Origin of the sequence: Pseudomonas sp. lyk4-TYG-107 (assembly GCF_030209055.1) — a bacterium.
Classification (GTDB): domain Bacteria; phylum Pseudomonadota; class Gammaproteobacteria; order Pseudomonadales; family Pseudomonadaceae; genus Aquipseudomonas; species Aquipseudomonas putida_A.
In genome coordinates this window covers 1-56,496 of the sequence record NZ_JARVST010000027.1, presented here as the reverse complement: position 1 = coordinate 56,496, position 56,496 = coordinate 1, and the positions used below count along the sequence as shown (strand labels likewise).

The window sequence follows — 56,496 nt, the reverse complement described above, 5'->3', positions numbered from 1 at the left end:
ATGATCGCGATGTTCAGCAGGTCGGTGTCACCCAGACGCAGCAGCAGGCCGGCAATCGGCAGGATCGCGATCGGCAGCATCAGCGCGCGGCCGAGGCGTTGCAGGCCTTCGATGAAGAGTTGGTACATGGTGGTTCTCCCTGCTCTTTATAGAGAGCTTGTTGTTAGTGCAGAGGCCAATGCTGGTGGCAGGCGTGACGAACCGCAGCGGCGCTGTTGAGTTTCAACAGGTCGCGGCTGAGGCGTTGGCATTCGGCTTCGTGCAACTGGCGCACGCGATCCTTGATTTCACCGATTTGCACCGGGCTCACCGACAGCTCGGTCACGCCGAGGCCGATCAGCACCGGTGTCGCCAGCGGATCGGAGGCGAGGGCACCGCACACGCCGACCCAGCGTTTGTGCACCGCCGCGCCTGCGCAGGTCATGGCGATCAGCCGCAGCAGTGCCGGATGCAGGGCGTCGACGCGGGCGGCCAAACCTGCGTGGTCGCGGTCCATGGCCAAGGTGTATTGCGACAGGTCGTTGGTGCCGATCGACAGGAAGTCGGCGTGCTCGGCCAGTTGTTCGGCCTGCAATGCAGCGGCCGGGACTTCGATCATCACGCCGATTTCCGGGCGCTGAGTCACACCCAGTTCGATGCACAGCGCATCGACCCGTTGGCGGATGTGCAGCAGTTCGTCGACTTCGGTGACCATCGGCAACAGGATCCGGCAACGGCGCAGCGGGCTGACTTGCAGCAGTGCGCGCAGTTGCTGATCGAGGATTTCCGGACGGGCCTGAGCCAGACGAATGCCGCGCAGGCCGAGTACCGGATTGGCTTCGGCGGGCAGCGGCAGGTAGTCGAGTTGCTTGTCGCCGCCGACGTCGATGGTGCGGATGATCACCGAGTGCTCACCCATGGCATCGAGCACGGCTTGATAGGCGGCGCGCTGCTCTTCGACGTCCGGCGCGGTTTGCCGGTCGACGAACAGGAACTCGGTGCGCAGCAGGCCGACGCCATCGGCACCGTTGGCAAAGGCGTCTGCCGCTTCATGGCAGGAGGCGACATTGGCGACCACTTCGATCGCCACGCCATTGCGGGTTTCGGCGGACAGATGGGCTTTGGTTTGTTGCGCATCGCGGCGTTGCTGACGGTCGATTTGCGCCTGCTGCACTTCGGCCAGGCGTTCGGTGTTCGGCGTGAGTTCGAGTCGGCCGCCGTCAGCATCCAGCACCACCGACTGACCTTGCGGTAGATCGAGCAGCGTTGCGCCCAACGCCACCAGGCACGGCAGGCCTTTGCCACGCGCCAGAATCGCCACGTGCGAGGTCGCGCCGCCCTCGGCCATGCACAACCCGGCGACACCTTGGGCGCTGAGTTGCAGCAGATCCGACGGCGTCAGTTCATGCGCAGCGACGATGGCCCCGGCCGGCACTTCGTAATGCCAGGCTTCGCCAAGCAGGGCGCGCAGCACCCGTTGCTTGAGGTCGCGCAGGTCGTTGGCGCGTTCGGCCAGCAGCGCGCTGCCGGTGTGTTGCAGTACTTCGCACTGCACGTCGATCGACTGGCTCCAGGCATGAGTCGCCGCCGTGCCTTGGTCGATGGAATGCTGCGCGGTGTCGAGCAGGGCCGGGTCTTCGAGCAGTGCCAGATGCGCGGCGAAGATCGCTTCTTCGTCGGTGCTCTTGTGCTTTTTCGCTTGGGTGAGGGTCGCGTTGATTTCGCCGCGAACCTGATTCAGCGCCGACTCAAGCACCTGCTGTTGCACCAGCGGATCATGACTGCCCGCATCTGCCGGCAGGCTGATCGCGTTCAAGCGAAACAGCGGCCCGCCGACCAGTCCTGGTGCGGCGCACACACCCTGCAATACGCCAGCCTCGGCGGGGCGTTTGCGCGGTGCGGCGTTGACCGGTGCAGCAGCGTGATGATCATCGGGCAGGGCGGTCGCCAAGGCATTGAGCAAGGCTTGCAGCGCGGCTTCGGCGTCCGGCCCCTGACAGCTGACCTGCACCTCATCCTGCTCGCCGATGGCCAGTCCCATCAGCCCGATCAGGCTGTTGCACGGCGCCGACTTACCAGCGAAGTGCAGCTGCGACTGGCTCTTGAAGCCTTGTGCGGTCTGCCGAATCAGTGCGGCAGGGCGCGCATGCAGACCGCCGCGATGAGCCACCAACACTTGCCCACGCACCTCAGGCCCGCCAGTTTCTTCAACATTCGCAGCCGCACCGTTGCGGGCAATAATGTGCAGCAACGGCTCGCCGACCTTCACCGCTTTGAGTGTGATCGGGCGCACCTGGAAATCCTGGCTGTTGGTCAGGATCAACAGGCTGACCAGGCTTTTGCACTGCTGGCCGACCTTGTCCAGGTCATAGCGCAACAACGGCTGGCCGTTGCTGACCCGCGTGCCTTCCTTGACCAGCATCGAGAAGCCTTCGCCGTTCAGTTCAACGGTATCGAGGCCCAGGTGCAGAAGGATTTCCGCGCCGTTGTCGGCGCGCACGGTCAGCGCGTGGCCGGTGCGGGCGACGTGGATGATCTCCCCGGCGCAGGGCGAATACAGGGTGTCATTCAGCGGGTCGATGGCGATGCCGTCACCCATCGCGCCGCTGGCGAACACCGCGTCCGGGACTTTGGCGAGCGTGAGCACCGGGCCGCTGAGCGGGGCGCTGAGGGTCAGCTCTTTATTGTTGTTGTGCATGGCTCGGTCTCATCAGGTGTGCAGTCATTCGGGCTTAGTGCGTACGGGTCACTTTGCTCAGGTGGCGCGGTTGATCCGGGTCCATGCCACGGGCCACGGCGAGACCTGCGGCCATCACGTAGAAGCTCTGGATCGCCAGAATCGGGTCGAGGGCCGGGTGTTCGGCGCGGCTCAGGGTCAGGTCGCGTTCGAGGATGTCGTCCGGCGCGGCCAGCAGCACGCGAGCGCCGCGTTGACGCATCTCTGCCGCAAGACTGATCAGACCGGCCTGTTCGGCACCGCGCGGGGCGAACACCAGCAACGGGTAATGCTCGTCGATCAGCGCCATCGGGCCGTGACGGACTTCGGCACTGCTGAACGCTTCGGCCTGGATCGCCGAGGTTTCCTTGAATTTCAGCGCGGCCTCTTGGGCGATGGCAAATCCGGCACCACGGCCGATGACCATCAGACGCTCACAATCGCGCAAGGCGTCGATCGCGGTGCTCCAGTCCTGCTGCGCCGCGTCGCGCAGTCCTTCGGGCAGGGCGTTGTGCGCTTCCAGCAGTTCGTTATCTTCTTTCCAGTGCGCGATCAGGCGGGCGCTGGCGCTGAGGGTGGCGATGAAACTCTTGGTCGCGGCGACGCTGCTTTCGATACCGGCGAGCAACGGCAGGCTGAATTCACACGCCGCTTCCAATGGCGAATCGGCGGCATTGACCATCGATACGCTCAGTGCGCCGCGCTTGCGCAGCAGACGCAGACTGTTGACCAGGTCCGGGCTCTGACCCGATTGCGAGAACGCGAACGCCACCTGACCGCTGACCTTCAGCGGCGCCTGCTGCATGGTCACCACCGACATCGGCAACGACGCCACCGGCACCCCCAGTTGCTGCATGGTCAGGTAGGCGAAGTAGCTCGCCGCGTGGTCGGAGCTGCCGCGCGCGACGGTCATCGCCACTTGCGGCGGCTGACGGCGCAGGCGCCCGGCGATCTCGACCATCTGCGGGTCGAGCTGTTGCAATTGGGCTTGCACGGCCTCGAACGAGGACAGCGCCTCTTCAAGCATTTTTGAAGTCAATGTCTTCTCCTTCGACCATGACGGCGGTCAGTGTGAGTGAGCGATCCAGCCGCACGCAGTCGGCCCAGGCCCCCGGTTGCAGGCGCCCGCGTTCAGTGATGCCGAGGTAGTCGGCGGGAAATTGCGACAGGCGCTGCGAGGCCTCGGCGATCGGCAGTCCGATCTTCACCAGGTTGCGCAGGGCTTGATCCATGGTCAGGGTGCTGCCGGCCAGCGTGCCGTCGGGCAGGCGCACGCCGCCCAGACATTTGGTCACGGTGTGGCTGCCGAGCTTATATTCACCGTCGGGCATGCCGGCGGCGGCGGTCGAATCGGTGACGCAGTACAGGCACGGGATCGAACGCAGGGCCACGCGGATCGCGCCGGGGTGCACGTGCAGCAAGTCCGGGATCAGTTCGGCGAATTTGGCGTGGGCCAGCGCGGCGCCGACGATCCCCGGTTCGCGGTGATGCAGCGGGCTCATGGCGTTGTACAAATGGGTGAAACTGGTGGCGCCGGCATCGAGGGCGGCAACGCCTTCCTCGTAGCTGCCGAGGGTGTGGCCGATTTGCATGCGGATACCGCGGCTGCTCAGTTCACGAATTAACCCGTCGTGACCGGCGATTTCCGGGGCGATGGTGATCACCCGGATCGGCGCCAGCGCCAGATATTCCTCGACCTCGGCCATCAACGCGGTGTGGGCGAAATTCGGTTGCGCGCCGAGTTTGCCGGGGTTGATGTACGGGCCTTCCAGATGCACACCGAGTACCCGGGCGGCACCTTGCGGACGCTGTTCGCAGAATTCGCCGACCTCTTTCAGCACGCTGGAGATCTCGGCGCTCGGCGCGGTCATGGTGGTGGCCAGCAGCGAAGTGGTGCCGAAGCGCACGTGGGTTTTGGTGATGGTCTCAAAGGCACTGGCGCCTTCCATGATGTCTTTGCCGCCACCGCCGTGGACGTGCAGGTCGATGAAACCCGGCAGGAGGTAGGGCAGATCATTGTCGGCGGGATCGCAGGGCACGCCTTCGATCGACACGACTTTGCCGTGTTCGTGAATCAGCCGGCCGCGAACCCAGCCGCTGGCGGTGAGGATGTTGTCTTCGGACATTTTGCTTCTCTCGTTTGGCCTGGCTGCTGATCAGCGGCGAAGCTCTGCAACAAAGTCGTAGTAGTCGTTGCGGCAATAGGTGTCGGTGACTTCGATCGGCGTGTTGTCTTCGAGGTAGCCGACCCGGGTCATCAGCAGCATGGCGGTGCCGGGGGCGATGCCGACCAGCGCGGCGAACTCGTCCGAGGCGTTGATCGCCTGGATGTGCTGCAGGGCGCGGACGATCGGTTTGCCGATGCCGTCGAGGTATTCGTAGAGTGAATCGCCGACCAGGTGCGGCTTGGGCATGATCGAGGCGGGCAGGGTGCTCATCTCGATGGCCATCACCGTGTCGTCGGCCTTGCGCAGGCGTTTCATGCGCGCGACCTTGTCGTTCGGCGACAGGCTCAGGCGGATCAGTTCTTCGTGAGTCGGCAGGGTGATTTCGCGCTCCAGCCACTGCGAGCTGGGGACAAAGCCCTTGAGGCGAAGCATTTCGCTGAAGCCCGAGAGGCGTGACAGCGGTTGTTCCAGACGGGGTGTGATGAACGTGCCGGAACCTTGCAGGCGGCGGATCAGACCTTGATCGAGCAGCACTTCCAGCGCTTTGCGTGCGGTGACCCGGGAGATACCCAGTTGCTCGCTGAGGTTGCGCTCGGACGGCATCGCCTGCTCGGCCTTCCACTGCCCGGAATGGATCGCCGATTCCAGATTGCGCGCCAGCTGCAGGTACAGCGGCGTCGGCTGGGAGTCATCTGGGCGTAGGGCCTGGAGGTCGTTCATGTAGGTCATTTCCGACGCGAGTATAGGATTGTTGTGGCTCGCTTGTGGGGCGGAAATTAATACCACTTGAATACCATGTCAACGCGGGGAATTGGCGTGTAGCCCAATGAAATGGCGGGTTCTGAGTGGGTTGTCTTGAAGTGGTATTAGAGGTGGCCTGCAGAAAGTAAAAGATCGCAGCCTGCGGCAGCTCCTACAGTGGGAAGTGGTATCAACCCTGTAGGCGCTGCCGCAGGCTGCGATCTTTTGATTTATTTTTTTCAGGTGACCAGTGGTCGCTGGTTAAGGACGGATCTCGATCATCGTGCCGTCCGGCACCAGACCCCAGACTTCACGCATGTCCATGTTGCGCATGGCGATGCAGCCGTCGGTCCAGTCCAGGGTGTGGAACAGGTCTTCCGGGGTTTCTTCCGAATCCGGGGTGCCGTGGATCATGATCATCCCGCCAGGCTCGACGCCTTCGCGGCGGGCGCGGGCCGAATCGCTGATGTTCGGGTAGGAGATGTGCATCGCCAGGTTGAATTTTTCACTGACCTTGCGCCAGTCGATCCAGTAGAAACCTTCGGGCGTGCGTTTGTCGCCTTCAATCAGTTTCGGTCCTTTTTTCGCGCCCTTGCCCAAGGAGATTCGATAGGTCTTGATCGGCTTGCCGTCGGCGATCAATTGCAGTTGATGAGCCGATTTGAGCACCAGGATTTTTTCGATCATCGGGGTATTCGACGGCGTCACGGTGGTCACGAATGACGCTTGGGACACGGTGACGAACGACAGGCAAAACAGGGCAAGCAACCAGCGCATTGAAACGATTCCCCAAGGAGTGACGCAGATATTTTATTTATAGAAGCTTTAGGTGATGGCAGGCTGCGTCAACGGCGGAATCGATTCGGAGCGAACCGGGTAGCTTTCGGCGCGGCGATCAGCGAAGAAGCATTCTAAGGTACGCCCCACGGTGCGGAAAGCCAGCTCGTCCCACGGGATGTCGGCTTCGTCGAATAGTTGTACTTCGAGGCTCTCGGGCCCGGCAGCAAAGTCCAGATCGGCCAGTTCGGCACGGAAGAACACGTGTACCTGGCTGATGTGCGGCACGTCGATCAGCGTGTAGATGCTCAGATTACGCACTCGGGCGCAGGCTTCCTCGGCGGTTTCGCGGATCGCGGCCTGCTCGATGGTTTCGCCGTTTTCCATGAAACCTGCAGGCAGCGTCCAGTAACCGAGGCGTGGCTCGATGGCGCGGCGGCAGAGCAGCACTTTACTGCCCCAGGTCGCGACGCAACCGGCGACGATATTGGGGTTTTGATAGTGAATGGTCTGACAGCTGTCACAGACAAATCGCAGCCGCGAATCGCCTTCGGGAATGCGCTGGGTCACCGGGTTGCCGCACTGGCTGCAAAATTTCATGCTGGGGTTCCTGAATGCTGCGCCTATCTTGGCGTGCAGCGGTGCCGGTCGGCAAGTTGTCGTTTCGCGACATGGCCCGGTCAGGGGCTTGGGCGGCTGCAATGATTGGTGCATGATGCAGGGTAAGGCACAGATCGAGAACACTCATGCTGGACGAGCTACTGCATAGGGTAAGCAACCACACACCGCGCACGCTGGAGACCGATAAACGTTTCCCCGAGGCCGCTGTTCTGGTGCCGATCACCCGCAGTGACGAACCCGAGCTGGTGCTGACCCTGCGCGCCAGCGGCCTCTCGACCCATGGCGGCGAGGTGGCCTTTCCCGGCGGTCGCCGCGACCCGGAAGACCCCGATCTGATCTTCACCGCTCTGCGCGAAGCCGAGGAAGAAATCGGCCTGCCACCGGGGCTGGTCGAGGTGATCGGCCCGCTCAGCCCGCTGATCTCCCTGCACGGCATCAAGGTCACGCCGTATGTCGGGGTGATCCCGGACTTCGTCGAATACCAGGCCAACGATGCCGAGATCGCAGCGGTGTTCAACGTGCCGCTGGAGTTTTTCCGCAAAGATCCGCGCGAACACACGCACCGTATCGATTACCAGGGCCGTAGTTGGTATGTGCCGAGTTATCGCTACGGCGAATTCAAGATCTGGGGTTTGACCGCTATCATGATCGTCGAACTGATCAATCTGCTCTATGACGAACAGATCAGCCTGCATCACCCGCCCAAAAGTTTTATTAATACCTGAAGCATCAACACCTGAAGCCATCGCTCGAATGGCCCGTTCTTGAGCCCTGAGGAAAACAAGATGAAATACCGCCTGGGCGACGCCCGCGTCGACACCCATCCACAGAGCTGGGTCGCGCCCAATGCCGTGCTGGTGGGCAAGGTCAGACTGGAGGAGGGCGCCAACGTCTGGTTCAACGCCGTATTGCGCGGCGACAACGAACTGATCCTGATCGGCAAGAACAGCAACGTCCAGGACGGCACGGTGATGCACACCGACATGGGCTATCCGCTGACCATCGGCACCGGCGTGACCATCGGTCACAACGCCATGCTGCATGGCTGCACCGTCGGCGACTACAGCCTGATCGGCATCAACGCGGTGATCCTCAACGGGGCGAAAATCGGCAAGAACTGCATCATCGGCGCCAATTCGCTGATCGGCGAAGGCAAGGAGATCCCCGATGGCTCGCTGGTCGTGGGCTCGCCGGGCAAGGTCGTGCGTGAGCTGACCGAGCCGCAGAAGAAGATGCTCGAAGCCAGCGCCGCGCACTATGTGCATAACTCGCAGCGCTATGCGCGTGATCTGGTCGAGCAGGAAGAATGAGTACTCCCGAAAGACCGGTTGCCTCGCCGTGTGTGAATATCTGCGCACTGGATGACGACGATATTTGTACCGGTTGCCAGCGTACGGTCGCTGAGATCACCCGCTGGGGGCGGATGACCAATGACGAGCGCCGGGTGGTGCTGGGGTTGTGTCATGAGCGGGCGAAGGCGAGTGGGTTGGTGTGGATGATCCCCGGGAAATCTGGCGTCTGACAAACCGCCTTCGCGAGCAAGCCCGCTCCCACATTGGATTTGTGTTCACATTCGATCAACTGTGGGAGCGGGCTTGCTCGCGAAGAGGCCAGAACAGTCGCCACTTCTTATTGGCCCGACTCCAAGCCTGAAGTAACCTGTGCGCCAATTTCCCAGGTCGCCGCCATGATTTTCCTCATCGCCTACATCAGCAGCGTCGTGCTGATCAACTTCGCTTTCTCCACCGCGCCACACCTGGACATCATCTGGTCGGCCTGGGGCGGGTTGGTATTCGTGTTGCGCGACATGGTGCAAACCCGTTTCGGCCACGGTGCGCTCGTGGCGATGCTGGCGGCGCTGGTGCTGTCTTACGTCACTTCTGATCCATCCATCGCCTTGGCCAGCGCCACGGCGTTCGCGGTGTCGGAAATCATCGACTGGCTGGTGTTCAGCGTCACCAAGCGGCCGTTGCGCGACCGCCTGTGGATCAGCTCGGCGCTAAGCATTCCCCTCGATACCTTCATCTTTTTCGGCATGATCGACCTGATGACGCCACCGGTGATCATCACTGCACTGGTCTCGAAGTTCGCTGGCGTCACTGCCGTCTGGCTGATCATGGCCTGGCGCGAGCGCAAACAGGCTGTCGCCAGCTGAGCCAAACCCTGCGGTTCATGTAAAATGCCGCGCTTTCTCCCCATGGAAAGCGCGTCTGGCGTTGCTTTCCTCGATGATCCGCTTCTTTGAGGACCTGAGATGACCCGTATCGGAACTCCATTGTCGCCGACCGCGACCCGCGTATTGCTGTGTGGCTGTGGTGAGTTGGGCAAGGAAGTGGTGATCGAGCTGCAACGCCTGGGCGTTGAAGTGATTGCCGTCGACCGTTACGCCAACGCGCCGGCCATGCAGGTGGCGCACCGCAGCCACGTGATCAACATGCTCGACGGCGCCGCGCTGCGGGCAGTCATCGAAGCCGAGAAACCGCACTTCATCGTGCCGGAAATCGAAGCCATCGCCACCGCCACGCTGGTCGAGCTGGAAGCCGAAGGCTTCACCGTGATCCCGACCGCCCGCGCCGCGCAACTGACCATGAACCGCGAAGGCATCCGTCGCCTGGCCGCTGAAGAGCTGGACCTGCCAACCTCGCCGTACCATTTTGCCGACACCTTCGAGGACTACAGCAAAGCCGTTCAGGACCTGGGCTTCCCGTGCGTGGTCAAGCCAGTCATGAGCTCGTCGGGCAAAGGCCAGAGCCTGCTGCGCAGCGCCGATGATGTGCAGAAAGCCTGGGATTACGCGCAAGAGGGCGGTCGCGCCGGCAAAGGTCGGGTGATCATCGAAGGCTTTATCGATTTCGACTACGAAATCACCCTGCTGACTGTGCGCCATATTGGCGGCACCACGTTCTGCGCACCGGTTGGTCACCGTCAGGAGAAGGGCGACTATCAGGAGTCGTGGCAGCCGCAGGCCATGAGCCCGATTGCCCTGGCTGAGTCCGAGCGCGTGGCCAAAGCCGTGACCGAGGCCTTGGGTGGTCGCGGGCTGTTCGGGGTCGAGCTGTTCATCAAGGGTGATCAGGTGTGGTTCAGCGAAGTCTCGCCACGCCCGCATGACACCGGTCTGGTGACCCTGATTTCTCAGGATCTGTCGCAGTTCGCCCTGCACGCCCGCGCCATTCTCGGTCTGCCGGTGCCGCTGATCCGTCAGTTCGGCCCATCCGCTTCGGCGGTGATTCTGGTGGAAGGGCAGTCGACCCAGACCGCGTTCGCCAACCTGGGCGCAGCGCTGAGCGAGCCGGATACGGCGTTGCGTCTGTTCGGCAAGCCTGAAGTCAATGGTCAGCGCCGGATGGGCGTGGCGTTGGCGCGGGATGAGTCGATTGAGGCAGCGCGTGCCAAGGCGACCCGGGCTGCTCAGGCTGTTGTTGTAGAGCTATAAACCGAGGCGCGGCATTCGCGAGCAGGCTCGCTCCCACAATTGGTTTTGTGTACGCCACAGATCCAATGTGGGAGCGAGCCTGCTCGCGAAGCTTTTGATCTTCCGTCAGGCAACCTGATTCAAATCGTTGCCACGCGTTTCCTTCAGGCGCAGCACAGCAATCAGGCTGAGCACCGCTGCCGCCGACACATACCCGCCGACATAACTCAAACCACCCATTGCCACCAGTTTCTGCGCGAAGAACGGAGCCGCCGAGGCGCCGACGATCCCGCCGAGGTTGTAAGCGGCCGATGCGCCGGTATAGCGCACGTGGGTCGGAAACAGTTCCGGCAGCAGCGCGCCCATCGGGGCAAACGTCACGCCCATCAAGAACAGCTCGATGCACAGGAACAGCGCCACGCCCCAGGTCGAGCCCTGCGTCAGCAATGGCTCCATCAGGAATCCGGACAGAATCGCCAGCACACCACCGACGATCAGCACCGGTTTGCGCCCGTAGCGGTCGCTGGCCCAGGCGGACAACGGCGTTGCGGCGGCCATGAACAGCACGGCAAAACACAGCAGTCCAAGGAACGTCTCACGGCTGTAGCCGAGGGTGGACACGCCGTAGCTCAGGGAAAACACCGTCGAGATATAAAACAGCGCATAGCACACCACCATCGCCGCCGCGCCGAGCAGGGTGGGCGCCCAGTACTGGGTGAAAAGCTCGACCAGCGGCACTTTCACTCGCTCCTGACGGGCGATGGCGTTGGCGAATACCGGGGTTTCGTGGAGTTTCAAGCGCACATACAGGCCGACCATCACCAGTGCCGCGCTGAGCAGAAACGGAATCCGCCAGCCCCAACTGCGAAACTGCTCGTCATCGAGGGTCATGGCCAGGGTCAGGAACAGGCCATTGGCTGCAAGAAAGCCGATTGACGGGCCAAGCTGCGGGAACATGCCGAACCACGCCCGTTTGCCCTTGGGCGCATTCTCCGTGGCCAGCAACGCCGCGCCGCCCCATTCGCCACCCAATCCCAAACCCTGACCGAAACGCAGCACACACAACAGAATCGGTGCCCAGGCGCCAATGCTGGCGTAACCCGGCAGCACGCCGATCAGCGTGGTGCACACGCCCATCAGCAAGAGCGAGGCGACCAGTGTCGACTTGCGCCCGATGCGGTCACCGAAATGGCCGAACAGCGCCGAACCCAGCGGGCGGGCGAGGAAGGCGATGCCGAAGGTGAGAAACGCCGAAAGCATCTGCGCGGTGCCGGACGTCTGCGGAAAGAACACCGGCCCGATAACCAGCGCGGCGGCCGTGGCGTAAACGTAGAAGTCGTAGAACTCGATGGCGGTGCCGATGAAGCTCGCCGTCGCCACGCGGGTGGCGGAGTTGGTCGGCTGGGCAGGCGCGGTGGCGCTGTAAGCGGTACTGGTCGTCATGCGGTGATCCCTGACAGTCATGAGCTCCGTTGGAGCGAATTATTATGGTTGAACACCCAGGGATGTGGGATGAGACGCGAGCGCTGTTTCGAGTAGGAACAGTCGTCGGGGTGGTGCGGAAAATTACCGAAACCGTTGGCGTGCGGGGTAAGCACAGGGCTCGGCGGCGCTTGGGTAAGCGGCTCGATTATAGGAAGGGGGCTAACAATCAAACAAGAGCAAAAGATCGCAGCCGTTGGGCTTTCTGTGGCGAGGGAGCTTGCTCCCGCTCGGGCGCGCAGCGGCCGCATGAATCTGTGGGTAAATCAAAAGCCAGGGCTGCTTCGCAACCCAGCGGGAGCAAGCTCCCTCGCCACAAAAGCGCCTAAACCTTGGCGGGCACCGCGCTCGTATGCCAGATCAGCACCTTGCTCACCCGGTTGTCCTCGGTCTCGAGAATCTCCAGCCGATAGCGCCCGATCTTCAGACACACCGCGCTGTCCGGAATGGTCTCCAGCGCTTCGGTCACCAGACCGTTGAGGGTTTTCGGCCCGTCGCTCGGCAAATGCCAGCCCAGGCATTTGTTCAACTCGCGGATCGACGCGGTGCCGTCGATCACCATGCGCCCGTCGGGCTGCGGATGGATGTGCGGGTTGTCGAGGCTGTGCTCGCTTTCGAATTCGCCGACGATTTCTTCGAGAATGTCTTCCAGTGTGACGATGCCCAGCACTTCGCCGTACTCGTCCACCACCATGCCCAGCCGGCGCTGCTGCTTGTGGAAGTTCAGCAGTTGCAGTTGCAGCGGCGTGCTTTCCGGGACGAAGTACGGTTCGTAGCTGGCGGCCAGCAGCGCTTCGCGGGTCAGTTGGCCGTCGTTGAGCAGATGGCGGATCTGCCGTGTATTGAGCACCGCTTCGACCTGGTTGATGTCGCTGTGGAACACCGGCAGGCGCGTGCGCTTGTTGTGGCGCAGTTGTTCGACGATCGCTTCGATCGAGTCGTCGAGGTTGATGCCGTCGACATCGCTGCGTGGCACCAGAATGTCATTGACCGTGATGTTGTCCAGCGCATGGATCCCGGAAACCGGGTGGGTGCGAGACGGATGTTCCGGGTCGTCGTTCGGGTCGGCAGGTTCTTCGTCTTCACTTTGCTGCACCACCTGGGGTTTGCGCGCGAAGGGACGCAGCAGCAGACCGCTGATGCGACTCAGCAGCCAGGCCAGCGGGTAAAGGATTTTCAGCGGAACGGCCAGCAGGGTATTGCCGAACGACAGTACTGCATCCGGATAGCGCTGGGCCACGCTGCGCGGAAAGTAGTCGGCAAACACCAGCAACACGGCACCGGCGCCGAGGCAGGCGGCCCACGGGCCGTTTTCTTCGCAAAGGAAGATTGCCAGCAGTGTGGCAATGACCACCGCGAGGGCGCGGCACAGGGTGTTGCACAGGATCAGACTGTCGAGCGGGAAGCTCAGCTTCGCCAGCGGCTTATCGCTGGCGCGCGAGGCGGTGCGTTGCGCGAGCAAGTGCTGCTGCGCGATTTCGACGGCGGTAAACAGCCCCGACCATAAAATCAGCAGGACAAATACCGCGAGCATCGGCCCTATGGGCAAACCGTCCATTTATGCCGCCCGTCAGATGTGCAGGATGTATTCACGAACCAGTTTGCTGCCGAAATACGCCAACATCAGCAGGCAGAAACCGGCGAGAGTCCAGCGAATCGCCTTGTGGCCACGCCAGCCGAGGCGATTGCGGCCCCACAGCAGCACGCTGAACACGATCCAGGCCAGGCACGCCAGCAGGGTCTTGTGCACCAGATGCTGGGCGAACAGGTTCTCGACGAACAGCCAACCGGAGATCAGCGACAGCGACAGCAGCGTCCAGCCGGCCCAGAGGAAACCGAACAGCAGGCTTTCCATGGTTTGCAGTGGCGGGAAATTCTTGATCAGGCCCGACGGGTGCTTGTGCTTGAGCTGGTGATCCTGCACCAGCAGCAGCAAGGCCTGGAACACCGCGATGGTGAACATGCCGTAGGCGAGGATCGACAGCAGGATGTGGGCGAGGATGCCCGGTTCTTCGTCGATGATTTGTACCGTGCCGGCCGGGGCGAACTGCGCCAGCAACACCGTCGCCGCGCCGAGCGGGAACAGCAGCACCAGCAGGTTTTCAACCGGGATCCGCGAGCAGGCCAGTAGCGTCAGGGCGATGACAGCCGCGGCGATCAGGCTGGCGGCGCTGAAGAAGTCCAGGCCCAGGCCGATCGGCGTCAGCAGGTGAGTGAGCAGGCTGGCGCTGTGGGCGAGCACGGCGAGGATGCCGAGCGTAACCAGCAGGCGCTTGTTCGCCTTGGCGCCGGAGGCCAGGCGGGTGCCCTGATAAAGGGTCGCAGCGGCATAAAGAAGCGCGGCGGCGATGGTAGTCAGCAAACTGGGTGACAAGGGGAGCATAAATCCTGTTAGGCAGGCCCGAAAGGCGCTGAGTTTGGCATAGAACCGCCACACCACGAAAGTGCGAGGTGTCCGCCCGACGCAGTCTTCGCTATAATCCGCGACCTGCCCACGCCGCAGGCTCGCCGAGCACATGTTGAATCCGGTCTGGGCCGCCATTATCCCGGTCTACACAGGGCCTGAAAGGATCGCGCAATGTTTGAAAACTTAACCGACCGTCTCTCGCAGACGCTGCGCCATGTCACCGGCAAGGCGAAGCTGACTGAAGACAATATCAAAGACACCCTGCGCGAAGTGCGCATGGCGTTGCTCGAAGCCGACGTCGCCCTGCCGGTGGTCAAGGACTTCGTCAATTCGGTCAAGGAGCGCGCTGTCGGCACCGAGGTGTCGCGCAGCCTGACGCCGGGCCAGGCCTTCGTGAAGATCGTCCAGGCCGAACTCGAAAGCCTGATGGGCGCGGCCAACGAAGACTTGAACCTGAGCGCCGTGCCGCCCGCCGTCATTCTGATGGCAGGTCTGCAGGGTGCCGGTAAAACCACCACCGCCGGCAAACTCGCGCGCTTCCTTAAAGAGCGCAAGAAGAAGTCGGTGATGGTGGTGTCGGCGGATATCTACCGTCCGGCTGCGATCAAACAGCTGGAAACCCTGGCCAACGACATCGGCGTGACGTTCTTCCCGTCCGATCTGAGCCAGAAGCCGGTCGACATCGCCAACGCGGCTATTAAAGAAGCAAAACTGAAATTCATCGACGTGGTCATCGTCGACACCGCCGGTCGTCTGCACATCGACGAAGAGATGATGGGCGAGATCAAGGCGCTGCACGCCGCGATCAACCCGGTGGAAACCCTGTTCGTGGTCGACGCCATGACCGGTCAGGACGCCGCCAACACGGCCAAGGCCTTCGGTGATGCGCTGCCGCTGACCGGTGTGATCCTGACCAAGGTCGACGGCGATGCCCGTGGCGGTGCCGCGCTGTCGGTGCGCGCAATCACCGGCAAGCCGATCAAGTTCATCGGTATGGGCGAGAAGAGCGAAGCGCTCGATCCGTTCCATCCCGAGCGTATCGCTTCGCGGATCCTCGGCATGGGCGACGTGCTCAGCCTGATCGAACAGGCTGAAGCGACCCTCGACAAGGACAAGGCCGACAAACTGGCCAAGAAGCTGAAGAAGGGCAAGGGCTTCGACCTCGAAGACTTCCGCGATCAGCTGCAACAGATGAAGAACATGGGCGGCCTCGGCGGGCTCATGGACAAACTGCCGAGCATCGGCGGCGTCAACCTGTCGCAAATGGGCAATGCCCAGAACGCGGCAGAGAAGCAGTTCAAACAGATGGAAGCCATCATCAACTCCATGACCCCGGCCGAGCGTCGCGACCCTGAGCTGATCAGCGGTTCGCGCAAACGCCGGATCGCCATGGGTTCCGGCACTCAGGTGCAGGACATCGGTCGCTTGATCAAGCAGCACAAGCAGATGCAGAAGATGATGAAGAAATTCACCGCCAAAGGCGGAATGGCGAAAATGATGCGCGGCATGGGCGGTATGTTGCCCGGCGGCGGCATGCCGAAAATGTGATTCAGGACACCATGACTTCGCCGGTCGTCGCACCGGCGCAGACCCTGCAAGGACGCAGGATCAACAGCAAACCCGCACTCGGCGGGAGCTGACTGGCCGTTTTCATCGACGGCTCTATATGCAAATCCGCACGGCATGCCATAGGCGCCGGAAAAAGTCATTTGCAAAAGTCCGGATATTCCTTAGAATATGCGGCCTTTCGGGCACCCATGCCCGCTGTGCATTTAGATTTGCAGCACCGACTACAGGAACGATGTTCACATGCTAACAATCCGTCTTGCCCTTGGCGGCTCCAAAAAGCGCCCGTTTTACCACCTGACCGTAACCGACTCGCGTAACCCGCGTGACGGCTCCCACAAAGAACAGGTTGGCTTCTTCAACCCTGTTGCCCGTGGTCAGGAAATCCGTCTGTCCGTGAACCAAGAGCGCGTAGCCTACTGGCTGAGCGTTGGTGCACAGCCATCTGAGCGTGTTGCTCAGTTGCTGAAGGAATCTGCCAAGGCTGCAGCCTGAGCAGTATGAGCGCGACGCCAGAAAAAGCTGATGACCTGATCGTTGTCGGCAAGATTTTTTCGGTTCACGGCGTTCGCGGCGAGGTGAAGGTCTTTTCCTTTACCGATCCGATTGAAAACCTGTTGGACTACCGCAACTGGACGCTTCGGCGCGAAGGCGTGGTGAAACAGGTCGAGCTGGTCAGCGGCCGATCCACTCAAAAGGATCTGGTTGCCAAGCTCAAAGGCCTCGACGATCGCGATGAAGCCCGTCTTCTGAGCGGTTACGAGATTTGCATCTCACGAAGCCTTTTGCCCAACCTGACAGGCGACGAGTACTACTGGTACCAGTTGCAGGGTCTGAGCGTCATCAACCAGGACGAGCAATTGTTCGGCAAGGTTGATCACCTGTTGGAGACCGGCGCGAACGATGTATTGGTGGTCAAGCCCTGCGCAGGCAGCCTGGATGATCGCGAGCGGTTGTTGCCCTATACGGAGCAATGCGTGCTGGCAATCGACCTGGAAGCAGGCGTGATGCGGGTGGAATGGGATGCGGACTTCTAAGCAATGGCCAGCCTGCGCGTAGACGTCATAACGCTGTTCCCCGAGATGTTCTCGGCCATCAGTGAGTACGGCATTACCAGTCGTGCGGTCAAACAGGGGCTGTTGCAGCTGACCTGTTGGAATCCGCGGGATTACACGACGGATCGGCATCACACTGTGGACGATCGCCCGTTTGGCGGTGGTCCGGGCATGGTGATGAAGATCAAGCCCCTGGAAGATGCTCTGGTTCAGGCCAAGGCAGCAGCCGGGGAGGCGGCGAAGGTGATTTACCTGTCCCCCCAAGGCCGTCAACTGACTCAGTCGGCGGTACGCGAGTTGGCAAAATCGGATGCATTGATCCTGATTGCCGGCCGCTATGAAGGCATTGACGAGCGCTTTATTGAGGCTCATGTCGATGAAGAGTGGTCGATTGGTGACTATGTACTGTCTGGCGGCGAGCTGCCGGCCATGGTCATGATCGATGCGGTTACACGACTGCTGCCCGGAGCTTTAGGGCATGCGGATTCCGCTGAGGAAGATTCCTTTACGGATGGTCTGCTGGATTGCCCGCACTACACCCGACCTGAGGTGTATGCGGATCAGCGTGTTCCCGACGTGTTGCTAAGTGGCAATCACGCGCATATCCGGCGTTGGCGTTTACAGCAGTCCCTTGGTAGGACCTATGAACGACGCGCCGATCTTCTGGAAAGCCGCTCGCTTTCTGGAGAAGAGAAGAAGCTGCTCGAGGAATACATCCGCGAGCGGGACGATAGTTAACAACGTATCGATGGTAGATCAGTTGATTTACCTTAGGAGCACAGCATGACCAACAAAATCATCCTTGCACTCGAAGCAGAGCAGATGACCAAAGAAATCCCTACCTTTGCCCCAGGCGACACCATTGTCGTTCAGGTGAAAGTGAAGGAAGGCGATCGTTCCCGTCTGCAAGCGTTCGAAGGCGTTGTCATCGCCAAGCGTAACCGCGGCGTGAACAGTGCGTTCACCGTTCGTAAAATCTCCAACGGTGTTGGCGTAGAGCGTACTTTCCAGACCTACTCCCCGCAGATCGACAGCATGGCTGTCAAACGTCGCGGTGACGTACGTAAAGCCAAGCTGTACTACCTGCGCGACCTGTCGGGTAAAGCAGCTCGCATCAAGGAAAAACTGGCTTAAGTCCAGCTTCCGATGCAGAAAAAAGCAGCCTACGGGCTGCTTTTTTGTTGCCTGTAATTTATCCACAGCATTTTTGTTTCAGGCCAGAACCATGACCACCCGCGACCAGGAAATCCAGCGCCGTACCGAACTCTCGGTAACCCGCGTGACCAAAGCCGTCTTCCCGCCGACCACCAACCACCACAACACCCTGTTCGGCGGCACCGCGCTGGCATGGATGGACGAAGTGTCGTTCATCACCGCCACCCGCTTCTGCCGCCTGCCGCTGGTGACTGTTTCAACCGACCGCATCGACTTCAACCACGCGATCCCGGCCGGCTCCATCGTCGAACTGGTCGGTAAAGTGATCAAGGTCGGCAATACCAGCCTCAAGGTCGAGGTGGAAGTGTTTGTCGAGAGCATGAGTTGCGATGGCCGCGAGAAGGCGATTCATGGGCAGTTCAGCTTTGTCGCTATTGATGATGACAAGCGGCCGGTGCCGGTGCTGCCTGGGTTTGCAGCCTGATCTGGAACCGAGTCGCGCCATTCGCGAGCAGGCTCGCTCCCACAGGCTTTGTGTCGGACACAATTTCCGATCACTGTGGGAGCGAGCCTGCTCGCGAATGCGTCAGCTCAGGCGCTGCTGCTCTCAGGCTGAATCAACGCCAACAACGTCCACCCGGATCCCGGTTTCAAAACGGTCTCCGGCGTCACCACATGCACCCAGCCGCTGTCATCGCGCATGAACAGCAGCGTCGCCCGATTGCCATGCAATGCCTGGTAATCCTCCCAACCGAAACCGTCCGTCAGCGTCGTGCTGTAGACCTCGGCGCCGTTGCTGATCAGGCTGGCCAGCTTGGCGTAGGTCAGCGCCTCGCTCCCCAGCTGATTGCCGCGATGTTCCAGGCTTGCCCGATGCTTGTCACTGCGACGACTTTCCTGACCACTGGCCAGACCAAACAGGCGTTGATGACCAAAGTCGTGTCGAAAACGCATCGCCGCCAGGGTGTTCAGTTCGCCCGACGGCGATAGCGCCAGCAGATGCCCCAGCCCCACCAGATCAAGATGCGCATCGGCATGCTGTGAAGCCGGGTTGCCAAAGTACGTCGGCAAACCCTCCATGCGCGCCGCACGAATGTTTTCCCAACTCGAATCGGTCAGTAGCACCCGGCTGCCCAGCTGCTGCAGCGACTTGCCCAGCAGGCGCGCCGGGCCGTTGGCGCCGACGATCAGGAAGCCGCTCGGCGCCGGTTCAGCGACGTTCAGCAAGCGTGCCAGTGGCCGAGCGGTTGCACTTTGCAGCACCACGGTGCCGATGATCACCGCGAAAGTCAGCGGCACCAGCAGCAGCGCACCTTCGTGCCCGGCTTGATCCAGACGAATCGCGAAAATCGCCGACACCGCCGCCGCCACGATCCCGCGCGGGGCGATCCAGCACAGCAGGGCGCGTTCACGCCAGCTCAGGCTAGAGCCGGCAGTGCTCAACAGCACGTTCAGCGGGCGCGCGATCAGTTGAATCACCAGCAGCAGAATCAGCACCAGCGGCCCGAGGCCGATCAGGGCATGCAGGTCCAGCCGCGCCGCCAGCAGAATGAACAACCCGGAAATCAGCAGCACGCTGAGGTTTTCCTTGAAGTGCAGGATGTGCCGCACATCCACGCCCTTCATGTTCGCCAGCCACATGCCCATCAGCGTCACCGCCAGCAGGCCGGACTCGTGCATCACCTGATTGGATGCAATGAAGATCCCCAACACCGCCGCCAGCGAGGCGAGGTTATGCAGGTACTCGGGCAACCACTGGCGCCGGATGATGGTGCCCAGCACCCAGCCGCCGACCACCCCGAATACGCTGCCGCAGACAATCACCCCGCCGAAGGTCAACAGGCTCTGTTCGAGGCCGTTGCCCTCGGAGCGGGCGATGATGAAGCTGTAGACCACCACCGCGAGCAGGGCGCCGATCGGGTCGATGACGATGCCTTCCCAGCGCAGGATGTTGGCGATCGAGGCTTTCGGCCGCACCACCCGCAGCATCGGCACGATCACCGTCGGGCCGGTCACCAGCGTCAGGCTGCCGAACAGGATCGCCAGCAGCCAGTCGAAGCCGAGCAAGAAGTGCGTCGCGACGGCGATGACCACCCAGGTGACAAGCGCACCGAGAGTCACCAGCCGATGCACGACACTGCCGATCTCGCGCCATTCCGACAGGTGCAGGGTCAGACTGCCCTCAAACAGGATCAACGCTACCGCCAGCGACACCAGCGGCATCAGCAACGGGCCGAACATTTCCTGCGGGTCGAGCCAGCCCAGCACCGGCCCGGCGAGAATCCCGGTCAGCAACAGAAACAGAATCGCCGGCAGCTTCAGGCGCCACGCCAGCCACTGGCAACCCAACGCAGCGACGCCGATCCCGCCAAATGCCAAGAGAATTTGCTGCTCGTTCATTGAAGCTCCCTGTTCCTTGAAATTGCGGGCTATGAAAGACTAGCGGCCATTCCTACAGTTCACTCTACATTTGCGCACGGCCCCGGAGGTTGTGTGTCTTGAGCGCCCATGCCTGCCATCGACCATCCACTGATTGACCAATTCCTCGACGCCCTGTGGCTGGAAAAAGGCCTGTCCGACAACACCCGCGGCGCCTACCGCAGCGATCTGGCGCTGTTCAACGGCTGGCTGCAGGAGAAAAACCTCGAGCTGATCAATGCCGGTCGCGAGTTGATCCTCGATCACCTGTCCTGGCGCCTGGAGCAGAACTACAAACCGCGCTCCACCGCCAGATTTCTCTCCGGTGTACGTGGCTTTTATCGCTATCTGCTGCGGGAAAAGCTGATTACGGTCGATCCGACCTTGCGCGTCGACATGCCGCAACTCGGTCGGCCGTTGCCCAAATCGTTGTCGGAAGCTGACGTCGAAGCGCTGCTCAAGGCGCCGGATCTGAGCGAAGCCATCGGCCAGCGTGACCGCGCCATGCTTGAGGTGTTGTATGCCTGTGGTCTGCGGGTGACCGAACTGGTCAGTCTGACGCTGGAGCAGGTCAACCTGCGTCAGGGCGTGTTGCGGGTGATGGGCAAGGGCAGCAAGGAGCGGCTGGTGCCGATGGGCGAGGAGGCGATTGTCTGGGTCGAACGCTACATGCGCGATGGCCGCAGCGAGCTGCTCGGCGGACGGCCCAGCGATGTGCTGTTTCCCAGCCAGCGCGGCGAGCAGATGACCCGCCAGACTTTCTGGCACCGGATCAAGCATTGGGCCAAGGTCGCCGGGATCGGCAAGTCGCTGTCGCCGCACACTTTGCGTCATGCATTCGCCACGCACCTGCTTAACCACGGCGCCGACCTGCGGGTGGTGCAGATGCTGCTGGGGCACAGTGACCTTTCCACTACGCAAATCTACACCCACGTCGCCCGCGCGCGGTTGCAGGACCTCCATGCCAAACACCACCCAAGAGGCTGATGCAACCTTCAATGTTGGAGTCATTACCTGTGGTGAGGGGATTCATCCCCGATGGGCTGCACAGCAGCCCCAAAAACTTTGGGTTTAATAAAAACACCAAAGTATCCATTTACGACCGCAGCGCCTGCATCGGGGATAAATCCCCTCACCACAATAATGTGTGCCAGTCAGCCTTGAGTGTCTTGTGTCAGGCGCATTCGGCCATGCGAGCCTTATGTGGTAGGCTTTGCCGGTTTGCACGATGGACGGTTATGACCCGGTGTTCCGGCACGGGCGTTCTGACCGTTTCATTTGTCCGCCTTCAGGAGTTCTCATGCGTCTGACCCAGATTTTCGCCGCCGCAGCCATTGCGTTGGTCAGCACCTTTGCCGTCGCCGATGACGCGGCCGACAAAGCCATTCGTCAAAGCCTGGAAAAACTCGAACTCGAGGTTCCGGTAGAAAGCATCAGCGCCAGCCCGTTGCCGGGCATGTATGAAGTCAAGCTCAAGGGCAGCCGCGTGCTGTACGCCAGCGCCGACGGCCAGTACATCGTTCAGGGCTACCTGTTCCAGCTCAAGGACGGCAAACCGGTCAACCTGACCGAGAAGACCGAACGCCTGGGCATCTCCAAACTGATCAATGCCATTCCAGTGGCCGAAACCGTGGTGTATCCGGCGGTGGGCGAAACCAAATCGCACATCACCGTGTTCACCGACACCACCTGCCCGTACTGCCACAAGCTGCACGCCGAAGTGCCTGAGCTGAACAAGCGCGGCATCGAAGTGCGTTACGTGGCGTTCCCGCGTCAGGGCCTCGGCTCGCCGGGTGACGAGCAACTGCAAGCCGTGTGGTGCTCGACCGACAAGAAAGCCGCCATGGACAAAATGGTCGATGGCAAGGAAATCAAGGCCGCCAAGTGCGCGAACCCGGTTTCCAAACAGTTCGCTTTGGGTCAGTCGATTGGCGTGAACGGCACACCGGCTATCGTTTTGGCCGACGGACAAGTCATTCCGGGCTACCAGCCGGCGCCACAAGTCGCCAAACTGGCGCTGGGCGCCAAGTAATTCGCATCGTCACGGTCAGCCTTTGACGATCATGGTCCGGCGGTAACTTCGCCGGGCCATTAATAGAGAGCCGCGAACACGCGGTTGTTTTCCGGCCGACCTTGCGTCGGCCGTTTCATGGGGAGTTCACAGTGAATCCGGTCAAAGTAGGCATCTGTGGGTTAGGGACCGTCGGTGGCGGTACCTTCAACGTACTTCAGCGCAACGCCGAGGAAATTGCTCGTCGTGCCGGGCGTGGGATCGAAGTGGCACAAATTGCCATGCGCACGCCAAAGCCTCAGTTCCAGACGACCGGTATTGCGATTACCAACGATGTCTTCGAAGTGGCCACGAACCCTGAGATCGACATCGTCATAGAGCTGATGGGCGGCTACACCGTTGCCCGCGAGCTGGTACTCAAGGCCATCGAGAATGGCAAGCATGTGGTCACCGCGAACAAGGCACTGATCGCCGTTCACGGTAATGAGATTTTCGCCAAGGCACGCGAGAAAGGCGTGATCGTGGCATTCGAAGCGGCCGTGGCCGGTGGCATTCCGGTGATCAAGGCGATCCGTGAAGGCCTGTCCGCCAACCGCATCAACTGGGTCGCCGGGATCATCAACGGCACCGGCAACTTCATCCTCACCGAAATGCGCGAGAAGGGTCGCACCTTCGAAGACGTGCTGGCCGAAGCGCAAGCGCTGGGCTACGCCGAAGCCGATCCGACCTTCGACGTCGAAGGCATCGACGCCGCGCACAAACTGACGATTCTGGCTTCCATCGCGTTCGGCATTCCGCTGCAATTCGACAAGGCCTACACCGAAGGCATCACCAAGCTGACCACCGCTGACGTGAACTACGCCGAAGCGCTGGGCTACCGCATCAAGCACCTCGGTGTGGCGCGCAGCACCGCTGCCGGTATCGAGCTGCGCGTACACCCGACGCTGATCCCGGCCGATCGCCTGATCGCCAACGTCAACGGCGTGATGAACGCCGTGATGGTCAACGGTGACGCTGCCGGTTCGACCCTGTTCTACGGCGCCGGTGCCGGCATGGAGCCGACCGCTTCGTCGGTGATCGCCGACCTGGTGGACGTGGTTCGCGCCATGACGTCCGATCCGGAAAACCGCGTGCCGCACCTGGCCTTCCAGCCGGACTCGCTGTCGGCGCATCCGATCCTGCCGATCGAAGCCTGCGAAAGTGCCTACTACCTGCGCATCCAGGCCAAGGACCATCCGGGCGTACTGGCTCAGGTGGCGAGCATCCTCTCGGAGCGCGGCATCAACATCGAGTCGATCATGCAGAAGGAAGTCGAGGAACACGACGGTCTGGTGCCGATGATCTTGCTGACCCACCGCGTGGTCGAGCAGCGTATCAACGATGCAATCGCCGCCCTCGAAGCCCTGGCCGGCGTGAATGGTCCGGTTGTGCGGATCCGCGTCGAGCACCTGAACTAAGTCGTTGTCCTGCAATGGCCCCGTGAAAGGGGCCACTGTTGTGCACACTCTCCATTGGAGTCAGTCATGCGTTACATCAGTACCCGCGGCCAGGCACCGGCCCTGAATTTCGAAGACGTCCTGCTGGCCGGTCTGGCCACCGACGGCGGTCTGTACGTCCCGGAAAACCTGCCACGTTTCACCCAGGAAGAAATCGCTTCCTGGGCCGGCCTGCCGTACCACGAGCTGGCTTTCCGCGTGATGCGCCCGTTTGTCACCGGCAGCATCCCGGACGCCGATTTCAAAAAGATCCTCGAAGAAACCTACGGTGTGTTCTCGCACAGCGCCGTTGCGCCGCTGCGTCAGCTCAACGGCAACGAATGGGTGCTCGAGCTGTTCCACGGCCCGACTCTGGCGTTCAAGGACTTCGCCCTGCAACTGCTCGGTCGTCTGCTCGATTACGTGCTGGAAAAGCGCGGCGAGCGCGTGGTCATCGTCGGTGCTACCTCGGGTGACACCGGTTCGGCCGCCATCGAAGGCTGCAAGCACTGCGAAAACGTCGACATCTTCATCCTGCACCCGCACAACCGTGTGTCCGAAGTGCAGCGTCGGCAGATGACGACGATTGTCGGCGAGAACATCCACAACATCGCCATCGAAGGCAACTTCGATGACTGCCAGGAAATGGTCAAGAACAGCTTCGCTGACCAGAGCTTCCTCAAGGGCACGCGTCTGGTGGCGGTGAACTCGATCAACTGGGCGCGGATCATGGCCCAGATCGTCTACTACTTCCACGCAGCCCTGCAGCTGGGCGGCCCGGCGCGTTCGGTGGCGTTCTCGGTGCCGACCGGCAACTTCGGCGACATCTTCGCCGGTTACCTGGCGCGCAACATGGGCTTGCCGATCAACCAGTTGATCGTCGCCACCAACCGCAACGACATCCTGCACCGCTTCATGAGCGGCAACCAGTACGTCAAGGAAACCCTGCACGCCACGCTGTCGCCGTCGATGGACATCATGGTTTCGTCGAACTTCGAACGCCTGCTGTTCGACCTGCACGGTCGTAACGGCGCGGCGATTGCCGGGCTGATGGATTCGTTCAAGCAGGGCGGTGGTTTCAGCGTCGAGCAAGAGCGCTGGACCGAAGCCCGCAAGCTGTTCGACTCGCTGGCCGTGGATGACGCGCAAACCTGCGAAACCATCGCCGAAGTCTACGCGCAGTGCGGCGAAGTGCTGGATCCGCACACCGCCATTGGCGTCAAGGCCGCCCGCGAATGCCGTCGCAGCCTGGACATCCCGATGGTGATTCTGGGCACTGCACATCCGGTGAAATTCCCGGATGCCGTGGAGAAAGCGGGTGTAGGAAAAGCTCTCGAACTGCCTGCACATCTTTCTGATTTGTTTGAGCGAAACGAGCGCTGCACCGTTCTGCCAAACGAGCTGAAAGCCGTACAGGCCTTTGTCAGCCAGCATGGCAACCGTGGCAAGCCGCTGTAAGTCGAAAAAGCTGTCACATTTTGAAGCCCGTCTCCTGACGGGCTTTTTTGTTTCTGCTGCCACACTGCTCGGGTTTTCGCCCATGAAGGACGGGTGAGTCGATCACGAAGGAAGTGGCAATGCTGTTTGAAAGAGGATGGAAACACGCCCTGAAGCGGGTTTTTCTGCTGTGCCTGTTGGTTGGCTGGCGCGTGGGCGTTGCGGCGCATCTGGCGCATGATGAAGAGCAGTTAAACATCGGCACCGTTGTGCTGAATGAAGCAGAGCGGCAATGGGTTCGCGATAACCCGACGGTGATCGTGGCGGCGGAGCAGTACCCGTTGTACCTGTTTCTGGATGAGCATGGTCATTGGAGCGGCTTGAACAATGATGTGCTCAAACGCATCAGCGCCATGACCGGGTTGCAATTCGTTTACCGGGAGTCGTTTTCCACCGCGCAGATGCTCGAGCGCCTGGAAACCGGTGCCGCAGACATGAGCACGACTCTGGCGATGAATGATGAGCGCCGTTTGAGTCTGGATTTCAGTCATGCCTTTGGCGGTGCCGGCTGGGTATTTGTCGGCCGCGCCGGCGAGCCTGGAGTGCAATCGCTGGAGCAGTTGGCCAAACGGGTGCTGGTGTTGCCGGGTCGGCATGCGCTGGAGGGGGTGATCCGACGCGATTATCCGTCCATCGAATTACGTTCGGTGAAAACCTATGCCGAGGCACGGGCGCTGGTCGAAAGCGGTGAGGCCTATGCCACCATCGAAAACGAAATCGGTGCGCAGCTCTATCCCTCAGGCTTGCTGAAGGTTGGCGAATTGCTGGAGGGAAAATGGGAGGCGGATCTTCTGGCCGTGCGCAAGGGTCAGCCGCAATTGCTGAGCATCCTGAACAAGGCGCTTGAAGCGTTCCCGGCTTCCGAACTGCGGGCCATTCGCCTGAACTGGCTGGGCGGCATCGGGCCGAAACCAGCTGCTGCGGGCTGGCAACACTGGTCCCGTTTGGGCTACTGGGGTGTGTTTGTGGTGGGGGCTTTTTGTGGGTTGTCGCTGTTATGGCATCGGCGAATGGCGGCGCTGATCAAACAGCATCGAGACGTGCAAAGCCAACTCGGTGATCAATTGGTCTTCCAGCGCGCGCTGATAGACGCCATGCCTGACCCGGTGTTCGTTCGCGACCTGGAAGGGCGTCTGATCCTCTGTAACAAAAGCTACGAAGAGGCGTTGTCGATCCGCTTTGAGCAGGTGCAGGGGTGCCGCTTGATCGACGTCGATGCCCTGCCGCGTGCCACCGCCGGCATGCTGCATGAGGAGTTCATGATTCAGCTGAGAACCCGCCGAACCCGCTTCAGCAGACGTCGCCTGCAATTCAAGCAGGGTAATCGCGAAATCTATCAATGGACGGTGCCGTTTTACTGCGCCAGTGGGGAGTTGCGAGGCTTGCTCGGCGGGTGGACGGACATCACCCGGCGTGATGCGGCAACGACGGGACATCCGCATTGATATAGGGAAATTTCCTATATCACGCGCTTCCTTTTCCGATGGGGGACTGAAGGAGGCTGCCCTAAAGTGGGCAGCAACTGCGGACGAGTCCGCGATTGCCGTTTCAGAGGTCGTCCATGCGCTCGCTCAAAGTACTGATTCTCGAACCCGATCCTTATCGAATGATGGCGTTGCACCAGATGCTCAATGCGGTCGGTATCTACGACGTGCTGACAGCGCCGTCGCTGGCGTCAGCAAAGTGCTCGCTGGAGCGCCGCACCCGGGTCGACATAGCGATTTGCGATCCGCAACTGCGCGGGGGAGAGGGCCTGGCGCTGATCCGTCATCTGGTGGCCGGGCGGGAAGCGCGGGCGCTAATCCTGCTGGGGCGTGTGGCACCCGGCCTGCTGAGTGATCTCGAAAGCCTGCTTCACCAGCAGGAGCTGAAACTCCTGGGGCGTTTGCAAACGCCGGTCTCGGCCGTGCTGATGCGCGGGCTGCTGGACAGCTACCTGCAAGCGGCAACCCATCCGGCGGGGGCTTGAGACGACGGTTATGTTTCTGTCATCTTCACCGTGCATGCTCTGACAGACCGCTAACTGCTCCGGGAGCAGCGCGGTATTCAGAACTTTCTTCTCGGGCCGGTGGTCATTTATTGTGAACACGCCCCAGGCACAATGTTTTCGGACTATTGAGTGGAGATCGAGATGGAAAGTATCAGTCTATTGCTCGGTGAGGCTCTGAGCCCGTATCAGGTGACGTTGACTCCGTGTGGCGCCCATGGCGAATGCCTGGTGACGCTGAAGAACAGCAACGGCGCCCTCGTGGTGGAGCGCGAATTCAATCAGGCGCAGTTGAGCGACAAACGCCTGCTGACAGATGTGGTTGACGGTTTGCACCGTGACGTCCTGATCGCCGAAGGGCGGCTGGAGCCCTGTGTGATTGCGGCCTTGCGCAATGCGGCGCTGGATAAGCGTGCGGCCCTGTAAAGATGAAATATTTTTTGTGGGAACCTTCCTGCATCCCCGTCAGTCAGACCCCGTAACAGCAGGATCAAGCATTGTGCTCCGGTGCTTGTCGCTTGCTGCTACGGGTCTTTAAGCAGACCGCGTTTAACCCCGAGTTGTCTCCCCACTGCTCGGGGTTTCTTTTTGCCCGCAGGTTTTACTGCGTGGCCTGTTGCTCGAAAAAAATCCGCGCCTGTTGCAGATAATCCGTGCGCATTTCGGGGTCCAGCCAGTCGGCATACGACTGGTTCAGTTGCTCGTGGGGCAGGGTACGCAGCAGTTGGTTGATCTCACTGATCGCCTGACGGCCCTGAGGAGTATCGGAACACCCGACAAAGCCAGACAGATACTTGCCGGTGCCGCGAATCGGAAAGAACACCAGTTGGTCTTCGGCAATTTGCGCCTGCTGCGCCTGATAGCGGATCTCCGGCCAGTAACCCAGCACCACTTGCAGACGCCCCAGGCGCTGCATCGACAGCAGGCTGCTCAGGGCGTCGTTGCCATAATGCGGCGTCAACGCACCGCCGGGAGCCTGCTTGAGCAGACTGTCGAGATACTCGCCGTAACTGCGTTCCGCGACAACTCCGACCTTGATCTCGCCATTGGCCAGAAATGCCGGCAGATCGACTTCATCGTCGATCAGGTACGGCGCCAGTACGTCGCGATCCTTCTGACGCACCACCAGACCATTACTGACAGCGCGAAACGCCGGGATAGAGAAAGTGATCCATTGCGTGCGCTCCTTGCTCCAGATCAGCGACGGATCGCAGGTAAAGGACGGCTCGTGCAGCATCTGCATGCCGCGGGCGCGATTGACCCGCATCAGCGTGTGTTCGTATTGCGGCATGCCGGCGATCAGCATCGGCATCAGTTGATCGATGACGCCCTGGCCCTTTTTCGGGCCTTCGAAGATGGTCAGGGGCGGCAGGTCGCGCAGCAACCAGACCAGCGTGGGCTTCGCTTGCGCCCAGGCGGGCAGGGCGAGCAGAAACAACAGGCCGAACAGCCGCCACGTCCACCAGTGGTGGGCGCGGTTGGCGTCCGATGTCTGCCGATGTTTCAGCTTAGATAGCTCCGTCTGCGCGCAACCGGGCGATCTGCTGTTCGTCGTAGCCAAGATCGTGCAGTACCTGCGCATTGTGTTCACCGAGCTGCGGCCCGACCCATTCGGAAGTGCCCGGTGTCTCAGAGAGTTTCGGCACGATGCCCGGCATCTTGAAAGGCTTGCCGTCCGGCAGTTTCGCCTGCAGGAACATCTCCCGGGCGAGGTACTGCGGATCGCTGAACATGTCCTCGGCACTGAAGATCCGGCTGGCCGGCACTTCCGCCTGATTGAGCAGGTCGAGCACGCTTTGCAGCGGCAGCGAATTGACCCAGCGGTCGATCACGCCATACAACTCGTCGCGGCGACTGTCGCGCCCGTCGTTGCTCGCCAGTGTCGGGTCGTTGGCCAGATCCTCGCGGCCGATGATCAGCATGAAACGCTTGAAGATTGCGTCGCCATTGGCACCGATCTGCACATGCTTGCCGTCGGCGCTGGTGTGGATCGATGACGGCGTGATGCCCGGCATGATGTTGCCGGTGCGCTCTCGGATGAAGCCGAACACGTCGAACTCCGGCACCATGCTTTCCATCATGGCGAAAATCGCCTCGTACAACGCGACATCGACCACTTGGCCGAGACCGCCGTTGACCTCGCGGTGACGCAGCGCCATCAGCGCGCCGATCACGCCCCACAACGCGGCAATCGAGTCACCGATGGAGATCCCGGTGCGCACCGGTGGCCGGTCTTCGAAGCCGGTGATGTAGCGCAAGCCGCCCATGGACTCGCCGACTGCGCCAAAGCCCGGTTGATCTTTCATCGGCCCGGTCTGGCCGAAACCCGAGAGGCGCACCATCACCAGCTTCGGGTTCAGCGCATGCAGGGTTTCCCAGCTCAACCCGAGTTTTTCCAGCACGCCGGGGCGAAAGTTCTCGATCAGGATGTCAGCTTCGCCCAGCAGTTTTTTCAGGATCGCCAGGCCCTCGGGGTGCTTGAGGTTCAGGGTCAGCGACTTCTTGTTGCGCGCCTGGACGAACCACCACAGCGAGGTGCCTTCATACAATTTGCGCCACTTGCGCAGCGGATCACCGCCGTCGGGCGATTCGATCTTGATCACTTCGGCGCCGAACTCGCCGCAAATGCGCGAGGCAAACGGCCCGGCAATCAACGTACCCAATTCAATGACTTTCACACCGCTGAGCGGTTTGTTGGCGAACGGCATACTGAATCCTGTAGGACAAGGCTGAGCGGATACAGCGTTTTAACATAGCCGGCTGTCAGACGCCGCAGGTTGATCGCCATCAATTCGATGATTGCCTACGGCATCGGTTAGACTTGCCGACTTTCCTCGTATCAAGAAGCCCGTTCATGGCCCAGCCGTCTACCACGTACAAATTCGAACTGAACCTCACTGACCTCGACCGCAGCGTCTACGAGAGCGTCAAGCAGACCATCGCCCGTCACCCTTCGGAAACCGAAGAGCGCATGACCGTGCGGCTGCTGGCCTACGCCCTCTGGTACAACGAACTGCTGTCATTCGGCCGTGGTCTGTCGGACGTGGATGAACCTGCACTGTGGGAAAAAAGCCTGGATGACCGCGTCCTGCACTGGATCGAAGTCGGCCAGCCAGACGCTGATCGCCTGACCTGGTGCTCGCGTCGCACCGAACGCACCAGCCTGCTGGCCTACGGCAGCCTGCGCGTGTGGGAAGGCAAAGTGGTGCCGGTGGCGAAGAACCTGAAAAACGTCAACATCGCCGCCGTGCCGCAGGAAGTACTGGAAACCCTGGCCAAGGACATGCCGCGCGTGATCAAGTGGGACGTGATGATCAGCGAAGGCACGATCTTCGTCACTGACGACCGTGGTCAGCACGAAGTCCAGCTGGAATGGCTGGCCGGTGAACGCGGCTGATCCTGCGCCGCTTACTGATTAATCCCACGTATTCAAGAGAAGTTTCCGTTAGCCCATGCGTATTGATCCTCGACCGTTGCCTGCCACGCTGCCGTTTCTCGGTGACCTGCCACCTTTGCTGACCCGTTTGTACGCGGCGCGGGGCGTGCAATCCGAGGCGGAGCTGGATAAAAGTCTGGCGCGGCTGATTCCGTTCCAGCAGCTCAAGGGCATCGAGGCGGCGGTGGATCTGCTGGTGACGGCGCTGGAGCAGCGTCAGCGGATTCTGATCGTCGGTGACTTCGACGCCGATGGCGCGACGGCCAGTACGGTCGGCGTGCTTGGCTTGCGTCTGCTGGGCGCGGCGCATGTCGATTATCTGGTGCCGAATCGCTTCGAATACGGCTATGGCCTGACCCCGGAAATCGTCGAGGTTGCCCTGGCGCGCGAGCCGCAGTTGCTGATCACCGTCGACAACGGCATCTCCAGCGTCGAAGGCGTCGCCGCCGCCAAGCGCGCGGGGCTGAAAGTCTTGATCACCGACCACCACTTGCCCGGCGATGAACTGCCGCTGGCCGATGCGCTGGTCAACCCGAACCAGCCGGGCTGCGAGTTTCCGAGCAAGGCGCTGGCCGGGGTCGGGGTGATTTTCTACGTGTTGATGGCCTTGCGCGCGCGCCTGCGCAGCCTTGGCTGGTACGAGAGCAAGCCGCAGCCGAACATCGGTGAACTGCTGGATCTGGTGGCGCTGGGCAGCGTTGCCGACGTGGTGCCGCTGGACGCCAACAACCGGATTCTGGTGCATCAGGGCCTCGAGCGGATTCGCGCCGGGCGTGCACGACCGGGGATCAAGGCAATTCTTGAAGTGGCCAAGCGTGACGCGGCGCGAATCACTTCCACCGACCTTGGATTTATCGTCGGCCCGCGCCTGAACGCGGCGGGGCGCCTGGACGACATGAGCCTCGGGATCGAATGCCTGCTCACTGCCGACGCCAATCTGGCGCGGGAAATGGCCGCGCAACTGGACGGCATGAATCAGGATCGCAAATCCATCGAGCAGGGCATGCAGCGCGAGGCGCTGGCCCAGCTCAAGGACTTGCCGGTGGAATCGATGCCGTTCGGCCTGTGCCTGTTCGATCCCGAATGGCACCAGGGCGTGATCGGCATTCTCGCCTCGCGCATGAAAGAACGTTATTTCCGCCCGACCATTGCCTTCGCCGATGCCGGTGACGGTTTACTCAAGGGCTCGGGGCGTTCGGTGCAGGGTTTCCACATTCGCGATGCCCTCAGCGTGGTGGCGGCGCAGCATCCGAACCTGATCGCCAAGTACGGTGGCCACGCGATGGCGGCCGGTCTGACCTTGCCGCAAGAGAATTTTCCGCTGTTCGCCGAGGCTTTCGATGCCGAAGTGCGTCGGCAACTTCGTGAAGAAGACCTGACCGGGCGCATGCTTTCGGATGGCACGCTGGCGGTCGAGGAATTCCATCTGGAACTGGCCCGCGCCCTGCGCCATGCCGGGCCTTGGGGCCAGCACTTCCCGGAGCCGCTGTTCCACGGTGTGTTCCAGTTGGTCGAGCAACGGGTGGTCGGCGAGCGCCATCTGAAAGTGGTGCTGAAAAGCGAGTGCGGGTCGGTGAAGCTGGATGGCATCGCTTTCGGCATCGACCGTGATGTCTGGCCGAACCCGACCATTCAGTGGGTCGAGCTGGCCTACAAGCTCGACGTCAACGAGTTCCGGGGCAACGAGACGGTGCAACTGATGATTGCCCACATCGAACCGCGCTGACGCCATTCGCGAGCAGGCTCGCTCCCACAGGCACGGTGTTGACTTTGTGGGAGCGAGCCTGCTCGCGAAAGTACCCTTTCACACACTGAATCACTCTGAACCCTCCCTCATCCCCGGTTGTCGACTAGGCTCTAAGCACTGCTTGATTGGCCTTGTGACGTCTGTCGAATGTTTTGCCCGCGGGGGCGGGTGCTGCACCTTTTTCCTGTCACTCGTCGACTTTTCAAACAGAACCCTGGAGCCTGCCCACTGATTTGAGAGGTGCCCCATGAGTCTGCTGCTCGAACCCTTTACCCTTCGCCAACTGACCCTGCCCAACCGCATCGCCGTGTCGCCGATGTGCCAGTATTCCAGCGTCGACGGTCTGGCCAACGACTGGCATCTGGTGCATCTGGGCAGCCGCGCGGTGGGCGGTGCCGGCCTGATTTTTACCGAGGCCACGGCGGTCACCGCCGACGGGCGAATCACCGCTGAAGACCTCGGTTTGTGGAACGACGAACAGATCGAACCGCTGCAACGCATCACCCGCTTCATCACCGCTCAGGGTGCGGTTGCTGGCGTTCAACTGGCCCATGCCGGGCGCAAGGCCAGCACCCATCGGCCATGGATAGGCAAACACGGCAGCGTCAAACCGGAGGATGGCGGCTGGATCCCGGTCGGGCCGTCACCGATTGCCTTCGACCCGCAACACACGCAACCCAAGCAGCTGGATGAAGGGCAAATCGCCGAAGTCATCCAGGCCTTCGTTGCTGCGGCCAAACGCGCGTTGACCGCAGGTTTCAGCGTGGTCGAGGTGCATGCCGCCCATGGTTATCTGCTGCATCAGTTTCTGTCGCCATTGAGCAATCAGCGCCGCGATCAATACGGTGGTTCGTTCGAAAACCGTATTCGGCTGGTGTTGCAAGTCACCGAGGCCGTGCGCGAGGTCTGGCCACAAGAGTTGCCGGTGTTTGTCCGGGTGTCGGCCACCGACTGGGTCGAAGACGGCTGGAACCCGGATGAAACCGTGGAACTGGCGCGCCGCCTCAAGGCATTGGGAGCGGATCTGATCGACGTCTCTTCCGGTGGTACCGCCGCCAACGCCGAGATTCCGGTGGGGCCGGGTTATCAGACGCGCTTCGCCGAACGGGTGCGCAAGGAGTCCGGCATCGCCACCGGCACCGTCGGCATGATTACCGAGCCGGCGCAGGCCGAGCACATTCTGCGCACCTGTCAGGCCGACATCATCTTCCTCGCCCGCGAGCTGCTGCGTGACCCGTACTGGCCGCTGCATGCCGACGATGATCTGGGCGGGCGCAAAGCGGTATGGCCGGCGCAGTATCAGCGCGCGACGCATCGTGATCAGCCGATTCACGAATCCGATCTGCGCGATTGATTTCAAACCGGCGCAACGTCTATAAACCCGCCATTGAACCGGCGGGTTTTTTCTTGCCTGCCATTTGCCAAGGAAGTCGAGCATGTTGATCGAGCGAGAACTGACCGAACACGACTTGCCGCTGCTGGCGCAGATCGACCGCAGTGAGCTGGTTGAAGAATGTTATCGGCTGGAAAACGGTGAATTGATTCTGTATCCGGTGCATTTCGACATGCGTGGCTGGCCGGAAGGAGAAGCTGAGGAAAACGCGCTGGCGCTGGAGAAGTGCTTGCGGCGCGGTGGCTGGTTGTACGGGGTTTTCGATGGGCAGGCGCTGGTCGCGGCGGTGGTTGTGGATAACCGGGTTATTCACAATCAGGGGTTGAGCATGCGCCAGTTGAAGTTTCTGCACATCAGCCGTGATTACCGCGGGCAAGGGCTGGGGGCGAAGTTGTTTGCGCTGGCCTGCGAGCAGGGCCGGCGATTCGGTGCCGAGGCGTTGTATGTTTCAGCGACTGAGTCGCGCAACACTGTGGAGTTTTATCAGAGACAGGGTTGCCGGTTGGTTGATCAGGCGGATCCAGAGTTGTTTGATCAAGAACCCAGAGACATTCATCTGTATTGCCCACTGACCTGACGCAGTTTCTTCAATAACCGATGTTGAATGTTCTGACGCATTCGCGAGCAAGCCCGCTCCCACCCTGGTTCTGTGTCGGTCGCAAACTGTGTGATCGACCGGGATCCAGTGTGGGAGCGGGCTTGCTCGCGAAGAGGCCCTTACAGGCGCCTCAAATCATCAAGGATATTTGCGCTTGTCCGGCGCCGGCGGGAAGTACTGGTACAGCCAGGTCTCGCTCAATGTGCGGTCATTGGTGCGGATGAACAGGCGCAGTTCCACCGGATCGACGCTGTCGCTGGTCGGGTACCAGTCGAACAGGATCCGGTAACCCTTGATGTCATCGAGCACCAGCACGCTGAAGTCCTGCACCTTGCCGTTGGAGCAGGTGACCACCGGTTCGATCCCGGTGCCCTGCGGCAGGCGATCGAGACCGCCACCGGTGAAGTCCACGGCAAAACGTCGGGCCCAGACCGGTGGGTAATGCTCGCCTGGTGCCCAGCCTTCGACGAAACCACCCATACCCGACCGGGTCGCATGCACCCGCGCCAGCGGCGTGCCGACCGGTGGCAGGGCGCTCCAGTAGAGCTTGTAGCCATAGTTCAGCGAGTCGCCGGCAGCCACTGGCTTCTTCGGCGTCCAGAACGCGACGATGTTATCGAGCGTTTCGCCGGTGGTAGGAATTTCCAGCAGATCGATGGAGCCTTCGCCCCACGCGGTTGTAGGCTCGACCCACAGGCTCGGGCGTTTGCTGTACCAGTCGACGGTGTCCTGATAGTTGGCGAACTCGTGGTCGGTCTGCACCAGACCGAAGCCCTTCGGATCGGTGTCGGCGAACGCGTTGAACTGCAGGGTCGCCGGGTTGTTCAGCGGACGGCAGATCCACTCGCCGTTGCCGCGCCACATCGCCAGGCGATCGGAGTCGTGGATCTGCGGGTGAATGGTGTCGCACATGCGGCGTTCGTGGGTGCCGCAGCTGAACATGCTGGTCATCGGTGCGATGCCCAGTTGTTCGATAGCGGTACGGGCGTTGATGTGGGCGTCGATCTCCATCACCACGCGCTCGGCCTGGCAATCGATGTCGAAGCGGTAGGCACCGGTGGCGCTCGGCGAGTCGAGCAGCGCATAGACCACAAAACGCGTGGCGTTCTGATCCGGGGTCTCGAACCAGAATTTAGTGAAGTCCGGGAATTCTTCGCGCTTTTTCGCGTAGGTGTCGACGGCCAGGCCGCGAGCGGAGAGGCCATATTGGCCAGTCGCATCCACCGCGCGGAAATAACTGGCGCCGAGGAACGACACCACGTCATGGCGATCCAGCTCCGGCGCCTTGAACAGCTTGAAGCCGGCAAACCCCAGGTCGCCCTTGAGCTGCTGGGTGTCGACCGAGGTGTTCTCGTAGTTGAACAGCGTCGGGCGGAAATGCACTTCGCGGGCGGTGCGGGTCTTCGGATCGACGCTGTACATGCGCACCGGCTGGCGGAAACCCATACCGACGTGGAAGAACTGCACGTCCAGCTGACCCTTGTTTTCTTTCCACAACGAATGATCGCCGTCGTAGCGGATCGCGTTGAAGTTCTGCGGGGTCATGGTCGCCAAAGTCGGCGGCAGCACCTGTTTGCTGTCCTGATAGGCCGTTCCGGCCAATTGCTTGGCTTGGCGCTTCAGCGCTTCGAAGTCGAAGGCCTGCGCTTCACCATCGGCGGCGCCACCATTGGCGGCCCAGGCACGGGCGGCCAGCAGGCCGGAAGCCGAGAGACCGGTGTAAGCCGCAATGGCCATCGACGCTTTGAGCAAATTCCTGCGGTGCATAAATACAACCTGTCGTGAGCAATCCCGCGCCGTTCCTGGCACGTGCTGGATCAGAAATTACGGTTCGGACAAGCCTTCGGCCAAACGCAACGGACTATAAACAGATGCCGGCTAGCTTAAACGGTTCGCTCGCCGAGCAAAATTCGTTGATTCACAGTGACAGAGTGTCAATGAAACAAGACATGTCGGTTAAAAATCTGACAGGGCGTTCTGATTTATGCGGCATATCTGCTTTTTTCGACTAATTACTCTAAAAACCGCTTTTCAGCGCCGATTTAATTTCTATTCTATGGGCATGACCGGTGTTGACCGGTAGGGCACACGGCGCTGCTGTAAGGGGCAGGGCGATGTGGTGGTTTAGCAATTCTTTGAAGTATTGAAGGACATCGTCCATGGCAAAAATACAAGGTATCGCCGAAATGCTCGGCATCTTTCCCTGCCTCGGCAGCGGCCGCAGAAGGCGTCGATTGAGTTCTGAAGAGCTGAAGCTGGTGGAGCGTTATCGCGAGTTGTCGGAGAGTGACCGGATTGCGATGCGGTATCTGGTGGATGCGATGCGGAGTGTTTCGCGGTTTTGAGTGGAAATAAAAAGGGGCGGACTGAAAGGTCCGCCCCTTTTTATTTGGATCAGCTACACGTTCCCAGGACTGGATACGGCCGCTGGCCGCGCATCAACTCCGGCACATCCCGCCATTTGACCCACGCCTGCTGTTGCCAGTGCAGCAGCGGTACGGTAACGCCTGCCCAATGCATTGAGCTCAAGCTCGGGTGGTTTTCCACAGGGCTTGATTGAGTTTCGCGCAGCATCGGGATGACTTCATGGCTCAGCCATTGGCGCAGGTGTCGGTTTTCCGGGACGAAGTGATGGACGAGCAGGGCGAACAGGCCGGACTCGCTGACCATCGCGCAATCGATGATTTCCCCGTCCCGACGCAGGAGGACATGGCGACGCTGGTCGGGATCGAGTTTCAGGGTGAGACGTTCGTTCAGGGGGTAACCCATCAAGCGACCGAGATCTTGCACGCAGAACCAGGCTTCGTGGTCTTGCATGAAGGCGTGGAGGAAGCGGTTGTGGCGGGTGAAGACGGTGGGGGCAAAGTGGGTCGACGATGAGTTTTGGATTTGTGCAGACATGTAGTGACTTCCGATTTGAGCAGGAAAGTCGCCATCAACTCTTCGACAAGTTGGGTGGCGAACCGTATGGCGTTCGAAGTCGGGATACTTCCAGTCAAACACGGAAAAGCCAGAAGGCCCGCGCCACACGGCCCGCCATAAAGCAAAACTGAAGCTACGACTGCCACAGTTCAATGGAGGGCATGCAAGCACCGCGTTGACAGTTTCCGGCTTCGACCCCGGGTCGCTGATTTGGCAGCGACGGGATAAAGCCTATCGGTCAGGCGCTTGCGGCGACAAGTCTACTCTGTGGACGCGCAGCGTAGGAAATTGGGCTTTTTGGGGGAGGCTGTGTCTGTAGGAAATGCCTGTTTTTACATTGCTTGCAGCCAGGCTGCGTCTGAGGCGCGTTTTTTCATTTATTTATGGAGATTCATGCAACGAACTGCAGGTTTTATCCATGCTGATCGAATTTTCCGTTTCCAATTACCGCTCGTTCCGGGACAGGCAAACGCTGTCCATGGTCGCGAGCCCTCGGCTGAGCAAGGCGCGAAACGTCTTCAGCGCCGGCACGAGCACTGAAAAGCTCCCGGACCTGCTCAAGGTCGCCGCCATTTACGGACCCAACGCTTCTGGCAAATCGTCGCTCATTCGCGCAATGGGCATCGTCGGCAGATTGCTGGCGACACCCGCAGGCATCCATGGCGACGTACTACCGGTTGCATCCTTTCGCTTTGACGAGATGCTAAGAGAAGCGCCCAGCGTTTTTGAATACGACTTTGTTCAAAGCGGGTTGCGTTATCGATTTGTGCTCGCGTTGACAGCGCAGCGCATTGTCCATGAACAATTGCTCTGTTATCCAAAAGGAAAGGAAACCTTGCTGTATAACCGTCAAGTTGATTCCCTCGGTGAGCATTACACCTTTGGGAAAGCCCTTGAAGGCGGTAAGAACGTGCATTGTGCGTGGCGGCGTTTGACCAGTCCCAGGATGCTGTTTATTGCACAGGCCGTTACCCACAGCAGCGAAGAGCTGACGCAGTTGCGCGCACCATTTTGCTGGTTTCAAAGAGGTTTGCTGGTAGTCGAGCAGAGCAATATGCAGGGCCTCTCTACGGCGTCGATTCGTTTTCTGCAGATGGTTGAAAGTCATACCAGCGATCTACGTGATTTTCTCTGCGCTCTGGATATTCCGGTATCGGCGATCCAGCTCAGTTCGGAACATTCCACTGCGCTTCCAGACAATCGAAAGATGACGCTGAAAGAGTTTATTGCCGCTGCGCAGGGAGACAAATTGACCCTGACGCATGCCAGTATCTCAGGCGAGGCTGAATTCGATTTTGCCGAAGAATCGTGCGGCACCAAGAACCTGATCGGCTTCTGGTTGCCGTGGTTCATGATGAATCAGGCTGGCGGCAGCGGCGTTCTCTGTGTTGATGAGTTGAACAGCAGTCTGCATCCTGAAATCGTCGGGGTCCTGATTGGCAAACATCTGGACAGCGGACTGAATACTCAGTTGATTTTCACCACTCACGACACGCACTTGATGAATGAAAAGATTCTGCGGCGTGATCAGTTCTGGATTTCGGAGCGTGATGCATATGGCGCGACAAGTCTGTTTTCCGTTCACGACTTTGAAGGCCGGGAAAGCGAGGACGTCGAGAAGCGCTATTTCGAGGGACGCTATCGCGGGCTGCCACTGATCAGGCAGGGCTGACCATGGTGAGTTCGAGCAAGTCGTTTGATCGAAAAGCGTCACGCTTCAAACCACAGCCCAAAGTGCTGGTGCTCTGCGAGGACAGTAAGTCGGGAAAGCGTTATCTGGAGGAGGCCGCGTTTCACTTTCGGGCCCGGGCTCAGGTTGAGATCGTCCATTGCGGCGTGACACACCCGAGCGGTATCGTGGAGCGGGCGGTGATGCGGCAGAAACGCTTTGACAAGGTATTTTGTGTGGTGGATCGCGATACACATCTGTGTTTCGAGCGCGCGTTGAATACAGCCAGATCGCATCCAAAAATCTACGTTATCGCATCGTATCCGTGTTTCGAGTTCTGGCTTCTTTTGCACTTTGGTTTCAGTCGCAAGCCATTCCGGGCCGTGGGGAAAAGCTCCCCAGGTGACCTGGTGAGCAAGTGCTTGAGGACGAAACCCGACATGGCGGGCTATGAGAAGGGTAGGGACATCAGTTATTTCACTCAGTTGCTGGGTGAGCCGTTCCAGCGGGCGAGAACGCTTGCGCCGAAAGTGCTTGAGGACGTCGCCGTCAGTGGTGAGCCCAATCCCAGTACGGAAATCCATTTGCTGATGGATGAGTTCGAGACCTTATCCAGGCCGCAACTGATCTAGCACCCTGCATCGTGCCCGCCTCCCTGCGGGCAGGTTGCTGATATTTAGCGACTCACCTTCCACGCATCCCCAGCCGGCGCCCTCCCATGGTCATACGGCTTGCCAATCCACATATAAATCAACCCCAAACCAATCACAATGGCCGTGCTCAACACCATCGCATAATTCACGTACCACGCCGCATCCGGCGTACGTGGCCAGGCCATGTTGATGATCGCGCCGACGCCATACACCAGCGCGCCGATGTTCACCGGCCAGCCCCACGCGCCGAGGGTGAATTTGCCGCTGGGTTTCCAGCCTTTCATACGCGCGTACAAAGCGGCCAGCACGATCATCTGGAACGCGAGGTAGATGCCGATGGCGGCGAAGCTGACGATGGTGGCCACGGCGTCTTGCAGGAAGAAGCCGAGGGCGATGATCAGGGCGGGCAGGACGCCGGACACGAACAGCGCGGCAACCGGCACCTGAGTGGTAGGAGAAATCTTTTTCAGCAGTCGGCTGCCGATGACCATTTCGTCGCGAGCGTAGGAATACAGCAGACGACTCGCCGCAGCCTGCAGGCTGATGACGCAGGAGATGAAGGAAATCATTACCACGCCCATCACCACTTTCGAGCCGACCGGGCCGAAGGCGTTGTTGAGGATGGTGGTGACCGGGTCTTTATCGGTGCCGTTGATCACCGCTTGCATGTCCGGCACGGCGAGGATCAGCGCCAGGCAGGCGAACATCGCCGCGATGCCGCCGATGTAAATGGTCATGCGCATGGCCACCGGGATTTTCGCGCTCGGGTTCGGGGTTTCTTCGGCAACGTCGCCGCAGGCCTCGAAGCCGTAGTAGAGGAACATCCCCGCCAGCGACGCGGTGAGGAACGCCGGCAGGTATGAGCCATCAACGCTGATGTCGAAGGTGTTGAACAGCACGCTCAGCGGTTGGTGGCGCTCGAAGATCAGCAGGTACACGCCGACGATTACCGCGCCGACCAATTCGCAGAGGAAGCCGAACATGGCGATACGCGCCAGCACTTTGGTGCCGCTCAGATTGACCAGCGTGGCGAACAAGGTCAGCACCAGCGCGATGACGATGTTGGTGTTGTTGCTCGGTTCAAACCCGAGCATCGCCGCCAGATACGGGCCGGCACCGACGGCCACCGCCGCGATGGTCACGCATAGGGCGATGGAGTAGATCCAGCCGACCATCCACGCCCATTTCTTGCCGACCAGACGTCGCGCCCATGGATAGACGCCACCGGAAATCGGGAACTGCGAAACCACTTCGCCGAAGATCAGGCACACCAGCAACTGCCCGCAGCCGACCAGCAAGTAGGCCCAGAACATCGGTGGCCCGCCGGCGGCGAGGCATAGGCCGAACAGGGTATAAACCCCTACGACCGGTGACAGATAAGTGAAGCCCAAAGCGAAGTTTTCCCACAGGCTCATGCTGCGGTTGAAGTTCGAGGTGTAGCCGAGTTTGCGCAGTTGTTCGGCATCGCTGTCGGCAACGGCGGCCGAGAATTCGGGTGAGGCACTCATGGGTGTTTGCTCCGGGAAATCGGCAGATTTCGGATGGCCGAGGCCGTGGCGGGGCTTTGCGGGCGCCGCCCGGGTCGGTGGTTATTGTTAGGTGTTGAATCCTGGTGGTGCGTGTGGCCGGTTTCTGCCTTGAAGCCGGAGTTGACGCCATCGCGAGCAGGCTCACTCCTACAGGTTGAAATGCGATTCCTTGTAGGAGCTAGCCTGCTGGCGATGCTTTAGTGCTTGAACATCACATGCCGAACCGTGGTGTAGTCCTCCAGCCCGTACATGGACATGTCCTTGCCATAACCGGACAATTTCTGACCGCCATGCGGCATTTCGCTGACGAGCATGAAGTGCGTGTTGACCCAGGTGCAGCCGTACTGCAACCGCGCCGACAAGCGATGGGCGCGTCCGACATCCGCCGTCCACACCGAGGACGCGAGGCCATAGTCGGAATCGTTGGCCCACTCCAGCGCCTGCGCTTCATCGGTGAACTTGGTCACCGACACCACCGGCCCGAACACTTCGCGACGGACGATTTCGTCATCTTGTTGCGCGTCAGCCAGCACCGTCGGTTCGAAGAAGAAGCCGTTGCCTTCCACAGCCTTGCCACCGGTGATCAAGCGAATGTGCGACTGCGCCACGGCACGCTCGACGAACGCGGCGACGCGGTCGCGATGCTGCGCGGTGATCAACGGTCCCAACTCGGTCGACGGATCATCCTGCAAGCCGAATTTGATGCTGCTCACCGCCGCGCCAAGCTTCTCGACAAACTTGTCGTAAATGCCCTGCTGCGCGTAGATCCGGCACGCGGCGGTGCAGTCCTGCCCGGCGTTGTAGAAACCGAACGTACGGATGCCTTCGACGGCGGCATCGATGTCGGCGTCGTCGAAGATGATCACCGGCGCCTTGCCGCCCAGTTCCATGTGCATGCGTTTGACGCTGTCGGCGGTGCTGGAAATGATGTTCGAACCAGTGGCGATCGAGCCGGTCAGCGAGACCATGCGCACTTTCGGATGCGTGACCAACGGGCTGCCGACGCTAGGACCGCGACCGAACACCAGATTGAGTACACCGGCCGGGAAGATTTCCGACGCCAGTTCGGCCAGACGCAATGCGGTCAGCGGGGTTTGCTCCGACGGTTTGAGCACCACGGTATTACCGGCGGCCAGCGCCGGAGCGATTTTCCAGGCGACCATCATCAGCGGGTAGTTCCACGGCGCGATGGACGCGATCACGCCCACCGGGTCGCGGCGGATCATCGAGGTGTGGCCGGGCAGGTATTCGCCACCGGCCGAACCGCTCATGCAACGGCTGGCGCCGGCGAAGAAACGGAACACATCGGCAATCGCCGGGATCTCGTCGTTCAGTGCGGCGCTGTAGGGTTTGCCGCAGTTGTCGGATTCGAGTTTGGCCAGTTCCTCGCCATGAGCTTCGATGGCGTCGGCGAGTTTGAGCAGCAGCAGCGAACGGTCTTTCGGCGTGGTTTGCGACCACTCGGCGAAGGCGTTGTCGGCGGCGCGCACGGCGGCGTCGACCTGGGCCTCGGAGGCTTCGTTGATCTCCACCAGTATGCTGCCGAGCGCCGGGTTGAGCACCGGTTGGGCCGGGCCTTCGCCGTTAACCAGGTGGCCGTTGATCAAGAGTCTGGTTTGCATGTTGTTGTCCTCACTAACACTTTTATTGTTCTGGCCGAATCGATAACCCTGTGGGAGCGAGCCTGCTCGCGAAAGCGGTGTGTCAGCCGACATCAATGCTGGATGTGTCGGCTTCTTCGCGAGCAGGCTCGCTCCCACAGGGGGATTTTGGTGTTTGTCAGATATTCATTTCCCACCACTGCCCGCGACACTCTCGCCACCCCGGGTCAGGTAATACGCGCCGAGAATCGGCAGCATGGTCACCATCATCACCAGCATGGCAACCACGTTGGTCACCGGCACATCCCGTGGCCGGCTCAGTTGATTGAGCAGCCACAACGGCAACGTGCGCTCATGCCCGGCGGTGAACGTGGTGACGATGATTTCGTCGAACGACAGCGCAAAGGCGAGCATGCCGCCGGCCAGCAACGCCGAGCCGAGGTTCGGCAGGATGATGTAGCGAAAGGTCTGCCAACCATCGGCACCCAGATCCATCGAGGCTTCGATCAAACTTTGCGAAGTACGCCGCAGACGGGCGATGACGTTGTTGTAGACGATCACCACGCAGAAGGTCGCGTGACCAACGATGATGGTGAACATCCCCGGCTCGATCCCCAGTGTCTTGAACGTCGCCAGCAGCGCGATCCCGGTGATGATCCCCGGCAGCGCGATCGGCAAAATCAGCATCAGCGAAATGCCCTGCTTGCCGAAGAAATCGCGGCGGTACAACGCTGCCGAAGCCAGCGTACCGAGCACCATCGCGATCAAGGTGGCGATGGCGGCAATCTGCAGCGAAAGCTTGATCGCCTCCAGCACATCCGGCCGCGAAAACGCCACGCTGAACCAGTGCAGGGTGAAGCCCTTCGGCGGAAAGCTGAACGCGGCTTCCTCGATGTTGAAGGAGTAAAGAAAGATGATCAGGATCGGGAAGTGCAGAAACACCAACCCGCCCCAGGCGGCAATGCGCAGGCCCAGTGAAGCGCGCTCAGAGTGCATCGAAGGCCCCCAGTCGTTTGACGATGGACAGGTAAACCGCGATCAACACAATCGGCACCAACGTGAACGCTGCGGCCATCGGCATGTTGCCGATCGCACCTTGCTGCGCGTAGACCATGCTGCCGACGAAGTAGCCCGGCGGGCCCACCAGTTGCGGCACGATGAAATCGCCCAGGGTCAGCGAAAACGTGAAGATCGAGCCGGCAGCAATCCCCGGAATCGACAACGGCAAAATCACCTGCATGAAGGTCTGGCGCGGCCTGGCGCCGAGGTCGGCGGAGGCCTGCAGCAGTGACGGCGGCAGACGTTCCAGCGAAGCCTGAATCGGCAGGATCATGAACGGCAGCCAGATGTAGACGAACACCATGAAGCGCCCCAAGTGCGAGGTCGACAGGGTGCTGCCGCCCACTCCGGGAATGCCGAGGATGAACTGCAACACCGGCTCCAGTCCCAAATGTTGCACGAACCACTGCGCGACACCGCCCTTGGCCAGCAGCAACGTCCAGGCGTAGGCCTTGACGATGTAACTGGCCCACATCGGCATCATCACCGCGATGTAGAAAAACGCCTTGGTCTTGCCCGTGGTGTAGCGCGCCATGTAATAGGCAATCGGGAACGCGACGATGGCGCTGGCGATCGACACGACGATGGCCATGCTCAGCGTGCGCAGGATGATGTCGAAGTTCGACGGCTGAAACAGCGCGGCAAAATTCGCCAGGGTCAGGTCAGGGGTGACCGCCATGGTGAAGTCGTCGAAGGTGTAGAAACCCTGCCACAACAGCACCAGCAGCGAGCCGAGGTAGATCGCGCCAAACCACAGCAACGGCGGCACCAGCAGCAGCGACAGATACAGGTTCGGCTTGCGATAGAGCAGGTTGGAGAACCGCCGCAACGGCGGTGCTTGAGTCATCGCGAGCGTGCTCATTTCAGACCCCGCTCGCGACGGTATCATGCAGCGGGATCATCGCTTCCCGCGCCCAGCGTGCGCTCAGGCGCTGGCCGGTCTGGTGTTGTGCGCTGCTGTCGATCCACTGATTGTTGGCGTGGCTGATGCTCAGGGTCTGGCCGTTTTCCAGCGTCAGTTCATAGCGCGTGGCGCTGCCCTGATACTGGATGTCGTGGAGCAGACCACTGACTTCGATTTCATGGCTGGCGAGCGGCCCTTCGGCGAAACGCACGTGTTCGGGGCGAATCGAAAACGGCTGCGGATGGCCGCTGAGCTGGCGCGCCAGATCGCCGCGAATCACGTTCGAGGTGCCGACGAATTCGGCGACGAAGGTGGTGGTCGGTTTCATGTACAGATTGCGCGGGGTGTCGACCTGTTCGATGCGGCCCTTATTGAACACCGCCACGCGGTCGGACATCGACAGTGCTTCGGTCTGATCGTGAGTGACGAAGATGAAAGTGATGCCAAGCTGGCGTTGCAGCTTCTTCAGTTCACTCTGCATCTGCTCGCGCAGTTTCAGGTCGAGGGCGCCCAACGGCTCATCAAGCAACAGCACCCGTGGGCGATTGACCAAGGCGCGGGCGAGGGCGACACGCTGGCGCTGACCGCCGGACAACTGCACCGGTTTGCGTGCGCCGTAGCCACCGAGGGCGACCATGTCCAACGCCTCTTCGGCGCGCTTGTGGCGCTCGGTTTTGCTCACGCCTTTGACCTTCAAGCCATAGGCGACGTTGTCCAGCACGTTCATGTGTGGGAACAGTGCGTAATCCTGGAAGACGGTATTCACATCACGTTGATACGGCGGCAGACCGGCGGCTTCCGCGCCGTGAATGCGGATTGAGCCGGCGCTCGGTTGTTCGAAACCGGCGATCAGGCGCAGGCAGGTGGTCTTGCCAGAGCCGGAAGGGCCGAGCATGGAAAAGAACTCGCCGTCCTGGATATCGATGGAAACCCGGTCAACGGCTTTCACTTCGCCGAACTGCCGGGAAACGTTGGTGAACTGGACTGCAAGCGTCATGGTGCGGTGCTCCAAAAAGGCGTGGGCCGTCGCAGCGGTCCTCGCCTGGACTTCTGAAAAAACTGAAACATCTAACGGTGAATGCGATCCGCTTTTAGCGCCCTCTCCCTCAGGGGGGAGAGGGGGAAAGGGAGTTAGACCAAGTTGCTCTCGGGCTTACCTGCCGCCCATGATCGCAATGTAGTCCTGAGTCCAGCGGCTATAAGGCACGAACTTGCCGCCCTCGGCCTGCGGGGTTTTCCAGAAGGCGATCTTGTCGAACTGGTCGAAGCCATTGGTCTTGCAACCCTCGGCGCCGAGCAGTTCGCTCTCCTTGCACGCCGCCGGCACGGCTGGCAGCGAACCAAACCACGCCGCCACGTCACCCTGGACTTTCGGCTGCAACGACCAGTCCATCCACTTGTAGGCGCAGTTCGGATGCTTGGCTTCGGCGTGCAGCATGGTGGTGTCGGCCCAACCGGTGGCGCCTTCTTTCGGGATGGTCGAGGCGATCGGTTGTTTCTCGTTGATCAGGCCGTTGACCTGATACGGCCAGGCGCTCGACGCCACCACGCCTTCGTTCTTGAAGTCGCTCATCTGTACCGTGGTGTCGTGCCAGTAACGGTGAATCAATGGCTGCTGCGCGCGCAGCAGATCGAGCACGGCCTTGTACTGCGCTTCGGTGAGTTGATACGGATCCTTGATCCCCAGCTCAGGTTTGGCGGTCTTCAGGTACAGCGCCGCGTCGGCGATGTAGATCGGGCCGTCATAGGCCTGCACGCGACCCTTGTTCGGTTTGCCGTCGGGGAAATTCTGCGCGTCGAACAGGACGTTCCAGCTGGTCGGCGGCGTCTTGAACACGTTGGTGTTGTACATCAGCACGTTCGGACCCCACTGATACGGGGTGCCGTAGGTCTGGTTGTTGACCACATACCACGGCGCATCTTTCAGCCGTGGGTCGAGGGTGTTCCAGTTCGGGATCAACGCGGTGTTGATCGGTTGTACGCGCTTGCCGACGATCAACCGCAGCGAGGCATCGCCCGAAGCGGTGACCAGATCGTAACCACCCTTGGCCATCAGGCTGACCATCTCGTCGGAGGTGGCGGCAGTCTTCACATTGACCTTGCAGCCGGTTTCCTTCTCGAAACCGCTCACCCAGTCGTAGGCCTTGTCGCTCTCGCCACGTTCGATGTAACCCGGCCAGGCGACAATATCCAGCTGACCTTCGCCGGCGCCGACAGCCTTCAGCGGCTCGGCAGCTTGCAGGCTGGCGCTGGCCAGCAAGGCTGTGGTGATTGCACTGAACAGTGCGGTCTTGTGCACGAACATGGTTGAACCCTCTTCTTTAAATTATGGTCGGGGCAGTTGTGAACGCGGTGAAGCCATGCCGTTTTGCGGCTTGTTATTAGCGTAGTCAGAGATGCTGGCCGTGGCGGGCCATGATGTGCCGCACCACGCTGTAGTCCTGCAGCGAATCACTGGATAAGTCTTTGCCGTATCCGGAGCGTTTCAGCCCGCCGTGGGGCATTTCGCTGACCAGCATGAAATGGCTGTTGATCCAGGTGCAGCCGTACTGCAAGCGGGCGGCGACCTGCATTGCCTTGTCCAGATTCTGCGTCCACACCGACGAGGCGAGGCCGTATTCGGAATCGTTGGCCCAGTCCACGGCTTGCGCGAGTTCGTCGAAGCGGGTCACGGTCACCACCGGGCCGAACACTTCGCGCTGGACGATTTCATCGCTCTGCTTGCAACCGGCCAGCAACGTCGGTTGGTAGAAGAATCCGGCGCCGGAATGCACCGCCGCGCCGGTCACCCGCTCGATGTGCGGCTGGCCGAGTGCGCGCTCGACGAAACTGGCGACGCGGTCGCGCTGGCGGGTGCTGATCAGCGGGCCGATCTCGTTGTCGGCATCGCGCTTGCCGGCGAAGCGCAGGCTGCTGACTGCTGCGCCGAGTTCGGCGATCAGTTTGTCGTGAATCCCGGCCTGGGCGTAGATGCGGCACGCCGCGGTGCAATCCTGCCCGGCGTTGTAGTAACCGTAGGTGCGCACGCCGTCGACCACCGCTTGAATGTCGGCGTCGTTGCAGACGATCACCGGGGCCTTACCGCCAAGCTCCAAGTGTGTGCGTTTCAGGGTTTTCGCTGCAGCCTGGAGAATCTTCTGCCCGGTGACGATATCGCCGGTCAGCGACACCATGCGCACTTTCGGATGGCCAACAAGGTGGCTGCCGACGCCTTCACCGCCACCGCAGATGATGTTGATCACCCCGCGCGGCAGGATCTCGGCGAGTGCTGGCGCCAGTGCGAGGATCGACAGCGGTGTGTGTTCCGACGGCTTGAACACCAGCGTATTGCCGGCGGCGAGGGCCGGGGCGATTTTCCACGCGGCCATCATGATCGGGTAGTTCCACGGCGCAATCGACGCCACCACGCCAATCGGATCGCGACGCACCATGCTGGTGTAACCCGGCAGGTACTCGCCACTGAGCTGACCGGTCTGGCAGCGCACGGCACCAGCGAAGAAGCGGAACACGTCGACGGTGGCGGTCAGATCGTCCTGCCGCGCCAGGTGCAGCGGCTTGCCGCAGTTCAGCGCTTCGAGGCGGGCGAGGTAATCGGCGTGTTTTTCGACGGCGTTGGCGATGTCCAGCAGCAGACTGGAACGTTGTTGCGGCGTGGTGCGCGACCATTCGGCAAAGGCGCGGTGGGCGGCGAGAATCGCGGTTTCGACCTGCTCGGTGCTGGCCTCGGCGATGTGGGTGAGGATTTCACCGCTGGCCGGGTTGAGGATCGGTTCGACAAAACCCTGCCCGGCGACCAGTTCGCCGTCGATCAACAACGCGGTACACATCGGGGTCTGCACGCCAGCCATTTTCCGCGATCTCTTTTCTTGTGTGGTCATTGTGGCTCCCGTGCCCGGGAGCCGACCGTCTTATAGATGCAGCAAGACTAGTGCGCGGCTCCGAGGTCGACAAATTCTAAATACTGAAGGTGGCATTCGATTAAATAGATGGCTTGCGTCCGCCGTGCGGTTGTTCGCGGGCCACAGTCAAAAACGGGTCGACCAGAGCGGGACGTGCAGTACCGCGGCGCCAGGCCAGACCGACATCGAGGGTCTGGTTGAGGTCGGCAATCGGCCGCGCTTCGATGATGTCGCCCTCCAGTGACCATGGGCGATAAGTCATGTCCGGCTGGATCGACACACCCAAACCCGCCGCCACCAGACTTCGCACCGCCTCGGTGGATGCGGTTCTGAGAGTGATCTTCGGTTGCAGCCCGGCACCGCGCCACAAGCGCTGGGCATTGCGATCCATCTCGTCGACGTTCAGTTGAATCAGCGGCTCGCGAGCGACGTCGGCGAGGTTGATGCTGTCGTGTTCCAGCAGCGGATGCTGGGCCGGCAGCCACAGACGGTGCGGTGAGTGGGTCAGCACTTCGGTCTGCAGGGCGTGGCGGTCTTCGAGGTTGGACAGGATCAGCACGCCGACATCGATCTCGCCGCTGACCAGCAAATGCTCGATGTACGGCCGCTCGTCCTCCATCACCCGGATCTCGACATTGGGATAGGCACGCTGGAACCGGGTGAGCAAATCGGCGAGGTAATAACCGGCGACCAGGCTGGTTACGCCGACGATCAACTGTCCGGCGACCTGATCGGTACTTTGTTGCAGGCTGCGTTTGGCGTTATCCACGGTTGCCAGAATCAGGTGCGCCTGGCGCAGGAACTGATGGCCTTGATGGGTCAGGGTCATGCCCTTGGCGTGGCGGCTGAACAGGCTGACGCCGATCTCTTCTTCCAGTTGCTGAATCGCCAGGGTCAGGGTCGATTGGGAAATGAACGCGGTTTGCGCGGCGGCGGAGATAGAGCCGGTCTCGGCCACCGCGATGAAGTGGCGGATCTGACGCAGGGTCATCATGAGGAGGGTACCCGGTGGGCGGTTTTTATAGATTGGCCTGAGTGTATATCTATTTTCACGAAGGACTGCTGCAGGCGGAGCAACATCTGGAAGCACACTTGCAGGCCGGGCAGGGGCACTTTCGAACTAGGCTGAGGGCTTGATAGATCCGGATAACCCCTGTTTTGGAGGCGGAACATGAACACCCGTGGATTGCTCGATCAACTTCTCAAGTCCGGCCAGGATCTGTTGCAGAACAAGGCCGGTGGCGCGCAGAACAAACCGGCGGCTGGCGGCCTTGGCGGTTTGCTTGGCGGGTCTTCAGGCTCCGGTGCGCTGGGCGGCTTGTTCTCGGGTGCGGGCGGTGGTGCGCTGGCGGCCGGGGCGATGGGCCTGCTGCTCGGCAGCAAAAAAGCGCGCAAGGTTGGCGGCAAAGTCGCGGTCTACGGCGGCCTCGCTGCCCTTGGTGTGCTGGCCTACAAGGCTTACGGCAACTGGAACGCACAAAAGGGCACGGCCCCACAAACCGAACCGCAGACGCTGGATCGACTGCCGCCCGCGCAAGCCGAGCAGCACAGTCAGGCGATTCTCAAAGCATTGGTCGCTGCAGCCAAAGCTGACGGCCATATCGATGACCGCGAACGTCAACTGATTGAAGGCGAATTCACCAGACTCGACAACGATCAGGAGCTACAGCACTGGCTGCACGCCGAACTCAACAAACCCCTCGACCCAGCCGATGTCGCCCGCGCCGCCGGCACCCCGGAAATGGCCGCGGAGATGTACATCGCCAGCGTGATGCTGGTGGATGAGGAAAGCTTTATGGAGAAGTCGTATCTGGATGAACTGGCGCGCCAGTTGAAGCTGGAGCCGAGGTTGAAGGTGGAGTTGGAGAAGCAGGTGCGGTTGGCGACAGTCTGATTTTCGTTGTTGGCTGCGGGCGCCGCTGGCTTGGATGCCTCAGTGCAATCCAGCGGCCTTGCACGCTTCGACAAACGTAGCGCCTTTATTGTCCATGGCAGTCTTGACCATTTGATTGGCTTTCACCAGTGCAGCACTGGGCTTGGCCCATTGCTCAGGTGGCAGCGGCTGAGACCATATTTGCACTTGTTCCGGGAGAGCAGGCCGGCCTTTGCGGTGCGCCCATTCGGCGAGCATGTAAGGCATTTTCCAGAAGCTCAGCACGCGCCACATGTACCAGCGACGCAGCGGCCAATAGGATTTTTTCGAGTAACCGTAGTGCTCTCGCTGCCCGGGTGTCAGATTGTCGCCGCCCTCGTCCAGCGAACCCATCGCGCGCGCGTCTTCGCGCTCGATGTCAAAGGTGTGCAGCCCTTCGTACGGTTTGAGCCGATCCCCGGTGGGAATCAAACCCAGTGCTTTTAGCATCGGGTTTGGCACATCGACCAATTGACCGTCTTCCATGTAATTACGAATCGACGTCCACATTCCCAAAGCGTGCGCATCGCTGGGTTGTGGCAGCAGGAGGAACTGCACTTTGTCCTGCTCTTCATCCTCCAGACCCATGCCGAACGTGTATTGCCGAGTGGCGCCGTAACTGGTGACGCCTTGGGTGTTAGAGACCCAGGCGACGACATTTTCCCAAGGTACGATCAGGATGCGGTGGGTTTTACTGTCGACGTAGCAGATTTCGCGGCGTTGACGATTGAAGCGGACGGGGTAGGTTTTTGCTGCTTTGAAGACGCCGGAGAACATTCCGTAAGCGTAAGCACCCAGTGGAATAAGCAGTAGGAGTGATCCTGTGGCAAACACCTGCAGAAAGCCTGCAACCGTGTCGAGAAAATCTCGATCAATACCGGGCGGCTGAAAGGTACAGAGCCAGATGGATATGAGTACAGGGACTATGAATGCGGTACTTATCATCATCCATATTCCAGCCGCAAAGATTTTTCCTTGCTCGACCATTCCCCAATTGCTACCCCCTAGCTCTAAAAAACTATCGTTCATTTCTGAGAAATTACGGCGAGATGACTGAGGCTGGCCTGTATAAACCGGTAATGGCGACAGAAACAAAGTCTCACTCAATGCCTTTACGCGTAGTTCCCCGGCGTGAGGTCGCTGGCTTCGGATCTCCGGCCTGGATTCGGCAATGGGGGATTTCTCTTTGCGTTTTAACAGATTTTTAAACATCGATAGTCGCCAAATCTTCTTTTGTGAAAAGCATGAATTGAGATCTGCTTGTTTTGACCGGGAACGTATCAATTGACTCTATCCTAAACACTCCATCAGTTGGAATACGCGTATAGGGTGCCCCAGTGATGTGCCAATCCTTTACTTCGAAGCAGGTTTCGTGAATGACGTCTCGTGCGGCTTCTAATTGATATGCAATGTTGAAAGCCAAGGAAAAATCCGGTACTTGCAATGAATCACTAATGGGCAAATGGAGCGTTAATGCTTCCTTTCCCTTGCTAGCGATTACGAATCGCGTAGCCCAGGCTGCACTACAATTTTTCCAGCTAAAAAGAAACGGCCCGGGGCCAATGCTTCTGTGTGTGGTATCGCGATATCTCTCGTATGCTTGAAGTCGCAATTTTCGACTGTCCATTTCCTCTGTGCTGATCCCTGGCATTATCAGCTTCAGATAGGTTTTTTTGTCTTTGCGGATCATTTCGCATGTTGGTTTTTGTACCACTTTTGCCAGTTCATTCCACTCATCCTGAAAGCTGCGATTCTTGCTCTCATTCCCCCATACACTACTTTTCATCCATTTTTGCAGATCGTCTAAATTGAAGTAGTTGTAAAGACCTTCTCCAACCAGCTGCAGGGCTGTAGCGATCAAGCCTATCAGGTTGGCGCGAGCTGCGATGGCTAAAAGGCGAGGGCTGGCCTCTGCCCATGCAAGAGCTCGCAACTCGGTCGGTGCCTTCATAATGTTTGTGGCGATGGTCCCCGTATGCTTGGCCGCCCAAGTATTTGTACCAACCAGTATTCCATCACCTGCGATTTGCATCGTTGTTGCGCCCAAACTCTTATAGTCTCCTTGTGCCAGAGCTTTACCCCACTGAAGAGAATGTTTGCCAAGATCAATTGCTGCAGCCGCCATTCCAAATCCGAACGCCCCCAATCCCGCGATACCGCTCCAGCGGCCTAAACGGCTCATGGTGGTCAATTTTCCTGCGGCACTCTCCATCTGCTCGATATGCGCTTGGAAGATGGTGACGGATAATCCTTGGACTGACGCGAAACCCGCAGACGACATCCCTATGAATGATTCAAAGACCGTAAATTTCTCAGATGCGGTAGTGGTTGTCTTTGTTGCAATAGAACTCATCGCCTCAATAAACTTCTGCCCCTGAATCACAAACAACGCAAACGCAATCCCATCCCCCTTCGACTTCATGGCTCCCACGAGCGGCTTGTTAAAAGTCCCCGTCGCGCGGAAGTCTCGGGCCGTCCTGCCCATCTCGGCACGCAACTGCGGGTCCAGTCCGTCGATCACCGTACCGATTTTCGCCGGACCGTCGGCGCCTACCGTCAAGGCGTCGCTGAGCCTTACTTCCAATGGCAGTAGCGAGTTTTTGATTTGGGTAATTTGTTGGTTGTAGTCCACTAGTCTGTTCGGGTTGCCCGAGCCGCTGGATTGCAGGGCCAATTCGCGATTACGCAGCTTGTAGGTTTCCTTTAAATGACTGCGTAGGTTCAATGCCTGATCGCGAGCAAGGTTGAAAGCGTTAATTTCAGCAGCGGTGGCCCCTCGCAACGTCAGTCCCTGGCGGGAGAATTCGCGCAACAACTGCAATCGCGCCGGCGCGCCGATCTTGCGGATGTAGCTGTTGGGGTCGATAGTCTGCGCGCGCGCGAAGGCGTCGTGAGCCTTGCCCAGTTGGTCGGCAATTCTCATCTGTCGAGCCGGGTTGTAGGCTTCGTCCAGCATGCTTTGCATGCCCTTGAACTGAGTGCTCAATTTGGCGTAGTTGGGCAGGCGCTCGGTCATCAGGCTGTGGAACTGGTTGGTCAGCACGTTGACGTTGGCCAGGTTCTCCTTGGTGGAGATCACATTGATCGAGAAACTGCTCAAGTCGGCAAGTTTTTTGGCTACGTCGACTTGTGCGGCCAGGGTCAGGGTGTCTAGCCCAGGTACGGCAATCAGTAGATTGGATTCCATATAGGCCGCAAGTTTTGCGACTGCGGCAGGATCTGCACACATGGCAGCAACACAGACGAATTCGGTTTCCAGACGATGCTTGATTTGCGCATCAAGTTTGAAATCGTAGTACCAAGCGGCTCCGTGAAAGTAGCCACTGGTAAACATCGTCAGGCGATCGTCACGGATATTTTGCAGCCGTCCGTGCCAGTGACTCAGCAGCATTTGCTGTTTGACGAGAAACGACTCCATCTCTGCTCGGTTAACCAGATCATCGACACCGCGTTGACCCAGATCCTTGCCATGCAATGCGTACCAGCTTTGCAGGCTCAGTTTGTTCAAAGTGCTTTGGTGTTTACGGTAGAGCGGGTCGCCCAAAGAGTCCGTCATGTCCATGTAGGCTCGAGCATAAGGATCCGTCTCTGCCATTTTCCGCCAATGTGCCTCGTCCCCGTAGATCCCAGGGTCAAAAGTATCCCGGCGAACCTTTAGATACTCATATATTTTCGCCTGTTGTTCTTCGTTGGTTTCATCTTTCAACGCCTTGACATCAGGGTCTGTTTTGCTCAAAGCGTCGAGCCGTGGCCCGTTGACGTCATAGAGTGACTGGATGTAAGAACCAGAAAGGTATTGAGCCTGAGACCTGTCATCGGCACTCCATTGCTCAATCCAGTCAGCCACTTTCAACTGCGCACTGGCCAGATCACGCATCACGCCAATGTCGTCACGCAGCACCAGAAACAGGTAATCATCCTTATAAGGGCCTTGTACGTTACTGATCAGACTCTCAATGGTGGTTTGCTTGAAGAGCTGCTGATCCTCCCAATGATAAGCCACGCCTTCCATCGGATTTGAGCCGTCTGGTTTGGCATCGGATCTAGACTGATCTTCCTTGACCTCCGCCAGCCAACTCTCCGCCTGCCGCTTGCTCAACAAATGCTCTCCACCCTTTTCCGGGCAGGCGCTTGCCAGTTCGAGCTGTTGCATCAAGCGCTTGCGCTCATCCCTGGAAATGAGCACTTGCGAGCATTTGAAGGCCGTCCACTGAATCTCGGAGTAGCTGGCGTACAAGGTGTGTTGGCGCGTGAACACCAGGTGCGGCTCACCGACCGAACTGGTTCGGGTGTCGCCCGACACTTCCTGACTGTTCCACAGCAGTTTGGTGATCTGGCCGTTCTCGATGCGGTATTCGTGCAGGTAACCGGTGGTGCCATTGACGATGTACAGATAGCCATCGCGCAGCAAGCGAATGCCCAGCGGCTGGCTTTTGGTTTTGTACGGCATCGACAGCTCGGAAGCCGGATCAAGGTGTTGAACCAGACCGTAGCGCAGAGGCAGCAGTTGCACTTTCTTGTTCATCAGCGGGCATACGCCCAGCGGTACACGAGTGTCCTTGGACGGCTTGGCCATCGCGGCAGTATTGGCACTGGGTTTTGGTGTTTGATGAGCAGTCACGATAGGCTTCCTTGTCGATCGGCGGCACGGTATTCGGCCAGTTCGGCAGCGCGCTCCACGCGTTTGAGTGGTACTTCAGGCGTTGATTCCATTAGTAGCTGAACGATATCGGGATGATCAGTGACTGGCTCACCGGCGAGGTAACCAAAGACATTCGCGTAGAGCGTGATTTCCTGTTCGGAAGTGAAGCCCTTTTGATAGGCGTCATCTGCGAGCGCTTGAGCGTACGGGCGTCGATCCTCTGGTGCAAACGTCGCCATGAAGTCCGCAAAGTGAGTATGAAGGTGCTCATTCAGACCTGAGACGAAGTTACGAAACTCGACTTCACCCAACGCGGTGAGTTCCTGATCCGTCAAGCGATAGGTGTCGGGTTCGGTAGAGGCGGGTTCAGGGCGGGTGTGTTGCTTCCAGTTGATTTCAACACCGTCCGGCAGGCAGACATGGCTTATCGGGCCAAACCAGCGCGCGCTGCTGTTTTTTTCAGCCAGGCCAAATAGCTGGTGCATCACCGCGGGGTCGGCAATGCGTGGCATGACTTCGATACCGCTCGAGTGTTCCACGCTGAGTAGATTGCGCCAATGTCTCCATAGATCATGAGCATCAGCGTCGCTGAAAAGCAGGTAACCCCATTCCTCAGATGCATGCTCTTTGAAGTAAGCCAAGAGCGGGTCGCTGGCACCCTTCAGAGCGATCAAATAGGGCGAAATATCTGCCAGATCCTGCCAGCGAGTGGACTGGTACAGGCTGTAGGCCTGGTTGTCCCACTGAAACAATTGCTGCGCAAGGTTGGGAACACTGACGCCATCCAGCAGCAGAAAGGCTGGAATTTTCCATGGCAGATCATTCGGGAGCGGCGGTAGCTCGATCATTTACTGGGCCTCCTTTTGCGCGGCCAGTCTGGCGGCTTCGCATACTGCACAAATCGGCTTCTTCTGCAGCAACGCCTGCCGCTGCGCAGGCACCAACACCTGCCCCGCTGTATCCGCATCCGCCTGCTTCAACGGCCCCGGCAACAGCGGCGCAGTTGGGGTGCCGCTGCCGGGGCTGCCGCCGGAGTTGATGTTGATCGTCGGGCCGCTCATG

52 protein-coding genes and 1 pseudogene (1 of these 53 only partly in view) are annotated in these 56,496 nt (G+C 60.1%); 26 read left to right on the top strand and 27 right to left on the bottom strand.

Translation table 11 applies throughout. The annotated features are described in order from the left end of the window. The 7 genes from nagE to QRN61_RS21680 all read right to left on the bottom strand — a co-directional run. A protein-coding gene (gene nagE, locus QRN61_RS21710) for an N-acetylglucosamine-specific PTS transporter subunit IIBC (RefSeq protein ID WP_285375418.1) crosses the window boundary here: on the bottom strand, nt 1-128 show its 5' end (the start). Its footprint begins 1,588 nt before the window's first position; only the first 128 of its 1,716 coding nucleotides appear in the window; it begins with the start codon at nt 126-128; its stop codon lies off the left edge, out of view. 35 nt (nt 129-163) lie between these two features. After that, a complete protein-coding gene (gene ptsP, locus QRN61_RS21705) occupies nt 164-2,677 on the bottom strand; it encodes a phosphoenolpyruvate--protein phosphotransferase (RefSeq protein ID WP_285375415.1) in 2,514 nt (837 codons plus the stop codon). A 34-nt stretch (nt 2,678-2,711) separates the two neighbouring features. Next, nucleotides 2,712-3,734, bottom strand: a complete 1,023-nt coding sequence (locus QRN61_RS21700; protein ID WP_285375412.1) for an SIS domain-containing protein — start codon at nt 3,732-3,734, stop codon at nt 2,712-2,714. Further along, the gene (gene nagA / locus QRN61_RS21695) at nt 3,715-4,821 is read right to left on the bottom strand and encodes an N-acetylglucosamine-6-phosphate deacetylase (RefSeq protein ID WP_095138282.1); all 1,107 of its coding nucleotides are present in this window, start codon (nt 4,819-4,821) and stop codon (nt 3,715-3,717) included. The genes QRN61_RS21700 and nagA overlap by 20 nt, the downstream gene beginning before the upstream one ends. Before the next feature lie 30 nt (nt 4,822-4,851). Next, nucleotides 4,852-5,583, bottom strand: a complete 732-nt coding sequence (locus tag QRN61_RS21690; RefSeq protein ID WP_027610964.1) for a GntR family transcriptional regulator — start codon at nt 5,581-5,583, stop codon at nt 4,852-4,854. A gap of 282 nt (nt 5,584-5,865) precedes the next feature. Continuing rightward, complete coding sequence (locus QRN61_RS21685; RefSeq protein ID WP_027610965.1) at nt 5,866-6,381, bottom strand: L,D-transpeptidase family protein; 516 nt, start codon at nt 6,379-6,381, stop codon at nt 5,866-5,868. A 48-nt stretch (nt 6,382-6,429) separates the two neighbouring features. Beyond that, complete coding sequence (locus QRN61_RS21680) at nt 6,430-6,981, bottom strand: NUDIX hydrolase (RefSeq protein ID WP_027610966.1); 552 nt, start codon at nt 6,979-6,981, stop codon at nt 6,430-6,432. Between the two features lie 146 nt (nt 6,982-7,127). Between QRN61_RS21680 and QRN61_RS21675 the strand changes: the two genes are divergently transcribed. The 5 genes from QRN61_RS21675 (at nt 7,128) to purT (ending at nt 10,438) form a co-directional block, all read left to right on the top strand. After that, nucleotides 7,128-7,727, top strand: coding sequence for a CoA pyrophosphatase (locus QRN61_RS21675; protein WP_003221960.1), 600 nt, complete (start codon nt 7,128-7,130; stop codon nt 7,725-7,727). A 60-nt stretch (nt 7,728-7,787) separates the two neighbouring features. Beyond that, complete coding sequence (locus QRN61_RS21670) at nt 7,788-8,312, top strand: gamma carbonic anhydrase family protein (protein ID WP_285375408.1); 525 nt, start codon at nt 7,788-7,790, stop codon at nt 8,310-8,312. Beyond that, nucleotides 8,309-8,524, top strand: coding sequence for a DUF1289 domain-containing protein (locus QRN61_RS21665; RefSeq protein ID WP_096795202.1), 216 nt, complete (start codon nt 8,309-8,311; stop codon nt 8,522-8,524). The genes QRN61_RS21670 and QRN61_RS21665 overlap by 4 nt, the downstream gene beginning before the upstream one ends. A 165-nt stretch (nt 8,525-8,689) precedes the next feature. Next, on the top strand, nt 8,690-9,157 hold the full coding sequence (locus tag QRN61_RS21660) for a VUT family protein (protein ID WP_007967799.1): 468 nt from the start codon (nt 8,690-8,692) through the stop codon (nt 9,155-9,157). 99 nt (nt 9,158-9,256) lie between these two features. Further along, the gene (gene purT, locus QRN61_RS21655) at nt 9,257-10,438 is read left to right on the top strand and encodes a formate-dependent phosphoribosylglycinamide formyltransferase (RefSeq protein WP_003221968.1); all 1,182 of its coding nucleotides are present in this window, start codon (nt 9,257-9,259) and stop codon (nt 10,436-10,438) included. 105 nt (nt 10,439-10,543) lie between these two features. Here purT and QRN61_RS21650 read toward each other — a convergent pair whose 3' ends face one another. The 3 genes from QRN61_RS21650 to QRN61_RS21640 form a co-directional block, all read right to left on the bottom strand. After that, on the bottom strand, nt 10,544-11,860 hold the full coding sequence (locus QRN61_RS21650; RefSeq protein ID WP_285375404.1) for an MFS transporter: 1,317 nt from the start codon (nt 11,858-11,860) through the stop codon (nt 10,544-10,546). A 364-nt stretch (nt 11,861-12,224) separates the two neighbouring features. Next, nucleotides 12,225-13,457 (bottom strand): HlyC/CorC family transporter, encoded by a 1,233-nt coding sequence (locus QRN61_RS21645; RefSeq protein WP_285375402.1) that lies wholly within the window; start codon nt 13,455-13,457, stop codon nt 12,225-12,227. A gap of 12 nt (nt 13,458-13,469) precedes the next feature. Next, on the bottom strand, nt 13,470-14,282 hold the full coding sequence (locus tag QRN61_RS21640; protein WP_027610969.1) for a cytochrome C assembly family protein: 813 nt from the start codon (nt 14,280-14,282) through the stop codon (nt 13,470-13,472). A 195-nt stretch (nt 14,283-14,477) separates the two neighbouring features. Between QRN61_RS21640 and ffh the strand changes: the two genes are divergently transcribed. The 6 genes from ffh to QRN61_RS21610 all read left to right on the top strand — a co-directional run bounded on the left by ffh (nt 14,478) and on the right by QRN61_RS21610 (nt 18,566). Further along, nucleotides 14,478-15,854 (top strand): signal recognition particle protein, encoded by a 1,377-nt coding sequence (gene ffh, locus QRN61_RS21635; RefSeq protein ID WP_007967791.1) that lies wholly within the window; start codon nt 14,478-14,480, stop codon nt 15,852-15,854. A 261-nt stretch (nt 15,855-16,115) separates the two neighbouring features. Next, entirely contained in the window at nt 16,116-16,367 is a 252-nt protein-coding gene (gene rpsP, locus QRN61_RS21630; RefSeq protein ID WP_003185073.1) for a 30S ribosomal protein S16, read from the top strand. A gap of 5 nt (nt 16,368-16,372) precedes the next feature. After that, nucleotides 16,373-16,909, top strand: coding sequence for a ribosome maturation factor RimM (rimM, locus tag QRN61_RS21625; protein ID WP_047601381.1), 537 nt, complete (start codon nt 16,373-16,375; stop codon nt 16,907-16,909). Between the two features lie 3 nt (nt 16,910-16,912). Continuing rightward, complete coding sequence (gene trmD / locus QRN61_RS21620; protein WP_003221981.1) at nt 16,913-17,665, top strand: tRNA (guanosine(37)-N1)-methyltransferase TrmD; 753 nt, start codon at nt 16,913-16,915, stop codon at nt 17,663-17,665. 45 nt (nt 17,666-17,710) lie between these two features. Then, nucleotides 17,711-18,061 carry a 50S ribosomal protein L19 gene (gene rplS / locus QRN61_RS21615; RefSeq protein ID WP_003175895.1) on the top strand — a complete coding sequence of 117 codons (351 nt, stop codon included), beginning with the start codon at nt 17,711-17,713 and terminating at the stop codon, nt 18,059-18,061. A gap of 91 nt (nt 18,062-18,152) precedes the next feature. Further along, nucleotides 18,153-18,566, top strand: coding sequence for an acyl-CoA thioesterase (locus QRN61_RS21610; RefSeq protein ID WP_007908981.1), 414 nt, complete (start codon nt 18,153-18,155; stop codon nt 18,564-18,566). A 107-nt stretch (nt 18,567-18,673) separates the two neighbouring features. Here QRN61_RS21610 and QRN61_RS21605 read toward each other — a convergent pair whose 3' ends face one another. Beyond that, nucleotides 18,674-20,482 carry a cation:proton antiporter gene (locus QRN61_RS21605; RefSeq protein WP_285375397.1) on the bottom strand — a complete coding sequence of 603 codons (1,809 nt, stop codon included), beginning with the start codon at nt 20,480-20,482 and terminating at the stop codon, nt 18,674-18,676. A 108-nt stretch (nt 20,483-20,590) separates the two neighbouring features. On the opposite strand from QRN61_RS21605, the gene xerD reads away from it, so the two are divergent. The 7 genes from xerD to QRN61_RS21570 all read left to right on the top strand — a co-directional run bounded on the left by xerD (nt 20,591) and on the right by QRN61_RS21570 (nt 27,896). Continuing rightward, the gene (gene xerD, locus QRN61_RS21600) at nt 20,591-21,487 is read left to right on the top strand and encodes a site-specific tyrosine recombinase XerD (RefSeq protein WP_007967784.1); all 897 of its coding nucleotides are present in this window, start codon (nt 20,591-20,593) and stop codon (nt 21,485-21,487) included. A gap of 313 nt (nt 21,488-21,800) precedes the next feature. Then, nucleotides 21,801-22,532 carry a bifunctional protein-disulfide isomerase/oxidoreductase DsbC gene (gene dsbC, locus QRN61_RS21595; protein WP_007967782.1) on the top strand — a complete coding sequence of 244 codons (732 nt, stop codon included), beginning with the start codon at nt 21,801-21,803 and terminating at the stop codon, nt 22,530-22,532. 131 nt (nt 22,533-22,663) lie between these two features. Continuing rightward, nucleotides 22,664-23,968, top strand: coding sequence for a homoserine dehydrogenase (locus tag QRN61_RS21590; RefSeq protein WP_007908972.1), 1,305 nt, complete (start codon nt 22,664-22,666; stop codon nt 23,966-23,968). 66 nt (nt 23,969-24,034) lie between these two features. Continuing rightward, nucleotides 24,035-25,444 (top strand): threonine synthase, encoded by a 1,410-nt coding sequence (thrC, locus tag QRN61_RS21585; RefSeq protein WP_027610971.1) that lies wholly within the window; start codon nt 24,035-24,037, stop codon nt 25,442-25,444. 119 nt (nt 25,445-25,563) lie between these two features. Then, nucleotides 25,564-26,928, top strand: coding sequence for a transporter substrate-binding domain-containing protein (locus QRN61_RS21580; RefSeq protein WP_150370340.1), 1,365 nt, complete (start codon nt 25,564-25,566; stop codon nt 26,926-26,928). Nucleotides 26,929-27,044: 116 nt separating this feature from the next. Continuing rightward, nucleotides 27,045-27,452 carry a response regulator gene (locus tag QRN61_RS21575; protein WP_183785710.1) on the top strand — a complete coding sequence of 136 codons (408 nt, stop codon included), beginning with the start codon at nt 27,045-27,047 and terminating at the stop codon, nt 27,450-27,452. 162 nt (nt 27,453-27,614) lie between these two features. Continuing rightward, complete coding sequence (locus tag QRN61_RS21570; protein ID WP_027610974.1) at nt 27,615-27,896, top strand: DUF3509 domain-containing protein; 282 nt, start codon at nt 27,615-27,617, stop codon at nt 27,894-27,896. A 175-nt stretch (nt 27,897-28,071) separates the two neighbouring features. Here the strand turns inward: QRN61_RS21570 and QRN61_RS21565 are convergent, their stop codons facing one another. Together QRN61_RS21565 and QRN61_RS21560 are read right to left on the bottom strand one after the other, a co-directional pair. After that, entirely contained in the window at nt 28,072-29,052 is a 981-nt protein-coding gene (locus tag QRN61_RS21565) for a TIGR02285 family protein (RefSeq protein WP_502942643.1), read from the bottom strand. Beyond that, a complete protein-coding gene (locus tag QRN61_RS21560) occupies nt 28,979-30,178 on the bottom strand; it encodes a CaiB/BaiF CoA transferase family protein (RefSeq protein ID WP_095138297.1) in 1,200 nt (399 codons plus the stop codon). The genes QRN61_RS21565 and QRN61_RS21560 overlap by 74 nt, the downstream gene beginning before the upstream one ends. A gap of 146 nt (nt 30,179-30,324) precedes the next feature. Here QRN61_RS21560 and QRN61_RS21555 point away from each other — a divergent pair, with 146 nt between their 5' ends. The 4 genes from QRN61_RS21555 to QRN61_RS21540 all read left to right on the top strand — a co-directional run bounded on the left by QRN61_RS21555 (nt 30,325) and on the right by QRN61_RS21540 (nt 34,623). Continuing rightward, on the top strand, nt 30,325-30,867 hold the full coding sequence (locus QRN61_RS21555; protein WP_003222001.1) for a YaeQ family protein: 543 nt from the start codon (nt 30,325-30,327) through the stop codon (nt 30,865-30,867). 55 nt (nt 30,868-30,922) lie between these two features. Further along, nucleotides 30,923-32,632, top strand: a complete 1,710-nt coding sequence (recJ, locus tag QRN61_RS21550; protein ID WP_183785716.1) for a single-stranded-DNA-specific exonuclease RecJ — start codon at nt 30,923-30,925, stop codon at nt 32,630-32,632. Between the two features lie 268 nt (nt 32,633-32,900). Next, nucleotides 32,901-34,007 carry an NADH:flavin oxidoreductase/NADH oxidase gene (locus tag QRN61_RS21545; RefSeq protein WP_096795213.1) on the top strand — a complete coding sequence of 369 codons (1,107 nt, stop codon included), beginning with the start codon at nt 32,901-32,903 and terminating at the stop codon, nt 34,005-34,007. Between the two features lie 82 nt (nt 34,008-34,089). Then, a complete protein-coding gene (locus QRN61_RS21540) occupies nt 34,090-34,623 on the top strand; it encodes a GNAT family N-acetyltransferase (RefSeq protein WP_097086377.1) in 534 nt (177 codons plus the stop codon). A 159-nt stretch (nt 34,624-34,782) separates the two neighbouring features. On the opposite strand, the gene QRN61_RS21535 is transcribed toward QRN61_RS21540, so the two are convergent. Next, nucleotides 34,783-36,411, bottom strand: a complete 1,629-nt coding sequence (locus QRN61_RS21535; protein ID WP_103485374.1) for a glucan biosynthesis protein D — start codon at nt 36,409-36,411, stop codon at nt 34,783-34,785. 392 nt (nt 36,412-36,803) lie between these two features. Here QRN61_RS21535 and QRN61_RS21530 point away from each other — a divergent pair, with 392 nt between their 5' ends. Beyond that, nucleotides 36,804-36,989, top strand: a complete 186-nt coding sequence (locus QRN61_RS21530; RefSeq protein WP_003222012.1) for a hypothetical protein — start codon at nt 36,804-36,806, stop codon at nt 36,987-36,989. Between the two features lie 49 nt (nt 36,990-37,038). Here the strand turns inward: QRN61_RS21530 and QRN61_RS21525 are convergent, their stop codons facing one another. Further along, a complete protein-coding gene (locus QRN61_RS21525; protein WP_285375382.1) occupies nt 37,039-37,545 on the bottom strand; it encodes a BRO-N domain-containing protein in 507 nt (168 codons plus the stop codon). Between the two features lie 439 nt (nt 37,546-37,984). On the opposite strand from QRN61_RS21525, the gene QRN61_RS21520 reads away from it, so the two are divergent. Continuing rightward, nucleotides 37,985-39,238, top strand: coding sequence for an AAA family ATPase (locus QRN61_RS21520; protein WP_285375380.1), 1,254 nt, complete (start codon nt 37,985-37,987; stop codon nt 39,236-39,238). Nucleotides 39,239-39,240: 2 nt separating this feature from the next. Further along, the gene (locus QRN61_RS21515) at nt 39,241-39,867 is read left to right on the top strand and encodes an RloB family protein (RefSeq protein ID WP_285375377.1); all 627 of its coding nucleotides are present in this window, start codon (nt 39,241-39,243) and stop codon (nt 39,865-39,867) included. Between the two features lie 44 nt (nt 39,868-39,911). Here QRN61_RS21515 and QRN61_RS21510 read toward each other — a convergent pair whose 3' ends face one another. The 8 genes from QRN61_RS21510 to QRN61_RS21475 all read right to left on the bottom strand — a co-directional run bounded on the left by QRN61_RS21510 (nt 39,912) and on the right by QRN61_RS21475 (nt 49,874). Next, nucleotides 39,912-41,396 (bottom strand): APC family permease, encoded by a 1,485-nt coding sequence (locus QRN61_RS21510; protein ID WP_285375375.1) that lies wholly within the window; start codon nt 41,394-41,396, stop codon nt 39,912-39,914. Nucleotides 41,397-41,614: 218 nt separating this feature from the next. Further along, entirely contained in the window at nt 41,615-43,039 is a 1,425-nt protein-coding gene (locus tag QRN61_RS21505) for a gamma-aminobutyraldehyde dehydrogenase (protein WP_285375373.1), read from the bottom strand. Nucleotides 43,040-43,204: 165 nt separating this feature from the next. After that, a complete protein-coding gene (locus tag QRN61_RS21500) occupies nt 43,205-44,014 on the bottom strand; it encodes an ABC transporter permease (protein ID WP_285375369.1) in 810 nt (269 codons plus the stop codon). Further along, nucleotides 44,004-44,939 (bottom strand): ABC transporter permease, encoded by a 936-nt coding sequence (locus tag QRN61_RS21495; RefSeq protein ID WP_135295034.1) that lies wholly within the window; start codon nt 44,937-44,939, stop codon nt 44,004-44,006. The genes QRN61_RS21500 and QRN61_RS21495 overlap by 11 nt, the downstream gene beginning before the upstream one ends. A gap of 1 nt (nt 44,940) precedes the next feature. Then, complete coding sequence (locus tag QRN61_RS21490) at nt 44,941-45,978, bottom strand: ABC transporter ATP-binding protein (protein WP_134785514.1); 1,038 nt, start codon at nt 45,976-45,978, stop codon at nt 44,941-44,943. 156 nt (nt 45,979-46,134) lie between these two features. Beyond that, nucleotides 46,135-47,286 (bottom strand): putative ABC transporter substrate-binding protein YdcS, encoded by a 1,152-nt coding sequence (gene ydcS / locus QRN61_RS21485; protein ID WP_115988133.1) that lies wholly within the window; start codon nt 47,284-47,286, stop codon nt 46,135-46,137. Between the two features lie 85 nt (nt 47,287-47,371). Further along, complete coding sequence (locus QRN61_RS21480; protein WP_285375567.1) at nt 47,372-48,829, bottom strand: gamma-aminobutyraldehyde dehydrogenase; 1,458 nt, start codon at nt 48,827-48,829, stop codon at nt 47,372-47,374. Between the two features lie 130 nt (nt 48,830-48,959). Beyond that, nucleotides 48,960-49,874, bottom strand: coding sequence for a LysR family transcriptional regulator (locus QRN61_RS21475; RefSeq protein ID WP_007967749.1), 915 nt, complete (start codon nt 49,872-49,874; stop codon nt 48,960-48,962). A 177-nt stretch (nt 49,875-50,051) separates the two neighbouring features. Between QRN61_RS21475 and QRN61_RS21470 the strand changes: the two genes are divergently transcribed. After that, a complete protein-coding gene (locus QRN61_RS21470) occupies nt 50,052-50,774 on the top strand; it encodes a tellurite resistance TerB family protein (protein ID WP_285375360.1) in 723 nt (240 codons plus the stop codon). A 39-nt stretch (nt 50,775-50,813) separates the two neighbouring features. Here QRN61_RS21470 and QRN61_RS21465 read toward each other — a convergent pair whose 3' ends face one another. From QRN61_RS21465 to QRN61_RS21450, 4 genes and pseudogenes are all read right to left on the bottom strand, one after another. Beyond that, the gene (locus tag QRN61_RS21465; protein WP_238547092.1) at nt 50,814-52,004 is read right to left on the bottom strand and encodes a DUF6708 domain-containing protein; all 1,191 of its coding nucleotides are present in this window, start codon (nt 52,002-52,004) and stop codon (nt 50,814-50,816) included. Next, entirely contained in the window at nt 51,997-55,413 is a 3,417-nt protein-coding gene (locus tag QRN61_RS21460) for a toxin VasX (protein WP_285375357.1), read from the bottom strand. Before QRN61_RS21460 ends, QRN61_RS21465 begins: the two co-directional genes overlap by 8 nt. Beyond that, on the bottom strand, nt 55,410-56,282 hold the full coding sequence (locus QRN61_RS21455; RefSeq protein ID WP_007967741.1) for a DUF4123 domain-containing protein: 873 nt from the start codon (nt 56,280-56,282) through the stop codon (nt 55,410-55,412). The genes QRN61_RS21460 and QRN61_RS21455 overlap by 4 nt, the downstream gene beginning before the upstream one ends. Next, nucleotides 56,283-56,496, bottom strand: a pseudogene (locus tag QRN61_RS21450) (type VI secretion system tip protein VgrG); the annotation flags it as partial.

Excerpts from the sequence above, each read along its gene's own strand:
- ptsP (WP_285375415.1), bottom strand. The coding sequence starts at position 2,677 with ATGCACAACAACAATAAAGAGCTGACCCTCAGCGCCCCGCTCAGCGGC.
- nagA (WP_095138282.1), bottom strand. The coding sequence starts at position 4,821 with ATGTCCGAAGACAACATCCTCACCGCCAGCGGCTGGGTTCGCGGCCGG.
- QRN61_RS21690 (WP_027610964.1), bottom strand. The coding sequence starts at position 5,583 with ATGAACGACCTCCAGGCCCTACGCCCAGATGACTCCCAGCCGACGCCG.
- QRN61_RS21685 (WP_027610965.1), bottom strand. The coding sequence starts at position 6,381 with ATGCGCTGGTTGCTTGCCCTGTTTTGCCTGTCGTTCGTCACCGTGTCC.
- QRN61_RS21680 (WP_027610966.1), bottom strand. The coding sequence starts at position 6,981 with ATGAAATTTTGCAGCCAGTGCGGCAACCCGGTGACCCAGCGCATTCCC.
- QRN61_RS21675 (WP_003221960.1), top strand. The coding sequence starts at position 7,128 with ATGCTGGACGAGCTACTGCATAGGGTAAGCAACCACACACCGCGCACG.
- QRN61_RS21670 (WP_285375408.1), top strand. The coding sequence starts at position 7,788 with ATGAAATACCGCCTGGGCGACGCCCGCGTCGACACCCATCCACAGAGC.
- QRN61_RS21665 (WP_096795202.1), top strand. The coding sequence starts at position 8,309 with ATGAGTACTCCCGAAAGACCGGTTGCCTCGCCGTGTGTGAATATCTGC.
- QRN61_RS21660 (WP_007967799.1), top strand. The coding sequence starts at position 8,690 with ATGATTTTCCTCATCGCCTACATCAGCAGCGTCGTGCTGATCAACTTC.
- purT (WP_003221968.1), top strand. The coding sequence starts at position 9,257 with ATGACCCGTATCGGAACTCCATTGTCGCCGACCGCGACCCGCGTATTG.
- QRN61_RS21650 (WP_285375404.1), bottom strand. The coding sequence starts at position 11,860 with ATGACGACCAGTACCGCTTACAGCGCCACCGCGCCTGCCCAGCCGACC.
- QRN61_RS21645 (WP_285375402.1), bottom strand. The coding sequence starts at position 13,457 with ATGGACGGTTTGCCCATAGGGCCGATGCTCGCGGTATTTGTCCTGCTG.
- QRN61_RS21640 (WP_027610969.1), bottom strand. The coding sequence starts at position 14,282 with ATGCTCCCCTTGTCACCCAGTTTGCTGACTACCATCGCCGCCGCGCTT.
- ffh (WP_007967791.1), top strand. The coding sequence starts at position 14,478 with ATGTTTGAAAACTTAACCGACCGTCTCTCGCAGACGCTGCGCCATGTC.
- rpsP (WP_003185073.1), top strand. The coding sequence starts at position 16,116 with ATGCTAACAATCCGTCTTGCCCTTGGCGGCTCCAAAAAGCGCCCGTTT.
- rimM (WP_047601381.1), top strand. The coding sequence starts at position 16,373 with ATGAGCGCGACGCCAGAAAAAGCTGATGACCTGATCGTTGTCGGCAAG.
- trmD (WP_003221981.1), top strand. The coding sequence starts at position 16,913 with ATGGCCAGCCTGCGCGTAGACGTCATAACGCTGTTCCCCGAGATGTTC.
- rplS (WP_003175895.1), top strand. The coding sequence starts at position 17,711 with ATGACCAACAAAATCATCCTTGCACTCGAAGCAGAGCAGATGACCAAA.
- QRN61_RS21610 (WP_007908981.1), top strand. The coding sequence starts at position 18,153 with ATGACCACCCGCGACCAGGAAATCCAGCGCCGTACCGAACTCTCGGTA.
- QRN61_RS21605 (WP_285375397.1), bottom strand. The coding sequence starts at position 20,482 with ATGAACGAGCAGCAAATTCTCTTGGCATTTGGCGGGATCGGCGTCGCT.
- xerD (WP_007967784.1), top strand. The coding sequence starts at position 20,591 with ATGCCTGCCATCGACCATCCACTGATTGACCAATTCCTCGACGCCCTG.
- dsbC (WP_007967782.1), top strand. The coding sequence starts at position 21,801 with ATGCGTCTGACCCAGATTTTCGCCGCCGCAGCCATTGCGTTGGTCAGC.
- thrC (WP_027610971.1), top strand. The coding sequence starts at position 24,035 with ATGCGTTACATCAGTACCCGCGGCCAGGCACCGGCCCTGAATTTCGAA.
- QRN61_RS21580 (WP_150370340.1), top strand. The coding sequence starts at position 25,564 with ATGCTGTTTGAAAGAGGATGGAAACACGCCCTGAAGCGGGTTTTTCTG.
- QRN61_RS21575 (WP_183785710.1), top strand. The coding sequence starts at position 27,045 with ATGCGCTCGCTCAAAGTACTGATTCTCGAACCCGATCCTTATCGAATG.
- QRN61_RS21570 (WP_027610974.1), top strand. The coding sequence starts at position 27,615 with ATGGAAAGTATCAGTCTATTGCTCGGTGAGGCTCTGAGCCCGTATCAG.
- QRN61_RS21565 (WP_502942643.1), bottom strand. The coding sequence starts at position 29,052 with ATGCGCAGGTACTGCACGATCTTGGCTACGACGAACAGCAGATCGCCC.
- QRN61_RS21560 (WP_095138297.1), bottom strand. The coding sequence starts at position 30,178 with ATGCCGTTCGCCAACAAACCGCTCAGCGGTGTGAAAGTCATTGAATTG.
- QRN61_RS21555 (WP_003222001.1), top strand. The coding sequence starts at position 30,325 with ATGGCCCAGCCGTCTACCACGTACAAATTCGAACTGAACCTCACTGAC.
- recJ (WP_183785716.1), top strand. The coding sequence starts at position 30,923 with ATGCGTATTGATCCTCGACCGTTGCCTGCCACGCTGCCGTTTCTCGGT.
- QRN61_RS21545 (WP_096795213.1), top strand. The coding sequence starts at position 32,901 with ATGAGTCTGCTGCTCGAACCCTTTACCCTTCGCCAACTGACCCTGCCC.
- QRN61_RS21540 (WP_097086377.1), top strand. The coding sequence starts at position 34,090 with ATGTTGATCGAGCGAGAACTGACCGAACACGACTTGCCGCTGCTGGCG.
- QRN61_RS21535 (WP_103485374.1), bottom strand. The coding sequence starts at position 36,411 with ATGCACCGCAGGAATTTGCTCAAAGCGTCGATGGCCATTGCGGCTTAC.
- QRN61_RS21530 (WP_003222012.1), top strand. The coding sequence starts at position 36,804 with ATGGCAAAAATACAAGGTATCGCCGAAATGCTCGGCATCTTTCCCTGC.
- QRN61_RS21525 (WP_285375382.1), bottom strand. The coding sequence starts at position 37,545 with ATGTCTGCACAAATCCAAAACTCATCGTCGACCCACTTTGCCCCCACC.
- QRN61_RS21520 (WP_285375380.1), top strand. The coding sequence starts at position 37,985 with ATGCTGATCGAATTTTCCGTTTCCAATTACCGCTCGTTCCGGGACAGG.
- QRN61_RS21515 (WP_285375377.1), top strand. The coding sequence starts at position 39,241 with ATGGTGAGTTCGAGCAAGTCGTTTGATCGAAAAGCGTCACGCTTCAAA.
- QRN61_RS21510 (WP_285375375.1), bottom strand. The coding sequence starts at position 41,396 with ATGAGTGCCTCACCCGAATTCTCGGCCGCCGTTGCCGACAGCGATGCC.
- QRN61_RS21505 (WP_285375373.1), bottom strand. The coding sequence starts at position 43,039 with ATGCAAACCAGACTCTTGATCAACGGCCACCTGGTTAACGGCGAAGGC.
- QRN61_RS21500 (WP_285375369.1), bottom strand. The coding sequence starts at position 44,014 with ATGCACTCTGAGCGCGCTTCACTGGGCCTGCGCATTGCCGCCTGGGGC.
- QRN61_RS21495 (WP_135295034.1), bottom strand. The coding sequence starts at position 44,939 with ATGAGCACGCTCGCGATGACTCAAGCACCGCCGTTGCGGCGGTTCTCC.
- QRN61_RS21490 (WP_134785514.1), bottom strand. The coding sequence starts at position 45,978 with ATGACGCTTGCAGTCCAGTTCACCAACGTTTCCCGGCAGTTCGGCGAA.
- ydcS (WP_115988133.1), bottom strand. The coding sequence starts at position 47,286 with ATGTTCGTGCACAAGACCGCACTGTTCAGTGCAATCACCACAGCCTTG.
- QRN61_RS21480 (WP_285375567.1), bottom strand. The coding sequence starts at position 48,829 with ATGGCTGGCGTGCAGACCCCGATGTGTACCGCGTTGTTGATCGACGGC.
- QRN61_RS21475 (WP_007967749.1), bottom strand. The coding sequence starts at position 49,874 with ATGATGACCCTGCGTCAGATCCGCCACTTCATCGCGGTGGCCGAGACC.
- QRN61_RS21470 (WP_285375360.1), top strand. The coding sequence starts at position 50,052 with ATGAACACCCGTGGATTGCTCGATCAACTTCTCAAGTCCGGCCAGGAT.
- QRN61_RS21465 (WP_238547092.1), bottom strand. The coding sequence starts at position 52,004 with ATGTTTAAAAATCTGTTAAAACGCAAAGAGAAATCCCCCATTGCCGAA.
- QRN61_RS21455 (WP_007967741.1), bottom strand. The coding sequence starts at position 56,282 with ATGATCGAGCTACCGCCGCTCCCGAATGATCTGCCATGGAAAATTCCA.